Origin of the sequence: Campylobacter sp. B0100352/1, assembly GCF_020135855.1 — a bacterium.
In the GTDB taxonomy this organism is placed as follows: domain Bacteria; phylum Campylobacterota; class Campylobacteria; order Campylobacterales; family Campylobacteraceae; genus Campylobacter_D; species Campylobacter_D taeniopygiae.
The window spans coordinates 1-43,272 of record NZ_JACHTP010000014.1; the positions used below are offsets into that span (position 1 = coordinate 1).

General features: G+C 30.6%; 44 protein-coding genes, 5 tRNA genes and 1 riboswitch. Of the genes, 16 read left to right on the plus strand and 33 right to left on the minus strand.

Annotated features, from left to right (window positions below; translation table 11 throughout):
* The 19 genes from rpoC to H2279_RS05260 form a co-directional block, all read right to left on the minus strand.
* On the minus strand, positions 1–4,298 hold a 4,298-nt coding region (rpoC, locus tag H2279_RS05170; protein ID WP_337195822.1), incomplete at its 3' end, for a DNA-directed RNA polymerase subunit beta'.
* Entirely contained in the window at positions 4,291–8,418 is a 4,128-nt protein-coding gene (gene rpoB / locus H2279_RS05175; RefSeq protein WP_337195823.1) for a DNA-directed RNA polymerase subunit beta, read from the minus strand. The genes rpoC and rpoB, both read right to left, overlap by 8 nt.
* A 125-nt stretch (positions 8,419–8,543) precedes the next feature.
* Positions 8,544–8,921 carry a 50S ribosomal protein L7/L12 gene (gene rplL / locus H2279_RS05180; protein WP_137624319.1) on the minus strand — a complete coding sequence of 126 codons (378 nt, stop codon included), beginning with the start codon at positions 8,919–8,921 and terminating at the stop codon, positions 8,544–8,546.
* A 12-nt stretch (positions 8,922–8,933) separates the two neighbouring features.
* Positions 8,934–9,413: a 50S ribosomal protein L10 gene (gene rplJ / locus H2279_RS05185; protein ID WP_337195824.1), complete on the minus strand. Its 480-nt coding sequence runs from the start codon at positions 9,411–9,413 to the stop codon at positions 8,934–8,936.
* Positions 9,414–9,566: 153 nt separating this feature from the next.
* On the minus strand, positions 9,567–10,268 hold the full coding sequence (gene rplA, locus H2279_RS05190; RefSeq protein WP_137624317.1) for a 50S ribosomal protein L1: 702 nt from the start codon (positions 10,266–10,268) through the stop codon (positions 9,567–9,569).
* Between the two features lie 58 nt (positions 10,269–10,326).
* Entirely contained in the window at positions 10,327–10,752 is a 426-nt protein-coding gene (gene rplK / locus H2279_RS05195) for a 50S ribosomal protein L11 (RefSeq protein WP_002779452.1), read from the minus strand.
* A 20-nt stretch (positions 10,753–10,772) separates the two neighbouring features.
* A complete protein-coding gene (gene nusG, locus H2279_RS05200; protein ID WP_137624316.1) occupies positions 10,773–11,306 on the minus strand; it encodes a transcription termination/antitermination protein NusG in 534 nt (177 codons plus the stop codon).
* Between the two features lie 10 nt (positions 11,307–11,316).
* Entirely contained in the window at positions 11,317–11,496 is a 180-nt protein-coding gene (secE, locus tag H2279_RS05205) for a preprotein translocase subunit SecE (RefSeq protein ID WP_137624315.1), read from the minus strand.
* Positions 11,497–11,513: 17 nt separating this feature from the next.
* Positions 11,514–11,589 (minus strand) — tRNA-Trp (locus H2279_RS05210).
* Between the two features lie 6 nt (positions 11,590–11,595).
* A complete protein-coding gene (gene rpmG, locus H2279_RS05215; RefSeq protein WP_002793551.1) occupies positions 11,596–11,754 on the minus strand; it encodes a 50S ribosomal protein L33 in 159 nt (52 codons plus the stop codon).
* Between the two features lie 54 nt (positions 11,755–11,808).
* Positions 11,809–13,008 carry an elongation factor Tu gene (gene tuf, locus H2279_RS05220; protein WP_137622495.1) on the minus strand — a complete coding sequence of 400 codons (1,200 nt, stop codon included), beginning with the start codon at positions 13,006–13,008 and terminating at the stop codon, positions 11,809–11,811.
* A 71-nt stretch (positions 13,009–13,079) separates the two neighbouring features.
* Positions 13,080–13,154 (minus strand) — tRNA-Thr (locus H2279_RS05225).
* An 89-nt stretch (positions 13,155–13,243) separates the two neighbouring features.
* Positions 13,244–13,320, minus strand: a tRNA-Gly gene (locus tag H2279_RS05230).
* 6 nt (positions 13,321–13,326) lie between these two features.
* Positions 13,327–13,412: transfer RNA gene (locus H2279_RS05235), tRNA-Tyr, on the minus strand.
* Positions 13,413–13,462: 50 nt separating this feature from the next.
* Positions 13,463–13,538, minus strand: a tRNA-Thr gene (locus H2279_RS05240).
* 129 nt (positions 13,539–13,667) lie between these two features.
* Positions 13,668–14,405: an amino acid ABC transporter ATP-binding protein gene (locus H2279_RS05245; protein WP_137624314.1), complete on the minus strand. Its 738-nt coding sequence runs from the start codon at positions 14,403–14,405 to the stop codon at positions 13,668–13,670.
* Between the two features lies 1 nt (position 14,406).
* Positions 14,407–15,063 (minus strand): amino acid ABC transporter permease, encoded by a 657-nt coding sequence (locus tag H2279_RS05250; RefSeq protein WP_137624313.1) that lies wholly within the window; start codon positions 15,061–15,063, stop codon positions 14,407–14,409.
* Positions 15,056–15,757 carry an amino acid ABC transporter permease gene (locus tag H2279_RS05255; protein WP_337195825.1) on the minus strand — a complete coding sequence of 234 codons (702 nt, stop codon included), beginning with the start codon at positions 15,755–15,757 and terminating at the stop codon, positions 15,056–15,058. The genes H2279_RS05250 and H2279_RS05255 overlap by 8 nt, the downstream gene beginning before the upstream one ends.
* A gap of 19 nt (positions 15,758–15,776) precedes the next feature.
* Complete coding sequence (locus H2279_RS05260) at positions 15,777–16,379, minus strand: Crp/Fnr family transcriptional regulator (RefSeq protein ID WP_137624311.1); 603 nt, start codon at positions 16,377–16,379, stop codon at positions 15,777–15,779.
* A 78-nt stretch (positions 16,380–16,457) separates the two neighbouring features.
* On the opposite strand from H2279_RS05260, the gene H2279_RS05265 reads away from it, so the two are divergent.
* Positions 16,458–16,829, plus strand: coding sequence for a group III truncated hemoglobin (locus H2279_RS05265; RefSeq protein ID WP_137624310.1), 372 nt, complete (start codon positions 16,458–16,460; stop codon positions 16,827–16,829).
* Positions 16,830–16,860: 31 nt separating this feature from the next.
* On the opposite strand, the gene recG is transcribed toward H2279_RS05265, so the two are convergent.
* Genes recG through H2279_RS05280 form a run of 3 tightly spaced genes read right to left on the minus strand, consistent with a single transcriptional unit; the run spans position 16,861 to position 20,937 of the window.
* A complete protein-coding gene (gene recG, locus H2279_RS05270) occupies positions 16,861–18,681 on the minus strand; it encodes an ATP-dependent DNA helicase RecG (protein ID WP_337195826.1) in 1,821 nt (606 codons plus the stop codon).
* Positions 18,671–19,891: a M16 family metallopeptidase gene (locus tag H2279_RS05275; RefSeq protein ID WP_337195827.1), complete on the minus strand. Its 1,221-nt coding sequence runs from the start codon at positions 19,889–19,891 to the stop codon at positions 18,671–18,673. Before H2279_RS05275 ends, recG begins: the two co-directional genes overlap by 11 nt.
* The gene (locus tag H2279_RS05280; RefSeq protein WP_137624307.1) at positions 19,891–20,937 is read right to left on the minus strand and encodes a dehypoxanthine futalosine cyclase; all 1,047 of its coding nucleotides are present in this window, start codon (positions 20,935–20,937) and stop codon (positions 19,891–19,893) included. Before H2279_RS05280 ends, H2279_RS05275 begins: the two co-directional genes overlap by 1 nt.
* A 74-nt stretch (positions 20,938–21,011) precedes the next feature.
* Between H2279_RS05280 and H2279_RS05285 the strand changes: the two genes are divergently transcribed.
* Entirely contained in the window at positions 21,012–22,241 is a 1,230-nt protein-coding gene (locus tag H2279_RS05285; RefSeq protein WP_137624306.1) for an MFS transporter, read from the plus strand.
* Positions 22,242–22,265: 24 nt separating this feature from the next.
* Here H2279_RS05285 and nusA read toward each other — a convergent pair whose 3' ends face one another.
* Entirely contained in the window at positions 22,266–23,354 is a 1,089-nt protein-coding gene (nusA, locus tag H2279_RS05290; protein WP_337195828.1) for a transcription termination factor NusA, read from the minus strand.
* Positions 23,355–23,480: 126 nt separating this feature from the next.
* On the opposite strand from nusA, the gene H2279_RS05295 reads away from it, so the two are divergent.
* The 6 genes from H2279_RS05295 to H2279_RS05320 are packed head-to-tail and all read left to right on the plus strand — an operon-like array spanning position 23,481 to position 27,600.
* On the plus strand, positions 23,481–23,723 hold the full coding sequence (locus H2279_RS05295; RefSeq protein WP_137624304.1) for an HP0268 family nuclease: 243 nt from the start codon (positions 23,481–23,483) through the stop codon (positions 23,721–23,723).
* On the plus strand, positions 23,720–25,021 hold the full coding sequence (gene miaB / locus H2279_RS05300) for a tRNA (N6-isopentenyl adenosine(37)-C2)-methylthiotransferase MiaB (RefSeq protein ID WP_337195829.1): 1,302 nt from the start codon (positions 23,720–23,722) through the stop codon (positions 25,019–25,021). The genes H2279_RS05295 and miaB overlap by 4 nt, the downstream gene beginning before the upstream one ends.
* Positions 25,005–25,634 (plus strand): lysophospholipid acyltransferase family protein, encoded by a 630-nt coding sequence (locus H2279_RS05305; protein ID WP_337195830.1) that lies wholly within the window; start codon positions 25,005–25,007, stop codon positions 25,632–25,634. Before miaB ends, H2279_RS05305 begins: the two co-directional genes overlap by 17 nt.
* A 1-nt stretch (position 25,635) precedes the next feature.
* Positions 25,636–26,565: a clan AA aspartic protease gene (locus H2279_RS05310; RefSeq protein WP_337195831.1), complete on the plus strand. Its 930-nt coding sequence runs from the start codon at positions 25,636–25,638 to the stop codon at positions 26,563–26,565.
* Positions 26,562–27,092, plus strand: a complete 531-nt coding sequence (locus tag H2279_RS05315) for a hypothetical protein (RefSeq protein WP_137624300.1) — start codon at positions 26,562–26,564, stop codon at positions 27,090–27,092. Before H2279_RS05310 ends, H2279_RS05315 begins: the two co-directional genes overlap by 4 nt.
* Positions 27,082–27,600 carry a hypothetical protein gene (locus tag H2279_RS05320; protein WP_137624299.1) on the plus strand — a complete coding sequence of 173 codons (519 nt, stop codon included), beginning with the start codon at positions 27,082–27,084 and terminating at the stop codon, positions 27,598–27,600. Before H2279_RS05315 ends, H2279_RS05320 begins: the two co-directional genes overlap by 11 nt.
* Here the strand turns inward: H2279_RS05320 and thiC are convergent.
* From thiC to rpe, 3 genes are all read right to left on the minus strand, one after another.
* Positions 27,592–28,884, minus strand: a complete 1,293-nt coding sequence (gene thiC, locus H2279_RS05325; protein ID WP_337195832.1) for a phosphomethylpyrimidine synthase ThiC — start codon at positions 28,882–28,884, stop codon at positions 27,592–27,594. The two genes, H2279_RS05320 and thiC, sit on opposite strands and share 9 nt — an antisense overlap.
* Positions 28,885–28,938: 54 nt before the next feature.
* A riboswitch (TPP riboswitch) is annotated at positions 28,939–29,043 on the minus strand.
* A gap of 4 nt (positions 29,044–29,047) precedes the next feature.
* Complete coding sequence (locus H2279_RS05330; protein WP_337195833.1) at positions 29,048–29,818, minus strand: 3'-5' exonuclease; 771 nt, start codon at positions 29,816–29,818, stop codon at positions 29,048–29,050.
* A complete protein-coding gene (gene rpe / locus H2279_RS05335; RefSeq protein WP_137624296.1) occupies positions 29,815–30,462 on the minus strand; it encodes a ribulose-phosphate 3-epimerase in 648 nt (215 codons plus the stop codon). The genes H2279_RS05330 and rpe overlap by 4 nt, the downstream gene beginning before the upstream one ends.
* A 145-nt stretch (positions 30,463–30,607) precedes the next feature.
* On the opposite strand from rpe, the gene rpmB reads away from it, so the two are divergent.
* The 3 genes from rpmB (at position 30,608) to H2279_RS05350 (ending at position 32,293) form a co-directional block, all read left to right on the plus strand.
* Complete coding sequence (gene rpmB, locus H2279_RS05340; protein WP_137624295.1) at positions 30,608–30,802, plus strand: 50S ribosomal protein L28; 195 nt, start codon at positions 30,608–30,610, stop codon at positions 30,800–30,802.
* A 161-nt stretch (positions 30,803–30,963) separates the two neighbouring features.
* A complete protein-coding gene (locus H2279_RS05345; protein WP_137624294.1) occupies positions 30,964–31,182 on the plus strand; it encodes a YdcH family protein in 219 nt (72 codons plus the stop codon).
* Positions 31,183–31,192: 10 nt separating this feature from the next.
* Complete coding sequence (locus tag H2279_RS05350; RefSeq protein ID WP_137624293.1) at positions 31,193–32,293, plus strand: methyl-accepting chemotaxis protein; 1,101 nt, start codon at positions 31,193–31,195, stop codon at positions 32,291–32,293.
* Between the two features lie 14 nt (positions 32,294–32,307).
* Here H2279_RS05350 and H2279_RS05355 read toward each other — a convergent pair whose 3' ends face one another.
* From H2279_RS05355 to acpP, 4 genes are all read right to left on the minus strand, one after another.
* Entirely contained in the window at positions 32,308–32,895 is a 588-nt protein-coding gene (locus H2279_RS05355; protein ID WP_337195834.1) for an NUDIX hydrolase, read from the minus strand.
* Positions 32,896–32,972: 77 nt separating this feature from the next.
* Positions 32,973–33,911, minus strand: a complete 939-nt coding sequence (accA, locus tag H2279_RS05360; RefSeq protein ID WP_337195835.1) for an acetyl-CoA carboxylase carboxyl transferase subunit alpha — start codon at positions 33,909–33,911, stop codon at positions 32,973–32,975.
* A 1-nt stretch (position 33,912) separates the two neighbouring features.
* Positions 33,913–35,127, minus strand: coding sequence for a beta-ketoacyl-ACP synthase II (locus H2279_RS05365; RefSeq protein WP_137624290.1), 1,215 nt, complete (start codon positions 35,125–35,127; stop codon positions 33,913–33,915).
* Positions 35,128–35,156: 29 nt separating this feature from the next.
* Positions 35,157–35,390 (minus strand): acyl carrier protein, encoded by a 234-nt coding sequence (gene acpP, locus H2279_RS05370; RefSeq protein WP_137620899.1) that lies wholly within the window; start codon positions 35,388–35,390, stop codon positions 35,157–35,159.
* A 119-nt stretch (positions 35,391–35,509) separates the two neighbouring features.
* Here acpP and H2279_RS05375 point away from each other — a divergent pair, with 119 nt between their 5' ends.
* A complete protein-coding gene (locus H2279_RS05375) occupies positions 35,510–36,175 on the plus strand; it encodes a TenA family protein (RefSeq protein WP_337195836.1) in 666 nt (221 codons plus the stop codon).
* A gap of 18 nt (positions 36,176–36,193) precedes the next feature.
* On the opposite strand, the gene H2279_RS05380 is transcribed toward H2279_RS05375, so the two are convergent.
* The 3 genes from H2279_RS05380 to gpmI form a co-directional block, all read right to left on the minus strand.
* Positions 36,194–36,601, minus strand: coding sequence for a pyridoxamine 5'-phosphate oxidase family protein (locus H2279_RS05380; protein WP_337195837.1), 408 nt, complete (start codon positions 36,599–36,601; stop codon positions 36,194–36,196).
* Positions 36,602–36,607: 6 nt separating this feature from the next.
* Positions 36,608–37,351, minus strand: coding sequence for a 3-oxoacyl-ACP reductase FabG (fabG, locus tag H2279_RS05385; protein WP_337195838.1), 744 nt, complete (start codon positions 37,349–37,351; stop codon positions 36,608–36,610).
* 77 nt (positions 37,352–37,428) lie between these two features.
* The gene (gene gpmI / locus H2279_RS05390) at positions 37,429–38,907 is read right to left on the minus strand and encodes a 2,3-bisphosphoglycerate-independent phosphoglycerate mutase (RefSeq protein WP_337195839.1); all 1,479 of its coding nucleotides are present in this window, start codon (positions 38,905–38,907) and stop codon (positions 37,429–37,431) included.
* Between the two features lie 78 nt (positions 38,908–38,985).
* Here gpmI and mraY point away from each other — a divergent pair, with 78 nt between their 5' ends.
* From mraY to H2279_RS05410, 4 genes are all read left to right on the plus strand, one after another.
* Positions 38,986–40,047, plus strand: coding sequence for a phospho-N-acetylmuramoyl-pentapeptide-transferase (gene mraY, locus H2279_RS05395; RefSeq protein WP_137624285.1), 1,062 nt, complete (start codon positions 38,986–38,988; stop codon positions 40,045–40,047).
* Positions 40,047–41,255 carry a UDP-N-acetylmuramoyl-L-alanine--D-glutamate ligase gene (gene murD, locus H2279_RS05400; RefSeq protein ID WP_337195840.1) on the plus strand — a complete coding sequence of 403 codons (1,209 nt, stop codon included), beginning with the start codon at positions 40,047–40,049 and terminating at the stop codon, positions 41,253–41,255. The genes mraY and murD overlap by 1 nt, the downstream gene beginning before the upstream one ends.
* Positions 41,256–41,390: 135 nt before the next feature.
* Entirely contained in the window at positions 41,391–42,026 is a 636-nt protein-coding gene (locus tag H2279_RS05405) for a hypothetical protein (protein ID WP_337195841.1), read from the plus strand.
* Between the two features lie 145 nt (positions 42,027–42,171).
* On the plus strand, positions 42,172–43,272 hold a 1,101-nt coding region (locus tag H2279_RS05410), incomplete at its 3' end, for a Cj0814 family flagellar-dependent secreted protein (protein ID WP_337195842.1).

Consider the following 43,272-nt stretch of genomic DNA (forward strand, 5'->3'; position numbering starts at 1 on the left):
CTTTCATTTTCTTCCCTAAATTTACGTCTAGATATTAAATCACCTTCTATAAATTTAGTATGCCCACTATCAACAACTTTTACTTGCCTTAACATTTGTGAAACAATAACTTCAATATGTTTATCTGAAATCACAACACCTTGTCCTCTATAAACTTGCTGAATTTCAGAAATTAAATAATAATGCAAGGCCTTTTCACCCAAAATTTTAAGTATATCATGACTTGAAACCACACCATCGGTTAGTTTTTCTCCAGCGTGTATAAATTCACCATCTCTAACTTGTATATGTTTTGATTTATCAATTAAATATTCAACACTTGTGCTATCTTCCGCCTGAATTACTATTCTTTCTTTTGAACGCAATGGTTTATCAAAACGAACTACACCATCAATTTCAGCAATCACAGCAGCATTTTTTGGCTTTCTTGCTTCAAATAGCTCGGAAACTCTTGGAAGACCTCCTGTAATATCTTTAGATTTTGCAGCGGCTTTTGGAATTTTTGCCAAAATATCAGCTTGTGAAACCTTATCACCATCATGTACAAAAATAACCGTTTTTGGCTCTAATTGATAACGCACCGCCTTATTACCTTTTCCAGCAATCACTAAAGTTGGTCTAACGCCACTTGGAAGATATTCATTGATCACTAAAGATCGCTTACCTGTTGCTTCATCAACTTGTTCATCGGCACTATAACCTGCCTCAATATCTTCAAAACTTATAGTTCCATCAATTTCAGCAATAACGGTATTGTTATAAGCATCCCATTCTGCAATAACAATACTTTCTTTTTTTGGAGCACTCGCTATGATAACACTAGAATCTTCAATAAGGGCACTATCATTGAATTCAATTTTTGATTCTCTTGGAATATAATGCCTTTTTGCTTCTCTTCCATTTTCATCAGCAATAACAACAAAGAAACCTTTCTCTTTAACTATATCACCTTTTTTAATATTTTTAACTCTATCAAGACCATCGCCCTTAAGAACATAAAATTTCAAGGTGCCTTTTTCACCTGCTTTGATATTTTGTACAACTGGATCACCATCTTTAACTAAAATTTCACTTGCAAATGGAATACGATTAGGAATATTCCATCCTTCCTTGATAACCTCTACAATGCTTTCATTTTCATCAACTTCGGTACCATTTTGATAAGGAAGATATAATTTGCCATCTATGTTTCCACTAACTCCTGCTAACTCATTTGCTTTTGCCAGATCATATTTTCTAAGCGTATATTTAATTTCTTGCTTTTTATCCTTAATGGAAACAATCACATCTTCATGGATATTTTCTATACTGATTACCCCTTTAAATGGAGCTTTTATTTTTGGTTCTACTAATAAAATAGCTGCATTTCTACGATTTGCAACTATCATTTTTCCTTCTTTGTTTTTATAAGTTTTTAAATTATAAAATCTTATAAAACCTTCTTTTTGAGCACTAACTTGTCTATCTTGCAAATCTGTACTTGCAGTCCCACCACTATGGAAAGTTCTTAACGTAAGCTGAGTACCAGGCTCTCCAATAGACTGTGCAGAAATAATACCAACAGCTTCACCTGGCTTAACAAGTTTTCCTTCGCCAAGATTTACACCATAACATTTAGCACAAATTCCTTTTTTAGCTTTACAAGTAATTGGGGTTCGGATATTCACACTCTTAATACCATTCTCACTAAACATTCTTGCTTTTTCTTCATCAATCAAAGTACCTTCTGTAAAGAGAACAGAATTTGTAATAGGATCGATCACATCCTCTGCTAAAACTCTTCCTAAAACTCTTTCTTCCAATGTTTCTATTATAGAACTATCGGCAGTAATTTCATTGATTTCTACTCCCTCATGTGTACCACAATCTTCCATGGTAATTTTCACATTTTGTGCAACATCAATTAATTTTCTTGTCAAATAACCTGCATTTGCGGTTTTAAGTGCTGTATCTGCAAGACCTTTTCTAGCACCGTGAGTAGATATAAAATACTCAAGCACATTCAAACCTTCGCGGAAATTTGAAATAATAGGAGTTTCAATAATAGAACCATCTGGCTTAGTCATAAGTCCTCTCATTGCAGCAAGCTGAGAAATTTGCGCTGCACTACCCCTAGCTCCAGAATCCGCCATCATATAAATGGAGTTAAAGCCATCTTTATCTTTTTCAACCAACTTCATCATTTCTTTTGAAAGAAGATTATTTGTACTTTTCCAAATATCAATAATCTTATTATATCTTTCTCCAGAGGTTATTAAACCAAGATTATAAGAATTTTGAATTTCCCTAACTTGCTTTTTAGCTGCATCAATAGCCTTTTGCTTATCATCAGGAACAATAATATCTGCTATAGAGATAGAAACACCCGCTTTTGTGGCATATTCAAAACCTAAATTCTTGAGTCTATCTAAAAAGTTAGCTGTGATTTCCAATCCGCCTTGTTTATAAACATAATCAACAAGTGCTGCTATATCTTTTTTCTTTAAAACTTTATTCCAGTTAGCTTCAGGAACAAAATCAGGTAAAATAGATTTTATAATAAGTCTTCCTGCTGTCGTTGTAATCTTTCTACCATCAACAACAGTTTGTATACTTGCATGAATATCTAAACATTTGCTTTCAAGTGCCATCATTACTTCATCAATGCCTGTGCAAATTTTATGAGATCCTTTTGCTTCTGCTTTTTCCAAGGAAAGATAATAAATCCCCAAAACCATATCTTGCGAAGGAACAGTTACTGATTTACCACTCGCTGGTAAAAGAATATTCATCGAAGAAAGCATAAGCACCTTACATTCTGCAATGGCTTCTTGAGAAAGCGGCACATGTACTGCCATTTGATCCCCATCAAAGTCTGCGTTAAAAGCAGCACATACTAAAGGATGTAATTGTATCGCTTTACCTTCAACTAAAACCGGATGAAAAGCTTGAATAGAAAGCTTATGTAAAGTTGGAGCACGGTTTAGCATAACAGGATGACCTTTTACAACCTCTTCTAAACATTCCCAAACTTCATTGGTTTTATTCTCTATCATTTTTTTTGCTTGCTTAACGGTTGTTGCGTAACCTTTTTCTTCAAGCTTAGCTAATAAATGTGGTTTAAAAAGCTCTAAAGCCATTTTTTTAGGCAGACCGCATTGATCCATTCTTAATTTTGGACCTACAACAATAACACTACGTCCCGAAAAGTCAACCCTTTTTCCAAGCAAGTTTTGTCTAAAACGTCCTTGCTTACCTTTGATAATTTCACTTAAAGATTTTAAAGGACGCTTATTGGCTCCCTTAACTGCATTAGCACGACGACCATTATCAAATAAAGCATCTACTGCTTCTTGAAGCATTCTTTTTTCATTTCTTATAATGATTTCTGGTGCATCAAGTTCCATAAGCTTTTTAAGACGAGTATTTCTATTGATAACACGACGATATAAATCATTTACATCAGAAACCGCAAATTTTCCACCATCTAGGGCAACCAAAGGACGCAAATCTGGTGGCAATACTGGTAAATTAGTTATCATCATCCATTCTGGGCGATTAGGAACTGCATTTTCACTATCAACATCAGTGTTAGAATTTGAATTTAAAAAATTCTCAACCACTTTTAAACGTTTAATGATAGTCTTTTTCTTTGCTTCTGAATTAGTTGCGGCCATTTCTTCTTTTAATTGATTTAAAAGAGCTACAAGATCCAAATTAGCCAATAAATCTCGAACAACCTCTCCACCCATTCTTGCTTTAAAACCACTACTTTCATAACGCTGCATTAAATTTTGATATTGTTCTTCATTTAAAACATCACAATATTCAACTTTTTTAGTATTTTCATTATCATAATATGCATCACCAGCATTTTCAACAATATAAGCTTCATAATAAAGCACACGCTCAAGATCTTTCATCTTTACACCTAAAAGTGTGCCTATACGACTTGGTAAAGAATTCACATACCAAATATGCGCTACTGGAGTTACAAGTTCAATATGCCCCATTCTTGAGCGACGAACTTTAGAATTAGCAACTTCAACGCCACATTTTTCACATTTAACACCTTTAAAACGCATTTTTTTATATTTACCGCAAAGACATTCATAATCACGGATAGGACCAAAAATTTTAGCACAAAAAAGACCGTCTCTTTCAGGTTTTAAAGTTCTATAATTGATCGTTTCTGGTTTTTTTACTTCTCCATAAGACCAAGATTTTATTTTTTCAGGACTAGCAAGCCTTAGTTGAAAAGCTTCAAAATCTCTAGGTCTAGCATCTTCTTTTACTTCTATGACTTTAAATTTACTCATTGTCCTCATCCTTATCAAAAATCTCAACATCTAATGCAAGTGATTTAAGTTCATTAGTTAAAACAAAAAATGTTTCAGGAATTCCTGTCGCTGGAACATTCTCTCCTTTGGTAATTGCTTTATAAGCATTAAATCTACCCTCTACGTCATCTGATTTAATAGTTAGCATTTCTCTTAAAGTATGTGCCGCTCCATAAGCTTCAAGCGCCCACACTTCCATTTCTCCAAATCTTTGACCTCCAAAAAGTGCCTTACCGCCAACTGGTTGTTGAGTTACAAGACTGTAAGGTCCTGTACTTCTTGCATGAACTTTTTCATCGACTAAGTGGTGAAGTTTTAACATATACATACATCCCACATGAACACGCTCTGCTATCTTTTCACCAGTTCTTCCATCGTAAAGCTCTGTTTTTCCATCCATGTCAATTTTTGCTAATTCAAACAATTTTTTAAATTCCTCTATATTGACACCTTCAAAAACAGGAGTTGCAAATTTAACCCCCTTGCTCCAATCTCTAGCATAATCTAAAAGTTCTTCATCACTTAATTTTTTAATAAATTCTTTTTCATTTACAAGTCTTGGAATAGAACAAATTTCAAGCATTTTTGCTCTTAATTCTTTAATGAAATCTTTTTGTTTTCTATCAAAGATTTCTTGAATTTGCCCCCCAAGTCTTAATCCAACAAGTCCTAAATGACTTTCCAAAATTTGACCTATATTCATACGACTTGGAACCCCTAAAGGATTGAGTGCAATATCTACACTTTTTCCATTTGCAAGATAAGGCATATCAACTTCTGGGATTATGGTAGAAACAATACCTTTATTTCCATGGCGTCCTGCCATTTTATCGCCCACTTTTAGCTTTCGTTTTGTAGCAATATAAACTTTTACAAGTTTTACTACTCCACTTGGTAAGATATCATCTTTTTCTAAAATTTCAAGTTTTTCATCATGTTCAGCTTTTAGTTTTTTCTTTTCATTTTGGAAATGATTTTTCAAATCTTCATATTGTTTTTGAACTTCTTTAGAATAAGCTTTAATAATAGTAGTAAGTGTAAAACGATTGATTTTTTCTAAATCGCTTAAATCAGCTTTCTCACCTTTTTTATAAGTTTTATCACCGATTTTTTGACTGCTGGTTAAAGTTGATTTAGACAATAAAGCACAAACTCTAAGCATTTCCTCTCTATCCATCATCAAAAGTCTATCGTGATGTTCTTTTTCTAAAGACATTTTTTCTTTATCATACGCTTTTAAAGCTCTTTCGTCTTTTTCATAACCTTTTTTAGTAAATATTTTTACATCTACAACTACACCTTCTAATGAAGCAGTAGCATACAAAGACTTATTTACGACATGGCCTGCTTTTTCACCAAAAATAGCTCTTAAAAGTCTTTCCTCTGGTGTTGGCTTAACTTCACCTTTTGGTGAAACTTTTCCAACCAAAATCATACCCGGTTTAATATGAGTTCCTATTTTTGCAATTCCACTTTCATCTAAATGAGCAACATCTTCTTCTTTAACATTTGGTATATCTTTGGTGATTTCTTCTATACCATCTTTTAATTCTCTAGCTTCAATTTCTTTTTCATAGATATGAACGCTTGTGAATGTATCTTCACGAATAATTCTTTCACTTACTACGATAGCGTCCTCATAGTTATAACCATTCCAAGGCATAAAAGCAATTAAAGCATTTTTTCCGATAGCCAATTCCCCTTGATCCATAGAAGGACCATCAGCAATAATTTGCCCTGCTTTAACCACTTCTCCCTTTTTAACAATAGGATGTTGAATATAATTTGTATTTTGGTTAGTGCGTAAATTTTTCTCCATAATATAGTGATCAATAAAAGGACCTTTTTCATCTTCACCCAAGATAAAAATACTTTTATTATCTACTTTTTCTACTACACCGCCACGCTTAGCTTTAACAGCTTCCCAAGCATCACGCGCGATAGTACTCTCCATTCCAGTACCTACAATAGGAGCACTTGAAGTTAAAAGAGGAACAGCTTGACGTTGCATGTTAGAACCCATCAAAGCCCTGTTTGCATCATCATGCTCCAAGAAAGGAATCAAAGAAGCTGCAACCCCAACAACCATACCTGAACAAAGATCGATAAGTTGAACTTCTTCTCTTTTAGCTAGAATAGTTTCTCCATCTTGTCTTGCTTCAACGAATTCTTCAACGATATTACCCTTAGCATCTACCTTAGTGGAAGCAGGTGCAATAAATAAACCTTCTTCTTGTGTAGCAGTTAAATAAACAATTTCATCAGTAACTTTTCCATTTTCAACTTTTTTATAAGGTGCTTCAACAAAACCGAGTTCATTCACTTTAGCATAAGTTGAAAGAGTATTAATCAAACCAATATTTTGCCCTTCTGGGGTTTCTACTGGACAAATTCTACCATAATGAGTCGCATGAACATCTCTAACTTCAAAACCTGCTCTTTCTTTAACAAGTCCTCCTTCACCAAGCGCAGATAAACGACGCTTATGAGTGATCTCGCTTAGCGGGTTTGTTTGATCCATAAATTGAGAAAGTTGTCCACCTGTGAAAAATTCAATAATTGTTGTAGTGATCATCTTAGGATTGATTAAATCATAAGGCATAACTTTATCAATATCCGAATTTAAAGAGGTGAATTTATCTCGGATAGCTTTTTGCATTTTTGCCAATCCTAAATGAAGCTCATTAGCCAAAAGTTCACCTATAGATCTAATACGACGATTTCCTAAATGATCTCTATCATCAATATGACCCTTGCCATTTTTAACCTTGATCAAATACTTTGCAGTTTTAATAATATCTTCATTGGTTAAAACGGTTACATATTCAGGAACATCAAGACCTAATTTATGATTCATTTTCATACGACCAACTTTGGTTAAATCGTATCTTTCTGGATTGAAAAATAAATCATTAACGAAAGTTTTTGCCGCATCTTTAACTACTGGTTCACCAGGTCTCATAACTTTATAAATTCTTATTGCAGCTAGATCATTTTCATCTTCAATATTTTCAGTTTGTTTTAATAGTTTTAAAGTTTCATTATCTTGTATAAATGAGTTGATAATAGCAGTATCCACACCATTAGCTAAATCATTTGCAATTTCAAAACTTTTTTGCTCTTTAATTTTTGCAAGTTTGCTTTCATCGATAAGCGTTAGAGAATCAAAAAGTATTTCGCCACTATTTTTATCAAAAATAGGATTTGCCAAATAACGATTCAATAAAACCTCTACTGGATACTCTATCCATTTCAATCCATCTTTAATCAATTGCTCGGCTTTTTTCTTTGTCAATCTTTTTCCCGCTTGATGGACAACTTTACCTTTTTCATCTTTAATATCGTATTCTATTCTATCCATAAAATCACTAGGATTAAATTCGGTCAAGAATTTATCTTTTTTAACATGAATTGTTTGAATAGGGTAAAATAGCTTTATAATATCTTGTTTTTTATACCCTAATGCTCTAAAAAGCATAGTTATAGGCACTTTTCTTCTTTTGTTAATTCTCACATAAAGCACATCTTTAGCGTCATATTCGAAATACAACCAAGAACCACGATCAGGAATAATTTGTGCCGTATAAACAAGCTTATTAGCTACTGTTGAACTTTCTTCTTCTTTAAAAATTACACCAGGACTTCTATGAAGCTGATTAACAACAACTCTTTCTACTCCATTAATAATAAAAGACACACGATCTGTCATTAATGGAATTTCTCTGATATAAATTTCTTGCTCTTTAATATCTTTTATACCGACTTTCTCACCTGTCTTTTCATCTCTTTCATGTAAAGTAAGACGGATTTTCATTTTTAAATTTACAGAGTAAGTTAAACCTCTTTCCATACATTCGCGAATAGTGTATTTTGGTTTGCCTATTTCACTATTTACATATTCTAGACTCAATCTATTTTGCGGATCATGTATTGGAAAAATTGATTTAAAAACTTTTTCTATACCACTTTCACCATTATTAAAATTTAAAAAATAATCAAAACTAGCTTTTTGTAATTGTAAAAGATTTGGAATTTCTATTTGTTTTGAAATATTGGAGAAATCTACTCTTAAACGATTTCTTAATTTATTATCTAACATTTGCATATACCTCATGGTAAATTTTGTAAATTTAAAAAAGAAGACCTAAAAACTAGGTAAAAACAAAAAAAGAAGACTTGTTAAAAACAAATCTTCTTAAACTAAATCCAATTTAAAAAATTAAATTATTTAAGTTCTACTTTAGCACCAGCTTCTTCAAGTTGTTTTTTAGCTTCTTCTGCCTCAGCTTTAGCTACACCTTCTTTTAAAGTTGAAGGAGTTTGCTCTACAGCATCTTTAGCTTCTTTAAGTCCAAGACCTGTTAAAGCTCTAACAATTTTAATTACTTCGATTTTTTTAGCACCGCCGTCAGTTAAAACAATATCAAATTCTGTTTTTTCCTCAGCAGCTGCTGCACCGCCACCTGCTGCTGCACCGCCAGCTACCATTACCGGAGCAGCTGATACACCGAATTTCTCTTCAAATTCTTTTACAAGCTCAGAAAGCTCAAGAACACTTAAATTTGAAATATATTCTAATACATCTTCTTTTGAAATTGCCATTTTAAATCCTTTTTATTCAGTTTCTTTTTTATTTTTTAGCGCATTTAAACCAATAGTAAAGTTGGCAATTGGCGCTTTCCAAACTTGCAAAAGCATAGCAAGCAACTCATTGCGTGAAGGCATTTTAGCCAAGGCTTTAACCTTAGCAACGTCTGCAACTTCACCATCAACAAAAGCAGTTTTAATTTGAAATTTTTCATTGTTTTCTTCAAATTTAGCAGCTACTTTTGAAACACTAAGTTGATCTTCTCCCCAAAGATAAATATTGGCATCTTTAAGAACTAGACCTGTTTTTCCGGAATTATTAAGAGCAATGTTAGCCAAAGTATTTTTAATAATTTGAACTTTTACATTATTTTCTCTTGCATTATTTCTAAGTTCTTCCAATTTCTTAGTAGATAAACCCTTATAGTCGCAAACTATAATAGCTTCACTAGCTTTGAAATTTTCTTCAAGCTTAGCAATAACTTCAACTTTTTCGCTTCTAGTCACATTTTCTCCTTTCCGATTGAGATTTCAAGTAGAGAGGAAATTTTCCAATTAAGCTTACGCCTCGACTATCTTCAATCTAAAATAAACATTTCAAAAAAATTAACATTTTCTCAAATGTTTATTTCAAAAAAATAAAGAGTTTTTGACAACTCTTTATTTCATATCAAGTAACTCTTGAATTTCAAGTTTTACCGATGGACTCATAGTTAAAGATAAAGCAGCGCTTTTAATATATCTACCTTTTGCTGCAGCTGGTTTATGTTTGTTAATAGCTTTTATAAAAGTTGAGATATTGTCCCATAATTGCTCTTTAGAAAAACTTACTTTTCCAAGTCCAGCATGGATATTTCCTTGTTTATCAACTCTAAAATTTACTTGCCCGCTTTTAGCGTTATTTACAGCTTGTGCAACATCCATAGTTACTGTTCCAGTTTTTGGATTTGGCATTAAACCTTTAGGACCTAAAATTCTACCTACTTTACCTACTAAACCCATTAAATTTGGAGTCGCAATCAATACGTCAAAATTCATATTTCCTTTTTGAATTTCTTCAACTAAATCATCGCTTCCAACAATATCTGCTCCAGCATTTTTAGCTTCGTCTGCTTTAGCATCTTTTGCAATAACAGCTACACGAACTTTTTTGCCTGTTCCAGCAGGAAGTACAACAGATCCTCTTACCATTTGATCAGCGTGTCTTGGATCAACGTTTAATTTTAAAGCAATTTCGACAGTTTCATCAAATTTTGCTGATTTTAACTCTTTAACTGTTTCTATTGCCTCATTAAGACTGTAAATTTTATTTGAATCAATTTTCTCTAATAAATTTTTTAATCTTTTTACCATTTTAGCCATTTTTATACTCTCCGCATTTTTAAAGTGCTACCGCTTTTTACTTTAGCGGTCAAAAGGATTAATCAACGATTTCAACACCCATAGAACGAGCTGAACCAGCAATAATTTTTGCTGCTTGGTCTCTATCTTTAGTGTTTAAATCCGCAATTTTTTTATCAACAATTTCTAAAACTTGAGCACGAGTTAATTTACCCACTTTATTTTTTAAAGGATTATCTGTACCTTTAGAAATACCAGCTGCTTTTTTGATTAAATCTGTAGCTGGTGGTTGTTTTGTAATAAAAGTAAAACTCTTATCTGCATAAACTGTGATAACAACAGGGATATTAAAACCTGCCATATCCTTTGTTCTTTCATTAAAAGCTTTACAAAATTCCATAATATTAACACCTTGCTGTCCCAAAGCAGGGCCAACTGGTGGCGATGGATTTGCTTTAGTGGCAGCAATTTGTAATTTAATTTCGCCTACAACTTTCTTAGCCATAACAATTCTCCTTAATAAATTTAAATTATTTTCTCAACTTGAGAATACAAAATCTCCACTGGAGTTGAACGTCCAAAAATAGAAACATTTAATTTTAATAAGCCTCTAACCATATCATATTCTTCTACAATAGCAGTAAAATTCGCAAATGGGCCTTCAGTGATTCTTACATTTTCTCCTTCTTCAAAAGAAATTTTTGGTTTAGGAGCTGCACGATTATGAACTTTTTCCAAAATTAAATTGATATCTTTTTCTGTTAAAGGGGTTGGTTTTTTTGATTCCCCAATAAAACGTCCTACTTTTGGAAGAGATTGAATTCGGTGCCAAAGTTCCGTATTTAAATCAAGATTTGCAAACACGTATCCTGAATACAAACTTCTTTCACTAATTTTTTCTTTTCCATTTTTAAATTCGATAACATCTTCTGTTGGAACAACTATTTCTTTTAGTCTATCCTCAATACCATTATCTTTAACTAAATTTTCAATAGCTCTTTTTACAGCCATTTCACTACCAGCATAAGTTTGAATTGCATACCATTTATAAGTATTCACCATTATCTCCTTATACAACCAAAGAAACAATAGATGACATAATCCAATCTACTAATGCCAAAAATACTGAAATAACCGCAACTACTATAAAAACAGTAATATAAGCATTTCGCACCTGTTCTTTTAAAGGAAAAATTACTTTCCTTAGTTCAGCCTTTGATAATTTAAAATAAGTTATTAATTTTTCCATTTATATAAACCTTAATATGGCAGGGCAAGAGGGATTCGAACCCCCAACCTGCGGATTTGGAATCCGACGCTCTACCGTTAGAGCTATTGCCCTAAGAGCTTAACTTTTTAATTTTACTTCTTTATGAAGTGTATGTTTTTTTAATCTTGGACAATATTTTTTTAATTCTAACTTTTCAGTTGTATTTTTACTATTTTTATAAGTGCTGTAATTGATATCACCACACTCTTCACATTTTAAACCAACTTTAATTCTCATTTTTTTCCCTTAAAACAAAAGTCAAGTATAAAAAACTTGACTTTCTCATAATATTTATTTAATTATTTTAGAAACAACACCAGAACCAACTGTTTTACCACCTTCACGAATAGCAAAACGTGTTCCTTCTTCAAGAGCTACTGGAGCTATCAAGCTTACTGTAATTCTTACGTTTTCACCTGGCATAACCATTTCAACGCCATCTGCTAATTTAATAGAACCTGTAACGTCTGTTGTTCTCACATAGAATTGAGGTCTATAATTGTTAAAGAATGGAGTATGTCTACCACCTTCATCTTTATTTAAAATATAAACTTCAGCTTCAAAATCAGTATGAGGAGTAATTGATTTTGGTTTTGCAAGAACCATTCCACGAATAACTTCTTCTTTTTTAGTACCACGAAGAAGAACACCTACGTTATCTCCAGCTTCACCTTGATCCATTTCTTTTCTAAACATTTCAACGCCGGTAACAGTAGTAGTTTGTGTATCTTTAATACCAACAATTTCAATAGTATCACCTACTTTAACTACACCTTTTTCAATTCTTCCGGTAACAACCGTACCACGTCCAGAAATCGAGAAAACATCTTCAATTGGCATTAAGAAATCTTTTTCAGTATCACGAGTTGGAGTTGGAATATAGCTATCAACTGCTGCCATTAGATCCAATACTTTTTTAGACCACTCGCCATCTTGACCAGCTTTAGCTTCTTCAAGAGCTTTTAATGCAGAACCAGAAATAATTGGAGTATCATCTCCTGGGAAATCATAAGAGCTTAATAATTCTCTAATTTCCATTTCAACTAACTCTAAAAGTTCAGCATCATCAACCATATCTGCTTTATTCATGAAAACAACTATATATGGAACACCAACTTGACGAGAAAGTAGAATATGCTCTCTAGTTTGTGGCATTGGGCCATCTGCTGCAGAAACAACAAGAATCGCACCGTCCATTTGTGCAGCACCTGTAATCATATTTTTAACATAGTCAGCGTGACCTGGACAATCAACGTGTGCATAGTGACGATTTTCTGTTTCATATTCAATATGAGAAGTAGCAATGGTAATACCACGTTCTTTTTCTTCAGGAGCATTATCAATATTATCATAATCTTTAAGCTCTGCCAAACCTCTTCTTGAAAGAACAGCAGAAATAGCAGCTGTCAAAGTAGTCTTACCATGGTCAACGTGACCGATAGTACCTATATTTACGTGTGGCTTATTACGTGAAAATTTTTCTTTAGCCATTTTTTTCCTCCAATATAAAAATAAATGTAAGCAAAACCAAGTCTATATTTATAATCTTTTCAATAAAACAATGGAGCTCATAGCGGGAATTGAACCCGCGACCTCTCCCTTACCAAGGGAGTGCTCTACCTCTGAGCCATACGAGCGCTCAGAAAACCAATATAATACAGACAACTGAAAAAAATTATGGGAATATACTGTAGTTATAATGAAAACACAGCTCCCAGTTAAACATTGGAGCGGGAAACGGGACTCGAACCCGCGACCCTCAGCTTGGAAGGCTGATGCTCTAGCCAACTGAGCTACTCCCGCAAAGCATGGTGGTGAGTCGTGGATTCGAACCACGGAAGGCGAAAGCCAGCAGATTTACAGTCTGCCCTCGTTGGCCACTTGAGTAACTCACCATTGTCACCATATAAAATATCTGGTCAAACACTGTTAAAAAAAATAAATATGGAGCTGGTTAAGGGACTTGAACCCCCGACCTGCTGCTTACAAGGCAGCTGCTCTACCAACTGAGCTAAACCAGCAAATCTTACGTCCTAAAATTTAGAATCAAAATTTTTAAAAGACGAATTATATATTAAAAAAAACATTTTGTCAAGAAAATATTTATTAATTTAACCAGATATTCTCTAAAAAAGAATATTATCATAAAATTATTTATGATAATCAAACAAATTTAAAAATTTTTTCGCCCTTTCACTTTTAGGATTTTCAAAAAAATCATGTGGGTTATTCTCCTCGATCACTTCGCCATTATCCATAAAAACTATTTTATCAGCAACTGCTTTAGCAAAGCCCATCTCGTGTGTAACAATTAACATAGTCATACCATCTTTAGCTAAATTTAACATAACTTCTAAAACTTCACGAACAATTTCAGGATCAAGTGCTGCCGTTACCTCATCAAAAAGCATGAGTTCTGGATTCATACAAAGGCTTCTTACTATAGCAATTCTTTGTTTTTGCCCCCCACTTAATTCTCTAGGAAAAGCGTCTAGTTTATGGATTAGCCCTACCTTTTCAAGCCATATTTTAGCCTCTTCTAAAACTTCTTCTTTGGATCTTTTTTGCACCTTTAAAGGGCCTAAAAGTATATTATCTTTAACACTTAAATGTTCAAATAATTCATAAGATTGAAACACCATACCTACTTTTTGACGCACCCTTGTCCAATCTTTAAAATTTTTATCGATTTTATCCTGACCAATTTGTATCGTTCCGTCTGCAATTTCTTCTAATCCATTAATACATCTTAAAAAAGTTGATTTTCCACAGCCACTCGGACCTAGGATCACAACAACTTCTTTTTGTTTTACCTCTAAATTAATATTTTTTAAAACATGATGAGTTCCATAATATTTTTGCAAATTTGTTACTTTTAAAATACTCATTTTAACTCCATTTTTTTTCTAATTTTCTAGAATATAAAGTAATAGGGTAACAAATTATAAAAAAAATAAAAAAAATAAAACCATAAATTATAAAAGGAGCTAAATCGTTTTTATTATTAAATTCAATAATTTGCTGCCCTACCTTTACAAGCTCCACACTACCAATTAAATAAGCAAAGGTTGTGCTTTTAATCATACGAGTAAGCAAATTCATACTTACAGGAGTAAGACGACGGAAGGCTTGTGGAATAATGATATAAAAATACGCTTGAAATTTATTTAAACCTAAGCTTTTAGCGCTTTCATATTGATGTTTAGGAATACTTTGCAATGAAGATCTAACTAAATCCATCATCTCAAAACTTCCCCAAATACTAAATACAATAATAGCTGAAGCTGTGCTGCTTAAATTAACCCCAAGCCACCTTGAAAAACCAAAATATACTATAAAAAGCCAAACCAAAAGAGGCATAATTCTCACAAATTCTAAAATAAAACGGCATAAAATATAAATATAGCGATTTTTAAAACTCATCAAAATACCTAAAAAAAGCCCAAAGAAAGATGTAATTATAATACTAATTATGGAAATTTCAAGCGTAACAAATAAACCTTGCCAAAGACGATTTAAAGTATCTAAATTTAATAAATTAAGCATTTGAAAGCCTTTTTTCCACAAAAAATAATATCAAAGAAATCGGTAGAATAATGCATAAATACCCCATAAACAAAAGAAATAAAAGCTCATCTGTTTTATAGGTTAGAGAATTTAAATCTTTCATGGCCGTGACCAAATCAGGCAAGGCTATGATACTTACCACCGAAGTTTCTTTAATAAGAAAAATAATATTTGCACTAATGCTTGATATCGAAACAGCAAGTATTTGAGGTAAAATAACATAGCGAAAATTTCCCAATTTTGTAAAACCTAAAGAAAGCCCTGCTTCAAATTGCTGTTTTCTAATAGCCTCAAATCCCGATCTAAAACTCTCAGCCATATAAGATCCACCTAAAAAACTAAGACCAACAATTGCACAAGCAAAAGCGGGGCGTAAAGTTTCATCAACGCTTAAACAAATTAAATTTAAAGGAGGAATTTTTTCTAAATGGATGCCAAATTTGGGCAAAGCATAGTAAAGAAAAAAAAGCTGTATCAATAAAGGAGTATTTCGAGATAATTCTATATAAATTTTACAAATTTGTTCTATAAATTTAATTCTAAAATAACTCATTAAAATACAAAATAATCCTATAATTATAGAAAAAGCTATACCAAAAAAACTTAATTTCAAAGTAAGCCAACCAGCTATTGCAAATACACTTAAATGATTGATTATAAAATTTAAATCCATATTCTTTTTATCCTTAATTTTACCAAACTTCATCCAAGAGTGCTTTTTTATTTATAATTTCAATTTTACCTTTTTTTGTGTCAATTAGTTTGACTAATTTTAACTCTTTTAACATCCTAGATAAAGACTGCACTCTTACGTTTAAATCTATCGCAATTTGTTTTTGGGGAATTGTATCTAATTTTTTTTCATTTTCCAAAATATATTTTAGTAATTTTGTTTTCAAATCTAAAGAATTCTGCAATATCTTTTTCTCCAAAATTTTTATCTTATTTAATAAAGAACTAATCAGTATCAAGTTAAATTCATTATTGTTATTACATAAATTTTCAAACTCAATAAAATTAATTTCTAATATTTGACTCTCCTCCTCACAGATAGCACTCGCTGGATAATTTAATCTTTTAAAAGCTGGCATTTCTGCAATAAAATCAAAAGGTTTGAAATAATGCAGAGTAATTTCTTTTTCACCTTTAGCATGTTTATAAACTCGTATTCTTCCCTGCAATAAAATAAAAAAATTTTTTGCCAATTCTCCTTCATAAAATAAAATATTATTTTTTTGCATTTTTCTTGTTTTTCCTATTTTATATAAATATTTTAATAAATTTTCATCCTTCATTTTTAACCTATGTTAAATAAAATTCTCCTATTTTTTGTTATATTAGCTTTATAAAATTAATATTGGAGAAAATCGACTATGAAATCAAATACTATTACTCAAGAAAATATAAAAATACTTATGGAAATATTTTATGAAAAAATAAGAAAAGATGAAAATTTGGGATCTATTTTTAACAATGCCATAGGAACAAGCGACAAACAATGGGAGGAACATAAAATAAAAATAGGAAATTTTTGGTCAGGTATTCTTTTGGGCAAAGGTGATTACAATGGACAACCTTTAAAAAAGCATCTCGAATTACCTTCTTTTCCTGAAGAATTTTTTGAAATTTGGTTAAAACTTTTTGAAGAAAGCTTGGATAAAATCTATAATGAAGAAATGAAAAATGTAATTTTACAACGAGCACAGATGATAGCCTCTCATTTTAAAAATATGCTTTATCAATAAGGCGTCTTACTAATCGACGCCATTATAAAAATTAAATTTTTATTTTTCTCAAGTCCTCTTTTGCTTGTTTTAAAATCTCTTCATCTTTAGAAAAATCAAAAAATTTAAATTCACTTCCATGTTGAAAAAAGCCATCAAGCAAATCTCCACTCAAACGATTTTTAAGATCAAGTTCTGCGATTTTAAAACCATCTAAAGTGTTTGCAAATTCTTTTAAACGTATAGGAATTTCTTTAAGTTTTGTATAGAGATAACAACTACTTTTAAGCCCCACTCTTCCGACTCTTCCTCTAAGTTGATGTAAAGTGGCAAGTCCTAAACGCTCTGCCCCAACTATGACAATAGTACTTAATCTTGGCAAAGAAATTCCAACTTCTACGACGGTAGTACTTAATAAAATATTTCCTTCATCGCGAAAACGCTTTAAAATTTCATCCTTTTGTTTATCTTTTCCGTGAGTTATAAAAACCTTTTCATAATGACTTTGCCAGTATTCACTAGCTTGTTCCAAAGAAAGATAAGGAATTTTATCGCTTGGATTAACCAAAGGATAAATAATAATAATTTGATGATTTTGTGCAATCTCTTCTTTTATCTTTTCATTTAATTTTGAAAAATCTTCATTTTGTATGCAAAAAGTAGAAATATCTTTTTTAAAAGGCATTTGTTTGACAAAACTAAATTGTAAAAATTCTGATTGTATCATGCTTAAAGTTCTTGGAATGGGCGTTGCTGAAAATTGTATAAAATGCGGTGCAAAATCTTTTTTGTTTAAAGTATAAATTTTTTGTCTTTGAGCAGAACCGAAACGATGTTGCTCATCAATCATCACTAAAACAGCCTCATGATTTTCTAAATGTATTAAAGCGTGAGTACCTATAATCAAATTAGCACTTTGTAATTTTTGCGCTAAATCTTTTTCTTTTTTGCCTCCTTTAATAAATAAAATATTTACAAAATCGGGCAAAAGTTTTTTTGCTTCCTCATAAATCTGATTGGCAAGTATGCTAGTTGGTGCCATTAAAATGGCTTGTTTTGGATAAACCATTAAAGCGGCTCCTAATAAAATCAAGGTTTTTCCGCATCCAACATCACCCATAATAACCCGTCTTTTAGCTTCACTTGAATTGAGATCTTGCTTTATATCCTTTAAAGCCTTAATTTGATCTTGGGTTGGTGCAAAAGGGAGGTTGTTAAGCCAATTGTCGATATTGAAAATATCAATTTTATAAGATTTGTAATTAGTTTTTTTTGCCCCTAACCGTCTTAGAAAATTAAAAATTTCAATATATTTTAAATCATTTAGAAAAAATTCCAAATTTTGAAACATCGCAAAACTTTTTTCATCGTAAGCGTGCAGATTTAAAAGAAAATTGATGTATTTATCATCTATTCCACTTTCTTTTAAATTTTCAAAAGTAAGATATTTTGCCATGAATTCTTGAATTTTTAAATCCCTTATGCCTGCAATTTGGTATTTTGGAATAAAACCTTCAAAAGAATTTAAAATTTTAGGATTATTAAATTGCCAAAAATTATTAAAAAGAGTGAGTTTGGCGTTAAAAATAACTTCTTTTCCTGTTTTTAAAATTTTATGATGCCAAGGTCTTGGATGAAAAAAAACAAAAGAAATATTTTTATTCCACTCTTTGCAAAATCCTGTACCAAAAAGTTGATTTTTATTATAATTTACATTTTTTAAAATAATTTTTTGAGTGCAAATTTCATTTTCTTTAGGAAATTTACTTGAATTTAAATTTTCAATCTTTTTAGGTAAAATAAGCGCCAAATCAATAGCGCTCTTTATTTTTAACTTTTTAAAAAGTTCAAAATCATTTTCTTTAATTTTCATTTTGAATACTAGCAAAACTCATATTTAATATCTCTTTATGCTGTTTGATATAAGCATTGATTTCTTCAAGTTTTACCTTTTGTATCAAATTTAATTCTTTTTTATAATACCCCTGCTCTAACCCTTGATAATACTCATTAAAAGCTATAGCTAAACGCTTAGAAAGACTTTCATAACGCAAAGGAGAAGAACCTATGATGAAATTTTTAGCTTGAAGAAGTTCATTTTCATTGATACCATGTTGTAAAAAATCTTTAAAGAGTTCTTTGATAATTTTTTTTGCTTGTGCGGCGCTTTCATTCTTAGTTTGCAAATATCCAAAAATTCTAGAAAAAGATAATTTAACATCTAACATAGCATAAGCTGAATAAGCTAAACCTCTTTTTACGCGAATTTCTTCCATAATTCTTGAGCCAAATCCACCTTGACCCAAAACAAATAAAGCAATTTTGGCTAGATGAATATCTTTATCATCGAGGTTTAAATACAATGGAGTGGCAAAATAAATATAAGCCTGTTCGCTTTCTTTTCGGATTAAAATTTTATCTTTATTTTCTTTGCAAATATCATATTTTTTGTTTTTATTTGTTTCTCCTTTATGAAGCTTTTCAAATAAGCCATTTAAAAAATCTTTCGCCTCTTTTTCTTCAATATCTCCACCTATAACACATACTAAATTATTTAAATGAATATTTTTTTTGTGGTAGTGATGTAGTGATTCTAAAGTGATATTTTCGATACTTTTTTCATCTCCATCATTAGGACTTTGAAATTCTGAATATTCAAAAACTTCAGAATTGAGTAAATTTTTTGCCAAATAATCAAAATCACTTTTTTTACTTGCTAATTCTCCTAAAACATTAATTTTTATTTTTTTTAAAATTTTTTCTTCTATTCTAGGATTTAACAATAATCGTTCAATTTGATGCATTGCAAATTTAAAATGTTCTTTCAAACAAGAAAGATTGATTTCTAAACTCTCAAAACCACTACTTGCTTCTAAACTAATAGCCCTAAATTCCAATTCTTTAAAAAATTGATCATCAACGCCTTCGTTTAAAATACGAGAAAACATTTTTGCAAGTCCGGCAATTTCATCATAACTTCGCCCACAATTTTGAAAAACAAGCTTTAAAACAACGATAGGCAAATCTTGATTTTTTTCAAAGATAAAAGGAATTTTTACCCCTTTGCTTTCTAAATATTGCATTAAAATTTCTCCAAAATTTCATAAGCTGTGTTACGTTTTGCAGGATTTTCACCTAAACTTCTAATTAATCTTATCATTTCATCTTGATTCATTCTATAACTTGCACCTGCAGCACTTACTACATTTTCCTCCATCATAGTTGAACCTAAATCATTAGCACCAAATTTTAAAGCAAGCTGTCCTATTAAAGAACCTTGAGTCACCCAAGAACTTTGTAAATTTTTAAAATTATCCAAATAAAGCCTTGAAAGCGCTAAGAGTCTAAGATATTTATTAGAGCTTTGTTTCATTATTTCAGGATGTTTTTGAATTAAAAGGGTATTTTCGCTTTGAAAACTCCACAAGATAAAAGCCCTAAACCCGCCCGTTTCATCTTGTAGTGCTCTTAAATGTTCTAAATGATCTATAATTTCCTCATCATTTTCAACCGTTCCAAACATCATAGTGGCGGTGCTTTTCATGCCGATTTTATGAGCTTGACGATGCACTTCTAACCAAGTTTTAGTATCACATTTATTTGGTGCTATGACATCACGCACTCTATCACTTAAAACCTCAGCCCCTGCACCAGGTATAGAAAATAAACCTTTTTGCTGCAATCTTTGTAACACTTCTGCTATGGAAATTTTAGATGCTTTGGCAATATAAGCAATTTCAACGGCGGAAAAACCATGGATAGTAATATTTGGATAATGCTCTTTAATCCAAGAAACAAGTTCTTCATACCATTCAATTTTAAGTTTTGGATGCACTCCACCTTGAAAAAGAATTTGAGTTCCACCTATAGCCTCTAATTCTTCTATTTTTTTACCAATTTCTTCAAAACTTAAAATATAAGCATCATTTTCCTTGTGATGACGATAAAACGCACAAAAAGAACAATCAATACAACAAACATTAGTATAATTTATATTTCTATCCACCACAAAGGTAGTAATTTTTTCAGGATGAAGTTCTATTTTTTTTTGATAAGCCATTTCTCCAAGCTCAACCAAACTCGCATTTTTCAATAAATCCAAAGCTTCCGTTTTATTTAATCTTTTCAAATATTTATCCTTAATGCATTAAATTTTTAAAATATTATAGCATTTAAAATATAAATTGTGCTATAGTTTCATTTATGAATTACTTTGATTTACTAAAAAATAATAAGACGATTAGAATTCTAGCTTCGGTTCAATTTATAGTTTATTTTGGTGCTTGGTTTTCACAAACAGGTGTTTTTACCCTACTGGTTAATCTTAATGCTCCTACTTGGGCAACCTCGACAAGTGCTATGCTCGCCTTTTTACCTGGAGTTTTACTCGCCCCTATTAATGGGGTTATAGTTGAAAGAAATAAACCTAAAAAGCTTTTATTAAGCATGATAAGTATTGAATTTATTTCTATCTTTTGTCTTACTTTTGTGACAAATCTTAGCATGCTTTGGCTTTTATTTATTCTAATCTTCATTAGATTGTGTGTTGCCTCTATTTATTTTCAAACCGAAATGAGTCTTCTTGCTAAAATTCTAAACACACAGGAATTAAAACTTGCTAATGAAATGCATAGTGTTATTTGGGCAGTTTCTTATACAGCTGGAATGGCAAGTGCTGGGATTTTCATTTATTTCTTTGGAATAAAAACCGCCTTTTTATTTGACTGTTTTCTTATCATGAGTGGCTTTTTAATTTTAACAAGACTTGATATTCCCAAAATTAAGCAAAAAAATCAAGATAATTTCTCTTTGATGATTAAAGAGGGATTTAATTACATTTTAAAAAATAAAATCATACTTCATCTTATATTGCTTCATGCTTTTATAGGATTAACAGCTTATGAAACTTTAGTAGCTTTGCTCGCTCAACATCAATATCAAGAATCTTTATCTGCTATTAAAGAATTTTTTTTCACCAACAAAGAAGTTTTATCCGCTGCTTTGGTGATTGGTTTTTTAAATGCTGTGCGTGCTTGTTCTTTGGCATTGGGACCTGTAATTTTAAGCAAATTTATCAACAATAAAACCTTATTTTATCTATATTTAGGACAGGCATTTGGGATTATATTATGGGCTTTGACTCAATTTAATTTTTATATCTCTTTTTTAGGGCTAATTGCTGCAGGTTTTTTCACTTCTTCGCTTTGGGCTTATACCTATACCATGATACAAAAAAACTGCGATAAGGTTTATTATGGAAGGGTGATTGCTTATACTGATATGGTTTATCTTAGTTTTAGTGCTATTATTTCTCAACTGATGGGATTTTTATTTGAATTAAATTTAAGTTTAAGAATGATCACTTTTCTTCTTGGAACTTTATTTATTTTTGCAGCTTTTTATTGGAAATGGTTTGAAAAAAAATATCTGTAAATTTTAAAAATTTACAGATTAGCTTTAAATTTTAAATAAATCTTGTAAATTCTTTAAGGCTTCTTCATTGCTTAAAGAATGGCCAGATTGTCCATTTTTTAATTCACAAAGCTCAATTTCATAACCGCTTAACATACTTGCAAGGCGTATATTGATACCGCTTTTTCCTATAGCTTTGCTTTTTTGTTCACTGTTTAAACTTACAATGGCCTTTTTATCTTCAATTCTAACAGAATTTACTATAGCAGGTGCTAAAGTTCTTGCAATTAAAATTTCAGGTTCATTGCTAAATTCAATACAGTCAATATTTTCATTGTGCAATTCTTTACTCACAGCATTGATTCTAACCCCTTTAACTCCAACTGTAGCTCCGACTGCATCTATATTGATTCCATTGGATTTGAGTATAATTTTTGCTCTTTCTCCTGGAATTCTTGCACATCCAATAATATTAACATATCCATCTTTAATTTCTGGAACTTCAGCTTCTAATAAACATTCCAAAAACTTAGGGCTTGTTCGGCTTAATTCCATCTTAATACCTTTGTCGGTATAAACACGCTTTATAACCGCTTTTACAACATCCCCTATCTTAAATTTTTCACCCTTAATACGATTTTTCCTCGGTAAAAAAGCTCTTAATTCATCAATTTCTATAAAGGTATTTTCATCATTATCAATACGAACAACATTACCAAATACTATTTTACCAACCTTATTTTTATATTTTTCAAAAATAGTTTGCTCTAATAATTTTTGGATATGATATTCTAATTCCTTATGCAATATATTAACCGCCGTTCTTCCTAAATTTTCCAAAGAACACTCATAGGTAAGTTCATCTCCAATTTCAACATCAGGAGCTTCAGCTTTTGCCTTGCTAAGGGCTATAAAGCTTTCTTTATTTTCTTCCAATCTTGGATCATTATCTGCTACAACAGTAATTTTTTGATAAAGATTTAATTTTTTTCTATCCACAAAAAAATCATATTCTTGACCATAAATTCTTTTAGCGGTATTTGTTAAGGCTAAAATAACCTTTTCTTTAACGCTTTCTAGTTCCAAATTTTTTTCATTCGCGATGCTTTCTATGATATCTGCGATTTTTTCCATTATTATTAATACCTTAACTTTGGGATTTAAATTTAAAAAGTAGATTAAAAGTATACCTTTAATAAGTTTAATTAAAAGTAAAATTTGATAAAATTATAAATTTAAAAGATGCTTTAAGGATATAACATGGATTTAAAATTAGCAAGAAATTTAATTGATGAAAAACCGAAAAATATAAGCCTTGGCAAAATTGAAGAAGCTGTAGTAAAGGATGGACAAAAGTTTTTCTATTTTGACAAGGAAAATTCACACAAAGATCTTATTGCCCTAGTAGAATATTTTGAAAAAAAAGGTTTAAGTGTTTATCATAGAACTATTAAATATGGTTTAGATGATAATGATTTTATGTATGAGGTGCATATTCTTTGAGTGCTAAAAAACTTTTTATTCAAACTTTAGGTTGTGCGATGAATGTCAGAGATTCTGAACACATGATCGCAGAACTTACTCAAAAAGAAAATTATTCTCTAACTCAAGATATTAAAGAAGCAGACTTGATACTTATTAATACCTGCTCTGTTAGAGAAAAACCAGTACATAAGCTTTTTTCTGAAGTTGGGGGATTTGAAAAAGTCAAAAAGAAAGATGCTAAAATAGGAGTATGTGGTTGCACTGCTTCACATTTAGGTAATGAAATTTTTCGTCGTGCTCCTTATGTTGATTTTGTTTTAGGCGCAAGAAATATTTCCAAAATTACTCAAGCTATTAATACTCCAAAATTTATTAGCGTTGATATTGATTATGATGAAAGCGAATTTGCTTTTGCCGATTTTAGAAACAGTATTTATAAATCTTATATTAATATTTCTATAGGATGCGATAAACATTGTACTTATTGCATAGTTCCTCATACCCGAGGTGATGAAATTTCTATACCTTTTGACATCATATACAATGAAGCAACTAAAGCTGTACAAAAGGGAGCAAAAGAAATTTTTTTACTTGGGCAAAATGTTAATAATTATGGCAAAAGATTTAGAAATGATCATAAAAAAATGGATTTTTCAGATCTACTTGAAGAACTTAGTACTATAGAAGGCTTAGAGCGTATTCGTTTTACTAGCCCTCATCCTTTGCATATGGATGATAAATTTTTAGAAGTTTTTGCAAAAAATCCTAAAGTTTGTAAATCTATGCACATGCCTTTACAAAGTGGCTCAACTGAGATCCTAAAAGCAATGAAACGCGGCTATACAAAAGAATGGTATCTTAATAGAGCTTTAAAACTTAGAGAATTATGCCCAAATGTTAGCATTTCGACAGATATTATCGTTGCATTTCCTGGAGAAAGTGAAAAAGATTTTGAAGATACTATGGATGTTTTGGAAAAAATTCGATTTGAACAAATGTTTTCTTTCAAATACTCAAAACGTCCTTTAACCAAAGCAGCCACTATGCCAAATCAAATTGATCCTGAAGTAGCATCTCAAAGACTTTCTATTTTGCAAAATCGCCATAATGAAATTTTAGATGAAATTGTTGAAAAACAAAACAATAAAGAATTTGAAGTTTTATTTGAAGAATTAAGACCTAATCATTCAGTAGCAGGAAGAACAGATAACAATTTCTTAGTCCAAGTTGAACATAGCGAAGAACTTTTGGGGCAAATTAAAAAAGTAAAAATCACAAATGCAAAGCGTATGGTTTTATATGGGGAACTCGTTTAAAACCGTATTAATAACGTATCTAGTATTTATTTTACAATGGCTGATTTTCTTAAGTTGTAAAAAAATCTATAAAGGAGATAAAGTCGATAAAGCGCCTTATGTTATACTTTTTTGGCATGGACGCTTGGCTTTAATGCCTTTTGCTTTTAGATATTTTAGACAAAAAAATAAAAAAGCCTATGTTATGATTTCTCATCATAGAGATGGGGAAATGATTGCTAGAATTATTAAATTATTTCATCTAGATACTATTAGAGGGAGTACCTCAAGAGGTGCCAGTGCGGCATTAAGATCTGCTTTTAAAGTTTTAGATGAAAAAGACGATATTGTTATTACTCCGGATGGACCACGCGGTCCTTATCGTAATATTGCAGATGGAGCTGTATTGCTTGCTCAGAAAAAAAATGTTAAAATAAGATTATTAAATTATGAAGCAAAGCATTTTTGGGAATTTAAAAGTTGGGATAAAATGATCCTTCCTAAGCCATTTACAACATTGATTTATCGATTAAGCGAGCCTTTAGATATTTCAAATTTAGATAAAGAGGAAGCTAAAAAAAAATTATTAGCTTTTTTTAAAGATATTGAAGAATTAGACAGTTTTAAGGAATAGAATGTTATTTTTGCTTAAAAAAATCCTACCTCAAATTTTTATTGGTATTATTTTAGAAGATGAAAAAAATATCCTTAAAGCAGCAATATATAGAAATAAAAAATTAATAAGTAGCAGCGAAAAAAGCTTTGAAAAAAGTGAAGATTTGCTAGAATATGTTAAAACCTTAAGTAAAAAATTCTTATTTTTCCATACTGCACTTTTTTTAAATGCCAAAGAACAAGGTCTTATCCCGAGCACAAAAAATGAAGACTTGGAAAAATTTAATGTTGGTAAGATAAGTTTAAAATTTATAACCCTTAATAATGCTTTAACCTATACAGCAACCGAACATGTGGAATATTTCCATGAACTTTTTGAAGATTATAATGGATTAGATTTTTTATACTCTCCTTTTGCTTTGCTTTATTTTAATATTTCAAAGCAGAACAAAAATGATGATAAAATAACTCTATATGCTTATCAATGTAGGCAAATGCTAACAATTATGGTTTGCAAAAATCATCAAATTTTATACGGAGAATTAAATTTTTTAGATCAAGAGTCTGAAAACAATGAAACATCAAATGAAGAATTAGATGAAGATATTTTCAATAATGAATTAAATTTTGAAAATTTGGATGAAAATTTTGAAGATTTATCACAGAAAAAAAATGATTCAGAAGAGGAAGGATTTTTAAATTTTGATAATCTAAGTCAATTTAATAACGATATGGAAATTGCACATTGTATTATTTCTAGCATTGAAAAATTTTACAACGATGAAAAATATTCTGGAAATTTTATCAACAATATACATGTACTAAGCGAACAAGAACTAAGTATAGAGGCTACTGAATTTTTGGAAAATGAAACTTTTTTAGAAATTACTACTCAACAAATAAATACTTTTGATCTCATGTTTGAGCTTATGCACAAGGAAATTCAATGACTTACAGTTTTATAAAGCCTAGAAAAAAACCTATTTTAACCTTATTTATTAAAATTTGGGCCGCCCTTTTTATTTTTGGAATTGTCTTTATCATTTTTATGTATTTTTTATATCTAACAAAAATTGCATTTGTTTCTCATTCTATTAAAAAACAAAAAGAAGAAGTTGTTAAAATGCAAAAAGAAATCAAAGATAATGAAAACTTATACCAAATTCTTTTAAATAAGAGTAAAATTGCTAACAATATCAAAGATCAAAATGAAATCGCAAAAAAAAGCTTAAAAAATCTTTTTGACATCGTTGTGCAAACAGGATCCATAACACTTGAAAGCGTAGATCAAGAAAAAGACTCTTTGCAACTTATTGGAGTAACTCCAACCATGGAAATGTTTAGCCTTCTTTTGGAAACTCCTTTGAAAAGTATTTTTGATCAAAGCAACACCACATATTATCGCTTAAGCAATGGATGGTATCGTTTTGTAAGCATAAGCAAAAAAAATACTGGAGGTTGCTGCGATGAAAGATAAAAGCCTCGAAGAACTCAATATAGTAAGAATTCTCATTCTTGCTTTAAGTTTTATTAGTATATGCACGGCTTTAATTTTGTTTTTATTATTGCCGGTATTGAAAGATTATGAACAAATTAATTTAAGAGAAAATTCTCAAATTGGAACGGTTAATTCTTTTAAAATCGATTTAAAAACTAGTGAAGATAAAATTACACAATTAAAACATAACAATGAAAAAAACTTAGATCAATTTCAACAAAAATTCGATGAAAAAAAATTCAATGATTTTCTAAAATATTATTTTAAAAACATCAAAATAACAAACATAAAGATACAAACTCCACAAGAATATTTACGTAAAGAATTAAAAATCGAAGCTTTAATGGATAATCCTAAAAATTTTTACAATTTTATCAATGCTTTAAAAAATTATGATAATTTAATTAAAGTCAGTTACCCTATTACATTAAAAGCAACACCAAAAGGCATTGCTATAAATTTTTCTGTGGAAATTTACTCAGATTAAATTGACATCTTCTCCTTTTGAGATTTGATTTATTGTATTCATCGCACACATTTTTCCACACATAGAGCAGGAATTTAAATCATCTGGGCGGCGTTCATTAAACATCTTTTTAGCCTTTTCTCCATCAATGGCAAGTTTAAACATTTTTTCCCAATCTATATCTTGCCTTGCTTTACTCATATCATCATCTCTCATTCTTTCTTTTGGTAACTTAGCAATATCGCCAGCATGTGCTGCAATTTTTGTTGCCACTATTCCATCCCTAACATCATCCAAATTTGGAAGTCTTAAATGTTCAGCTGGTGTTACATAGCAAAGTATATCAGCACCACTCGCAGCTGCTACAGCACCGCCAATTGCCCCGCTGATGTGATCATATCCTGCACCAATATCAGTCACCAAAGGCCCTAAAACATAAAAAGGTGCTCCTTTGCAAAGACGTTTTTCAAGTTGCATATTGGCTTCGATTTCATTTATTGCCATGTGCCCAGGACCTTCTATCATCACTTGAACTCCAGCCTCCCAAGCCCTTTGCGTCAGCAAAGATAATTCTATAAGTTCTGTAATTTGTGATGCATCGGTTGAATCATGCGTAGAACCTGGACGCAAGGCATCACCTAAAGACAAGGTTGCATCATATTTTAAACAAATTTCTAACAAATCATCATAATATTCAAAAAAAGGATTTTCAGCTTGCTTCATCATCATCCAAGCGTAAAGCACAGATCCTCCCCTTGAAACTATATTTGTAAGCCTTTTTCCCTCTTTAAAAACTTTAACAGCACGTGAATTTATTCCAGCATGTATAGTCATAAAATCTACACCGCTTTTTGCATGATGATAAACCACGTCTAAAAAATCTTTAGCTTCAATTTGCTTTAAATCTTTTTCTAAGAATCCCACTGCATCATAAACAGGAACTGTACCTATCATTGCCTTTGAAAAAGTAATGAGTTCGTCTCTAAAATGACTCGTTTTTCCATAGTTACTTAAATCCATAATAGCCTCAATTCCGAATTTATGTGCAAGTTCTACTTTTTTCATCTCCTCGCTATAATCGATACAATCATTTGAAACACCTAAATTAACATTTACTTTCGTGCGAAGTCCAAATCCTATACCATTGGGATCAAGGCTTTTATGATTAATATTAGCAGGTATGATGATTTTGCCACAAGCAATATTTTCAAGTAAAAAATCTTGACTTACTTGCTCCTTTTGGGCGACAATTTGCATTTCTTTGGTAAAAATACCTTCTTTAGCATAAAGCATTTGAGTTTTCATATTTTATCCTTGAAAATTTTTTGGATAAATGAAGGGTGAATGTAAATTTTAAAGCGTTTAACAATAAAATCTTCCCGACGCTGGCATTATCCAGATCCGGTTCGGTCTAAGCTTTTAGCTTACTCTCAGCCTGTTTCACAAGCTCCCGTCATTTATTGTATTATTATATCGCAATTTTACGTTGAGTGCGAGAGGTTTTAATAAATTTTATTAACTCTTCTGTAGTTTGAACATGATAGGGAAGTTTTGCTAGACAATATTTAAAAATTTCAGCCGCCGCTAAAGCATCACTTAAGGCTCTATGGTGGATACTTTCTATCCCCAATAATTCTTTTAAGGCATCAAGTTTATATTTAGGACTTTGTATGCAGCATTGTGCAAATTCTATAGTGCAAATATAGCGATTAAGCAAAATTCCTAAGCCACATTCATGTAAAGCTTTGGAAATAAAACCATAATCAAAGCGAACATTATGTGCTACAAAAATACTATCCTTTAAAAAAAGTTTAAAATCTCTTAAAACTTGTTTTAAATTTGGGGCATTTTCAACCATATCAAAACTAATCCCTGTTAATTCAGTAATATTTTCCGGTATTTGATCAACTTTTATTAGAGTATTAAAGCGATCTAATTCTTTGGAATTTTTAATTTTAACAGCTCCAATTTCTAAAATTTGCCCATGCTTAATACCGCCAGTGCTTTCTATATCTACTATGCAAAAAGTCTCTTCTTTGATTTTTGTAGTACGCGTTTTTAAACTTAAAAAATTATCATGATTTAAATAAAAACCTAAGCCCAAAAGTTCAAAAGTTTCTAAATCAAGCTGATAATCTTGAAGTTCATCAACTTTGCAAAATTGTTTAATCACCCATTCATAAGGTTTGCTTTGTTTGCTCAAAACAGAAATAATTTGCTCAACTTGTTGAGAACTCAAAATTCTAACTTTAATGATGAAATAGAAGTTTTATAATCATTAGAAGAAAAGATATAGCTTCCAGCAACTAAAATATCTGCTCCTGCTTGTTCTAATTCGCTTGCATTTAAACCATTAACACCACCATCAACCTCAATAAAAACTTTAGCATTTTTACAATCAATCAGTTCTCTTAATGTTTTAATTTTTTCATAGGTAAAATTTAAAAAACTTTGCCCACCAAATCCAGGATTTACACTCATTAAAAGAATCATATCTACAAAATCAATCATGTGTTTAATAGAATCTATAGGCGTATGAGGGTTTAAAACTATAGCTGGATGAATTCCACAAGATCTTATATACTCACACATTCTTATAGGGTGTTTTTCTATTTCCACATGAAAGGAAATAAATTTAGGTTTCAATGGAATAAATAAATCTACAAATTTCTTAACATCTTCTACCATCAAATGCACATCCAAAGGAAGGTTGCTAATGCTAGAAATTTTTTCTATCACGCAAGGTCCAAAAGTAAAATTAGGTACAAAATAACCGTCCATTACATCAATATGCAAAAGATCGGCTCCTGCTTCTTCTACAGCTTTAATTTCTTTTTCTAAATTTAAAAAATTAGCAGATAATAAACTTGGAGCAACATACATGATTAAAAAACCTTCTTGTAAGAATAATTTTTAGAAAAATATTCTATCCATTTATAAATAAAAATAGTATAAATATTTGAATATTTTAAGTTTAAATTTGTTAAAATCCCTATTTAAAAATTATCCCAAACAATAAGGAACTAAAATGGCAAGAGTATGTCAAATCACAGGCAAAGGGCCAATGGTAGGCAATAATGTTAGCCATGCTAATAATAAAACAAAAAGACGTTTTTTACCTAATCTTAGAACAGTTCGTGTAACCTTAGAAGATGGTACTACTAGAAAAATGAAAATCGCTGCGTCTACTTTAAGAACCCTAAAAAAACAAAATTCTAAGTAATATTTTTGAGGATTTATCCTCAAAAAATCACACTAAAACTTTCCAAATTATATATACATTTAATTTATCATTAAATTTTTAATATTTTTTAAGTAAAAATATTAACTTACTTAGATATAATTAATTATACAATATTAATTTCACAACATGAGGAGAAATTTATGTTACACGAATATCGCGATCTTATTTCAGAGCTTAAAGGTAAAGATGCTCATTTTGATAAATTATTTGAACGTCACAATGAACTTGATGAGCAAATTAAAAATGCAGAAGAAAATAAAATTTCAACTCTTAGTGATATTGAAATTTCAAATCTTAAAAAAGAAAAACTTCATATTAAAGATGAATTGAAAAAATATTTAGAAAATTATAAAAAATAAAGGTGGAGCTATGTTTAGTAAAAAAACTAATTATGAGAGTTTTCAAAAATTAGAAGAAGAAAATAAAAATCTTTCAAATCAAATTCAAAAAATTAAAGCCGAAAATTTAGAGTTAAAAAATAAAATTTCAGACTTAGAGCAAGAAGCTTTAGAATCTAAATTAAAAACCGATCTTTTAAACGTATTATTAAATGGTATTTTAAAAAATATCACTATAGTTCAAAATGATATGCTTGAAAATGTTGATAAAGCCGAAGTTATATCTAATTACTCCAAAACTTCACTTATAGAAATGGATGAATTGAGTCATATTGCAGATTCTATTAATGCTTCTTTAAGTAATATCACAGAATCCGCCAATAAAACACGCGATACAGCTGGAACTTTACATCGTAGCGTTGATGAAATTACTAATGTTATTAATCTAATCAAAGATGTATCAGATCAAACCAATCTTTTAGCACTTAATGCCGCTATAGAAGCTGCACGTGCAGGAGAACATGGGCGAGGATTTGCTGTCGTGGCCGATGAAGTTAGAAAACTAGCAGAAAAAACACAAAAAGCAACTACAGAAGTAGAAATGAATATCAATCTTTTAAAACAAAATGCTAATGAAATGTATAGTCAAAGCGAACAAGTTGAAAAAATTTCTCTTGATTCTAGTGCTCATATTGTCAATTTTTCAGAGAAGTTCTCCCATCTTGTATCTGAAGCGCATTCTACAAATTCAAACGCAGTTAATATTGCCTCTGAAGCGTTTATATCTCTTGCTAAATTAGACCATATTGCTTTTAAACTGAATGGATATAGAGAAATCTTTACAAAAACTGGAAAAAGATTAGCAGATCACACAAGCTGTCGTCTTGGAAAATGGTTAGCTGGTACTGGAAAAGAAAGATTTGGAACTAGTAAAAGCTTCTTGAAAATTGCAGAACCTCATGAAAAAGTACATGAAAATATGAATAGTGCTATTGATATAGCTGCTGCAGAAGACGTAAGTTCAAATTTAACTCAACATAAAATCATAGAAAGATGTCAAACAGCTGAAAATGCTTCCTTAAATTTATTCGACGTCTTTAAAGAAATGCTTCACGAAAGCACAAAAAAATAATCTTTTTACCTTTTTTAAAGGTAAAAATCTTTTTTTTCTTTTAAAAACCACAAATAAGAAAAATCTAACAAAGGGTTGCAAATAATATTTTGTGAAAATTTTTCATATTCTTCAATTTTTACAAAAATAACTTCAATTTGCTCTCCATCTATTCCTCCGCCATCAGAAATTTTATCATTTTCATTTATGGTTGCAAAATAAAGACTTTGCTTACTTACTCCCGAACCAAAACCGGTGTAAAAATCTTTAATTTTTTCAAGTTTTTTAGGACAATATCCAACCTCTTCCACACATTCTTCTTTGGCTATTTGCTCTAAAGATAAATTCTTATCTACTAAACCGGAGCAAAGTTCTACTGTATATCCTATTTCTTTACCTTGATAATTTTCATGATGGATCTGATGATACCAAAGAGGTATTCTAAATTGACGAACAAAAACAAAGCTTTTAAATTCTTCATGATATAAAAGTATAGAAACACTATCTTTTGCTTCTATAAAATCCCAAGTGCAATATCTATCATTACTTTCATAAGAAAAACGTTTAGGCTTAATATATTCGGAATGATCAAATAATATTTCTTTTAAATTTTTAAATGCCATTAAAAAACCTTTGATATAAGAAAATAATTTTTTATTAATGATATCGCGGGTATTTTAAATTAAGATAAAATAATAAATTAAACTTCTAAAAAAGCTCCGAGTTTAAGTATTTTTTGCATACGATTAGCCACAAGCTCATTTGGATTTATTGCATTTAATTCATCTAATGCTTTTTTTACATAATTAGCAATAGCAATAGCAGCTCCTTCTTTATCTCTATGTGCACCATTGATGGGTTCTTCTATAACATCATCAATCAAATCCTGCTCTTTTAGATCATCTGCAGTTACCTTCATTGCTTTAGTTGCTACTTCGATTTTACTAGGATCATTCCAAAGAATTGCCGCACAACCTTCAGGAGAAATAACAGAGAAAACAGAATTTTTCATCATAGCAAGTTTATCAGCAACTCCTATAGCTAAAGCTCCACCACTACCACCTTCTCCAATCACTACAGCTATAGTAGGAGTTTTTAAATCGCTAAATTCATAAAGATTTTTAGCAATAGCTTCACTTTGACCACGCTCTTCAGCACCAATACCAGGATAAGCACCTGGAGTATCAATTAAAAACAAAATTGGAATTTGAAATTTTTCTGCAAGCTTCGCAACTCTTAAAGCTTTTCGGTAACCCTCAGGATGTGGCATTCCAAAATTTCTTGCTATTTTATCTTTAGTTCCTCTACCCTTTTGCTCACCGATAACAATAAGTTTTTTATCGCCCAAATATCCCATAAAACAAACAATAGCAGGATCATCTCTAAAAGCACGATCTCCATGTATTTCATGTGCATTTTGCAATATAAGATCTATATAATCAAGAGCATAAGGACGATCAGGATGACGAGCAAGCTGCAAACGACCATAATCGTTTAAATTTTTATAAGTTTTTATAATTTCTTTTTCAAGATTTTTTTTTAAAATAACAATGGCATCAACATCTCCCTTAATTTGTGCATTAGCAATATCTTCATCAAGTTGTTGAATATTTTTTTCAAATTCTAAATATGAAGCCATCTTAATCTACTTTTTTAAAAACGACACAACCATTAGTGCCACCAAAGCCAAAAGAATTACTCATTACTACTTTTAGATCCATTTTTTTGGCAGAATTTGGAACATAATCTAAATCGCATTCTTCATCTTTTACAAGCTGATTTATAGTTGGTGGAACAATACCATCTCTTAAAGCCATGATGCTTATAACCGCTTCAATTGCTCCAGCAGCTCCTAAACAATGTCCTGTTTGTCCTTTTGTAGAACTAACCAATGGAACATTAGCACCAAAAAGCTCTTTAATGGCAGCAGTTTCATTTTTATCATTAACCGGAGTTGAAGTTCCATGTGCATTAATATAATCAACTTTAGGATTTCCAGCCATATTTAAAGCTTTTTTCATAGCTCTTAAAGGACCATCTAAAGTTGGAGAAGTGATATGATGCGCATCGGCACTTTCACCAAAACCTACCAATTCTGCATAAATAGTAGCTCCTCGTTTTTTAGCTTCTTCATAATCTTCAAAAACCAAAGCACCTGCACCCTCTCCCATAACAAAACCATCTCTTTCTTTATCAAAAGGTCTTGAGGCACGTTCAGGATCATCATTTCTAGTTGATAAAGCTTTCATAGAAGCAAAACCGCCTATTCCTACTGGACATATAGCAGCTTCAGCACCTATAACAAGCATTTTACTTGCAGTACCTAAAGCAATGCTTTTATAGGCTTCAGCGATAGCATGAGTTCCAGCGGCACAAGCAGTCACACAAGAAATATTTGGCCCTTTAAGTCCATGTTCGATCGAAATCAAGCCACCGAGCATATTAACCAAAGCCGAAGGAATAAAAAATGGAGAAATTTTTCGCGGTCCTCGTTCAGAACAGATGATCGAATTTTTTTCTATATTAGGCAAACCTCCTATACCAGCAGCAGATACTACGCCAAATTCTTCTTGATTAAAATTATCTTTTAAATTAGCATCTTGCATTGCTTCTCTAGCAGCTTTTATACCTAACTGAATAAAACGATCTACTTTTTTTACCTCTTTAGGATCTATAACATCCAAAGGATTAAAGTCAGTGATTTCTGCCGCTATTTGAACTGGAAAATCTGTTGTATCAAAAAGGGTAATTTTTTTTACCCCACTTTTACCTTCGCAAATAGCTTTAAAAGAACTCTCTTTATCTAAACCAAGGGCATTGATCATCCCAATGCCTGTAACCACGACTCTTTTCAAGAATAAACTCCTTGTAAAGTTAATAAAAATTACTTTTTAAGATTGTCAATATAATTTACAACATCTTCAATTTTAATAAGTTTTTCAGCATCGCTATCTGGAATTTCAACTTCAAATTTTTCTTCCAAAGCCATAATCAATTCTACAACATCTAAAGAGTCTGCGCCCAAATCTTCAATAATTTTAGATTCCATTTTAACTGTATCTGCATCAATACTTAATTGTTCTACTACTACTGCTTTTACATCATCAAATGTTGCCATTTATATCTCCTTAAAAATAAAAAATTAAAAAATAAAGCGTATTTTACTATAAAAAACTTAAAATATTTATAGTTTTTGATTATACTTTAAAAAAATTAAATCAACCAAGGGGATAAAAAATGCTCTTTCAAAAACTTATCAAAGAAAATTTAAAAATTTGGAATGAGTATATACATCATAATTTTGTAAAACAGCTTGAAGATGAAACTTTAAGCAAAGAACAATTTCTTTTCTATTTAAAGCAAGATTATATGTATCTTATTAATTACTCAAAATGTTATGCAAGACTTGCTTTAAATGCTAATACGGTAGAGGAATTGCGTTTTGCCATTAAGTTTCAAAATTACACCCTAGAAGGAGAATTGGAACTTCATAAAAGTATCTTGGAATTAGGTATTGATACAAGTCATTTTAATGAAAAAGATGAAAGTCTTATTAATATTGCTTATTCGCGTTATATATTAAGCGTGGGTGAAAATGGAGATTTTTTAGACATGCTAATTGCTCTTAGTGCTTGTGCAATAGGCTATGGATACATAGGGAATGAAATTTGTAAAAATATCTCAAAAGAAAAGTTGCAAAACCATCTTTATAAAGAATGGATTTTAACTTATTCAAGTCAAGAATTTCAGGCAACAGTAAAAGAATTTGAAGATTTTGTTAATTCTTATAGTGATCAAATTTCTGAAGAAAAATTTAAAAAACTTAATTCAATTTTTCATAATGTCGTGCGTTTGGAAATTGCTTTTTGGGAACATTCTTTAAAAATGCAAATAAATATTTAAACCTAAAGTAAGATTTTCTTACTTTAAGGTTTTAAATTCTCCATTGCTAAATTGCATTCTAGCACTTAAATTATCGAGATAAAAAACTTCAAATCTTAAATCTTCTGGAGTATTGTATAAATTTTTTAAATAAGGATATTTTTCAAACATCATTTTTTTAACTTCCAAATTAGATTCAAAAATCGCATTAGCTCTAAGCCTTAAAAAAGTTCCCTCTTTAGAACAAGAACAAAACTCAATTCCATTATAATTTTTGATATGTTTATAAAGTCCTTTAGTATTTGAAGTGCAAAAATAAATTCTATCCTTAAATAAAAGCGGACTCTGTATAGGCCGAACTCTAGGATTTCCACAAGTACCTAGAGTTGCTAAAAAAGCAGGTGGATTATTATCTAAAAATTGCATGATTTCTTCTAAATTCATCACAACTCCTTACATATACAAACCGCCATTAACCTTAAGCACATCTCCTGTAATATAAGAAGAATAATCACTTAATAAAAATGCGACGCAATAAGCCACCTCTTCAGGTTCAGCAAAACGTTTAAATGGAATGCCATCTTGGTACATTTTTTTAATTTCTTCGCTTAAAACTTCAGTCATATCGCTTTTTATAAAACCTGGAGTTACGCAATTAAAACGTAAATTTCTACTTGCTCCCTCTTTAGCAAAAGATTTTGTCATGGCTATCATTCCACCTTTACTTGCTGAGTAATTTACTTGTCCCGCATTTCCCATTTCCCCAACAATAGAAGCGATATTAACCACAGCACCAAAACGCTTTTTACTCATTGTTTTTAAAGCTTCTCTACATCCTAAAAATGCTGAATTTAAATTCACATCCACGACAGAACTAAATTCGTCTAACTTCATTCTTAAAGCCAATTTATCATTCGTAACACCCGCGTTATTTACAAGATAACTAAGCTCTCCATCGCTTTCAACAATAGTTTTCACACCATTTTCAAATTCATCTTCTTTGCTTGCATCAAATTTAATCACCGCTGCATCGCCACCTTTTGCAATGATTTCATCCTTTAAAGCATCCGCTAATTCTGGTTTTGAACGATAATTAATCCAAACTTTAAGTCCAAAATCAGCTAAAGTTTTTGCAATAGAAGCACCTATACCTTTACTTGCACCTGTTATTAAAACGTTTTTTCCGCTAAATTTCATCATTTTATCCTTATTAAAAATTAATCTTTTAAATTTGTCAGAATTTTAACAAATTTAAAAAGAAAAAAGCAAATCAATTAAAACAAAGCTTCATTCATTTCTTTTGGAATTTCTAAATCTAAAATTTTTAAAACACTTGCAGCTATATTGCTAAGTCCCATATTGTTTTTAATTTTTTGCACTCCATTTGCCTCTATAAATGCAAAAACATCAAAGGTTGTATGGTTAGTGAGTAAATTACCTTTTTCATCCTGCATAGCTTCGCAATTTCCATGATCGCTTGTAATAATAAAAGCATAATTATTTTTTCTAGCACATTCAATCACTTCACCCAAGCAAGTATCCACTGTCTCTACAGCTTTAATAGCCGCATCAAAATTTCCAGTATGTCCTACCATATCACCGTTTGCAAAATTAACAACGATGAGATCTTCGCCCTTATTGATCCCCTTTTTTACGATATCACATACTTTAAAAGCACTCATTTGAGGTTTTTCATCATAAGTTTTAACCTTAGGACTTGGAATTAAAATTCTTGTTTCATTTTCTAATAACTCTTCTTTGCCTCCATTAAAGAAAAAGGTCACATGGGCGTATTTTTCAGTTTCAGCCGTATGAAGTTGAGTTAATCCTGCTTTAGAAATTATTTCTGGCAAAGTATTTTGAATTTTTTCTTTTTGAAATATTACAGGGATATCAAAACGATCATCATAAACACTCATGGTTAATAAATTTTGAAAAATTTTATCTCGTTTAAATTCTTTAAAATCTTGAAAATTTAATGCCTCAACAAGTTGTTTCATTCTATCGTTTCTAAAATTAATGAAAATCAACCCATCATTCTCATCCATCCCTTTATAGTCCTTATGCTTGACCGCTTTTATGAATTCATCCGTGATTTGATCTTGATAAGATTGTTGTATATATTTTATAAAATCATCGCTACTTTGACTTTCACCCATTAAACATTGATAATATTCTTGAATTCTATCCCAACGCTTATCTCTATCCATCGCATAAAAACGCCCGCATAAAGTTGCAAAACAAATTCCTAATTGATCGCAATGTTCTTGCAAATTTTTAATAAAATTTAAAGCACTTTTTGGATCTACATCTCGTCCATCAGTGATAGCATGCGCAAAAACTTCATTGCCATTTTTAGCACAAATTTCAAGTAAAGCCTTAAAATGCGTATCCATAGAATGCACTCCACCATCACTATAAAGCCCTATAATGTGAATTTTTTTGCATTTTGCTAATAAACTTTTTAAATTAGAATTGTTTTTAAGCTGATCATTTTGAATAGCTTGATTGATCCGCACCAAATTCTGATAAATAATCCGTCCACTGCCTATACACATATGACCTACTTCACTATTGCCCATTTGACCTTCAGGCAAACCCACTGCCAAACCACTGGTTTTTAATAAAGAATAAGGCACTTCTTTAAAAAGCTTTTCATAGGTAGGTTTTTTTGCTGCTTCAAAAGCATTGAATTTTTTATCTTGATTAAAACCTATTCCATCTGTAATCACTAAAATACATTTTTGTTTCATTATTCTAAACTTTATAAGAATTTTTTTGGTTACATTTTAATAAAATTAAGCTTTTAAAAACCAAAAAGAAGGTTCAATTTGTATTATCTTTCTGATTTAAGCAATTATGCTTTTTTTACTTATATTAGTGTGCGTGCTGGTTTTGCGTTTTTTATCGCTTTATGTTTATCTTTGTTTTTAATGCCTAAATTTATAGCTTGGGCAAAAACTAAAAATGCTAATCAACCTATTTATGAATATGCTCCTGAAAACCACAAGGTAAAATCACATACTCCAACTATGGGTGGTCTTGTATTTATATTTTGCGCTCTTTTGGCAAGTTTATTGTGTATAAGATATGAAAATGTTTTTGCTATAAGCTCCTTACTTTGTCTTACTCTTTTTTGCCTTATTGGCCTTGTTGATGATCTTGGCAAAGTTTTAAAAAAAGATAATCACTCAGGACTCAGTCCAAAAATGAAACTTTTAGCCCAAATTGGTGCGGGTTTAATTTGCGTCCTACCTTTATATTTTAGTTCTCAATTTAACACTGAATTTTATATTCCATTTTACAAATATCCTCTTTTTAACATGGAAATTTTTGCACTTTTCTTTTGGGTTTTAGTTCTAATTTCAAGTTCAAATGCTGTAAATTTAACCGATGGACTTGATGGATTAGCAACCGTACCTAGTATTTTTTCCTTATCAACTTTAGGTATTCTTTTATATTTGAGTGGAAATTTTAACTATAGCGAATACTTACTTTTACCAAAAATTCAAGGTTTGGGCGAAGTTAGCATTATCTGTGCTGCGCTGATTGGAGCTTTAATGGGATTTTTATGGTATAACTGCTATCCAGCTCAAGTTTTTATGGGAGATAGTGGAAGTTTGGCTATCGGAGGATTTATAGGCTTTTTAGCTATCATCAGCAAAAATGAAGTTTTACTCTTGCTTATAGGTTTTGTTTTTGTTCTTGAAACCATTTCAGTTATTTTACAAGTGGGAAGCTTTAAAATTTTTAACAAAAGAGTTTTTAAAATGGCACCTATTCATCATCATTTTGAAAAAGTAGGATGGGTAGAAAATAAAATCATAGTGCGCTTTTGGATGATCGCTTTTCTTACAAATTTACTCGCACTTGCATCCATAAAGTTACGCTGATGAAAATTTCTCTTTTTGGATATGGAAAAACAACACAGGCTATAGCAAAAAATCTTGCTGATAAATTTGGCGTTTTTAATATTTATGATGATAATTTTAAAAATACAACTCAAGATGAATTAGGTAATTATCTTTTAAATCCTAAAGAATTTGATGAAAATTTAAGCGATCTTGAAATTCCAAGCCCAGGTTTTCCACCAAACCATGCATTAATAAAAAAAGCAAAAAATCTACAAAGCGAATATGACTTTTTTTATGATGCTATGCCAAGATCTGTTTGGATTAGTGGCACAAATGGAAAAACGACAACCACGCAAATGACAACGCATTTATTATCACACGTAGGCGCGATAATGGGAGGAAATATTGGAACTCCTTTAGCCAAACTTGATACTCATGCTAAACTTTGGGTGCTTGAAACCTCGTCTTTTACTCTTCATTATACTCATATTGCCAAACCTGAAATTTACGCTCTTTTACCTATAAGCGCAGATCATCTTTCGTGGCATGGAAATTTTGAAAACTATGTCAAAGATAAACTCAGCGTTTTAGAGAGAATGAATGAATGCGATATAGCAATTTTGCCAAAAATTTATGAGAACACCCCTACTAAAACCTATATTGTTTCTTATGAAGATGAAAAAGATTTAGCAAGTAAATTTGGTATTGATATAGATAAAATTTCTTTTAAAAGTCCTTTTTTGCTTGATGCTGTTATGTCTTTAGCTATAGAAAAAATTTTACTAGATACCTTAAGTTATGATCTTTTAAATCAATTTATCCTTGAAGAAAATAAACTTGAAGAATTATTTGATACCCAAGGAAGACTTTGGGTAAATGATACAAAAGCGACCAATGAAAGTGCTGTTATGGCGGCGCTAAATCGGTACAAGGATAAAAAAATCCATTTAATCATCGGCGGAGATGATAAGGGTGTGGATTTAAGCACTTTATTTGAATTTATAAAAAAATTTGACATTACGCTTTATGCCATAGGTATAAGCACAAAAAAAATGCTTGATTATGCTAAAAATGCTAATATAAAAATAATCAAATGCGAAATATTAAGCAAAGCCGTAGAAGAAATTTCAAAAGTTCTTCAAAAAAATGAAGTCGCTCTTTTAAGCCCAGCTTGTGCTAGTTTAGATCAATTTAGTTCTTATATAGAACGCGGAAAAACCTTTAAAGAATGTATCAATAAAATTTAATTTTTATATTTTATTGATATTAATAAAAATTTGTATTTTGTCGATATTAAATACTAAATAATAATTATGACAATCAAGAAAATGGCAAATAAATATAAAAGCACTCTTGGCGGTTGGTATTCTAGGAGGTAAAATATGAATACCATTAATTCAAGTTTGGGTATTTTTGGAATAAGTATAACGAATGACTGGAGTCTGAGCGATAAAAATACCGCTCAAACTCCAAATGATAAAAAAAAGTCAAATGTTGCAAATTTAGATGAACTTCTAAAATCTTACAAAGATTATTATGATGAACTTACAAAAGAAATTCCTATCGCTAAAGGCTCTATACAAGATCAGATTTTAAAGGGTGAATTAAGCCAAGAAGATTTTAAAGAAATTGAAGATTTTAAAGCAAAAAATAAAGCTTCGGTGCATTGGATAGATGAAGACTTACAAAAAGAATATGTAAAAATTTATCACACAAGTATGAGTGTAGAAGAATTTAAACAAAAATGGTTAGATCTTCAAGCCAAACACGAAGCTAGATTTGGTGAAATTGCCGAGCAAAGCAGAAAAGATATTCAGCAAGAAATGCAAACTGCACAAGAACAAGAAATAAAAACTTTTAAACCCATCCAAGCAGAAAGTAAAAACAAAGAAACTTATAAAGATGAAATAAAAAATAGTTTTTGGGAACAATTTTTAAAAGTTCAAAAAGAAAATGGAGTAGATATTTTAGAACTTATGGAAAAACTTAATGAAAAAGGTATAGATAAAAGAATTTAAAAAATAATTTTAAAATTTAAAATTATTAAAAAAACAAATTTATAAAAATATATCATTATTTCTATAACATAAACTTCTCATCATTTCTAACCGATATAGAAATGATAAAAATATTATCTACCACTATAACCAAAAAGGCAGTAAAATGATAAATAATATAAATTCTTACTCAAATTATAATTACTATACAAATACTTTAAATTCTAAAAAGAATTCTAAAACAAATGATTCAGTAGATAATAATAAAGAAATAAACAACAATACAAATTTAAATAACAATATTTCAAACAATACCTCATTAAAACAAACCCAAGAAACAAATTCAAATTTAGTAAGTGATAAATCTAAGGCTATTAATAAAATACTAGGTTATGGTGTAGATGAAGATGGTTTTTTTACCAGTGATTTCAATGAAGCTGCAGGAATACCTAAAGATTATAAGATTTATGCTAAGGGTATGGAGAATTTTGTAAAAGATCAAATAAATACAGTGAAAGCTTTTACAAGTTTAGATATAGCCAAAAGTATAGGAAGAGCTTATAAAGTTTTTTCACAACTTATTGATGAGCCAAAAGGAAATTTTACAACTGAAGATATAAATAAAATTCCACAATGGTTTCAATGGGATAGTAAAACCTTGCAAGTAACAAAAATCTATACTAAAGATGAATATTATAAAACTGCTAGCTCAAATCCCACAGGTTTTGTAGATATGACAGATAAAAACTTATATGAAAATTCTTTAAAAAATACTATAAGCTTTCCTGATTGGGATAGTTTTGGTGATAGTTACATCAATAAAAAATCAGATATTTTTAAATTAAGCACAGGTGTAGATATAGGAAAAAATATTTATACAAACATAGATGGTTCAATATCTAAAGGCGGAGTTTTAATGGCATTTTTTGCTTCAAATGATAGTTCTCAATTTTTACGCGGTGAAACAACAATTGCAGGCAAGTTAGCAGGTCTTGATGACAATTTTGGAGCAGATAAAATACAAGAGTTATATCAATTTATGAAAGATAATAATATTACTTATGCCTTAGATGATAATATAGGTTCAAGTATGATGAAGATGCTTTCTTTAACTGAAAATATAAGTAGTGTAGAAGAATTTAAAAAACAATGGCTAGAAATGAAAGCTAAGAGTGACGCTATGGGAGAAAAATATAAGGCACAAATAGCACAACAAAATAATTCTAACTTAACACAACAAACCAACGAAAATGATCAAACAAAAGAT

What these genes read in the sequence shown, in the direction of transcription:
- rplK (WP_002779452.1), bottom strand. Translation starts at nt 10,752, where the DNA reads ATGGCTAAGAAAGTTGTAGGCGAAATTAAATTACAAATTGCTGCCACT.
- H2279_RS05320 (WP_137624299.1), top strand. Translation starts at nt 27,082, where the DNA reads ATGAAAGATAAAAGCCTCGAAGAACTCAATATAGTAAGAATTCTCATT.
- rpmB (WP_137624295.1), top strand. Translation starts at nt 30,608, where the DNA reads ATGGCAAGAGTATGTCAAATCACAGGCAAAGGGCCAATGGTAGGCAAT.
- rpe (WP_137624296.1), bottom strand. Translation starts at nt 30,462, where the DNA reads ATGTATGTTGCTCCAAGTTTATTATCTGCTAATTTTTTAAATTTAGAA.
- H2279_RS05285 (WP_137624306.1), top strand. Translation starts at nt 21,012, where the DNA reads ATGAATTACTTTGATTTACTAAAAAATAATAAGACGATTAGAATTCTA.
- H2279_RS05275 (WP_337195827.1), bottom strand. Translation starts at nt 19,891, where the DNA reads ATGCAATATTTAGAAAGCAAAGGGGTAAAAATTCCTTTTATCTTTGAA.
- secE (WP_137624315.1), bottom strand. Translation starts at nt 11,496, where the DNA reads ATGGAAAAATTAATAACTTATTTTAAATTATCAAAGGCTGAACTAAGG.
- rpoB (WP_337195823.1), bottom strand. Translation starts at nt 8,418, where the DNA reads ATGTTAGATAATAAATTAAGAAATCGTTTAAGAGTAGATTTCTCCAAT.
- H2279_RS05345 (WP_137624294.1), top strand. Translation starts at nt 30,964, where the DNA reads ATGTTACACGAATATCGCGATCTTATTTCAGAGCTTAAAGGTAAAGAT.
- H2279_RS05350 (WP_137624293.1), top strand. Translation starts at nt 31,193, where the DNA reads ATGTTTAGTAAAAAAACTAATTATGAGAGTTTTCAAAAATTAGAAGAA.
- H2279_RS05295 (WP_137624304.1), top strand. Translation starts at nt 23,481, where the DNA reads ATGGATTTAAAATTAGCAAGAAATTTAATTGATGAAAAACCGAAAAAT.
- H2279_RS05405 (WP_337195841.1), top strand. Translation starts at nt 41,391, where the DNA reads ATGAATACCATTAATTCAAGTTTGGGTATTTTTGGAATAAGTATAACG.
- H2279_RS05315 (WP_137624300.1), top strand. Translation starts at nt 26,562, where the DNA reads ATGACTTACAGTTTTATAAAGCCTAGAAAAAAACCTATTTTAACCTTA.
- acpP (WP_137620899.1), bottom strand. Translation starts at nt 35,390, where the DNA reads ATGGCAACATTTGATGATGTAAAAGCAGTAGTAGTAGAACAATTAAGT.
- gpmI (WP_337195839.1), bottom strand. Translation starts at nt 38,907, where the DNA reads ATGAAACAAAAATGTATTTTAGTGATTACAGATGGAATAGGTTTTAAT.
- H2279_RS05375 (WP_337195836.1), top strand. Translation starts at nt 35,510, where the DNA reads ATGCTCTTTCAAAAACTTATCAAAGAAAATTTAAAAATTTGGAATGAG.
- murD (WP_337195840.1), top strand. Translation starts at nt 40,047, where the DNA reads ATGAAAATTTCTCTTTTTGGATATGGAAAAACAACACAGGCTATAGCA.
- H2279_RS05255 (WP_337195825.1), bottom strand. Translation starts at nt 15,757, where the DNA reads ATGGATTTAAATTTTATAATCAATCATTTAAGTGTATTTGCAATAGCT.
- thiC (WP_337195832.1), bottom strand. Translation starts at nt 28,884, where the DNA reads ATGAAAACTCAAATGCTTTATGCTAAAGAAGGTATTTTTACCAAAGAA.
- H2279_RS05245 (WP_137624314.1), bottom strand. Translation starts at nt 14,405, where the DNA reads ATGAGTATTTTAAAAGTAACAAATTTGCAAAAATATTATGGAACTCAT.
- H2279_RS05250 (WP_137624313.1), bottom strand. Translation starts at nt 15,063, where the DNA reads ATGCTTAATTTATTAAATTTAGATACTTTAAATCGTCTTTGGCAAGGT.
- H2279_RS05310 (WP_337195831.1), top strand. Translation starts at nt 25,636, where the DNA reads ATGTTATTTTTGCTTAAAAAAATCCTACCTCAAATTTTTATTGGTATT.
- rplL (WP_137624319.1), bottom strand. Translation starts at nt 8,921, where the DNA reads ATGGCAATTTCAAAAGAAGATGTATTAGAATATATTTCAAATTTAAGT.
- rplA (WP_137624317.1), bottom strand. Translation starts at nt 10,268, where the DNA reads ATGGCTAAAATGGTAAAAAGATTAAAAAATTTATTAGAGAAAATTGAT.
- fabG (WP_337195838.1), bottom strand. Translation starts at nt 37,351, where the DNA reads ATGAAATTTAGCGGAAAAAACGTTTTAATAACAGGTGCAAGTAAAGGT.
- H2279_RS05260 (WP_137624311.1), bottom strand. Translation starts at nt 16,379, where the DNA reads ATGAAGGATGAAAATTTATTAAAATATTTATATAAAATAGGAAAAACA.
- H2279_RS05265 (WP_137624310.1), top strand. Translation starts at nt 16,458, where the DNA reads ATGAAATCAAATACTATTACTCAAGAAAATATAAAAATACTTATGGAA.
- H2279_RS05355 (WP_337195834.1), bottom strand. Translation starts at nt 32,895, where the DNA reads ATGGCATTTAAAAATTTAAAAGAAATATTATTTGATCATTCCGAATAT.
- rpmG (WP_002793551.1), bottom strand. Translation starts at nt 11,754, where the DNA reads ATGAGAATTAAAGTTGGTTTAAAATGTGAAGAGTGTGGTGATATCAAT.
- recG (WP_337195826.1), bottom strand. Translation starts at nt 18,681, where the DNA reads ATGAAAATTAAAGAAAATGATTTTGAACTTTTTAAAAAGTTAAAAATA.
- tuf (WP_137622495.1), bottom strand. Translation starts at nt 13,008, where the DNA reads ATGGCTAAAGAAAAATTTTCACGTAATAAGCCACACGTAAATATAGGT.
- nusA (WP_337195828.1), bottom strand. Translation starts at nt 23,354, where the DNA reads ATGGAAAAAATCGCAGATATCATAGAAAGCATCGCGAATGAAAAAAAT.
- H2279_RS05305 (WP_337195830.1), top strand. Translation starts at nt 25,005, where the DNA reads ATGGGGAACTCGTTTAAAACCGTATTAATAACGTATCTAGTATTTATT.
- accA (WP_337195835.1), bottom strand. Translation starts at nt 33,911, where the DNA reads ATGGCTTCATATTTAGAATTTGAAAAAAATATTCAACAACTTGATGAA.